Origin of the sequence: Ferroacidibacillus organovorans, assembly GCF_001642725.1 — a bacterium.
In the GTDB taxonomy this organism is placed as follows: domain Bacteria; phylum Bacillota; class Bacilli; order Alicyclobacillales; family SLC66; genus Ferroacidibacillus; species Ferroacidibacillus organovorans.
The window spans coordinates 1-54,354 of sequence record NZ_LSUQ01000014.1; the positions used below are offsets into that span (position 1 = coordinate 1).

At 54.5% G+C, this 54,354-nt stretch carries 52 protein-coding genes; 4 read left to right on the forward strand and 48 right to left on the reverse strand.

What is annotated here, in order from left to right:
* Window positions 1–128 precede the first annotated feature (128 nt).
* The 43 genes from AYW79_RS06535 to AYW79_RS06745 form a co-directional block, all read right to left on the reverse strand.
* Window positions 129–1,058 (reverse strand): dihydroorotate dehydrogenase, encoded by a 930-nt coding sequence (locus AYW79_RS06535; protein ID WP_269449018.1) that lies wholly within the window; start codon window positions 1,056–1,058, stop codon window positions 129–131.
* Window positions 1,055–1,834: a dihydroorotate dehydrogenase electron transfer subunit gene (locus AYW79_RS06540; RefSeq protein WP_067563471.1), complete on the reverse strand. Its 780-nt coding sequence runs from the start codon at window positions 1,832–1,834 to the stop codon at window positions 1,055–1,057. The genes AYW79_RS06535 and AYW79_RS06540 overlap by 4 nt, the downstream gene beginning before the upstream one ends.
* Window positions 1,812–5,036: a carbamoyl-phosphate synthase large subunit gene (gene carB / locus AYW79_RS06545; protein ID WP_067563475.1), complete on the reverse strand. Its 3,225-nt coding sequence runs from the start codon at window positions 5,034–5,036 to the stop codon at window positions 1,812–1,814. The genes AYW79_RS06540 and carB overlap by 23 nt, the downstream gene beginning before the upstream one ends.
* Window positions 5,029–6,120, reverse strand: coding sequence for a carbamoyl phosphate synthase small subunit (locus tag AYW79_RS06550; protein ID WP_231877731.1), 1,092 nt, complete (start codon window positions 6,118–6,120; stop codon window positions 5,029–5,031). Before AYW79_RS06550 ends, carB begins: the two co-directional genes overlap by 8 nt.
* A complete protein-coding gene (locus AYW79_RS06555) occupies window positions 6,117–7,412 on the reverse strand; it encodes a dihydroorotase (RefSeq protein WP_067563482.1) in 1,296 nt (431 codons plus the stop codon). Before AYW79_RS06555 ends, AYW79_RS06550 begins: the two co-directional genes overlap by 4 nt.
* A gap of 43 nt (window positions 7,413–7,455) precedes the next feature.
* The gene (gene pyrB, locus AYW79_RS06560; RefSeq protein ID WP_067563485.1) at window positions 7,456–8,373 is read right to left on the reverse strand and encodes an aspartate carbamoyltransferase; all 918 of its coding nucleotides are present in this window, start codon (window positions 8,371–8,373) and stop codon (window positions 7,456–7,458) included.
* Entirely contained in the window at window positions 8,370–8,969 is a 600-nt protein-coding gene (gene pyrR / locus AYW79_RS06565) for a bifunctional pyr operon transcriptional regulator/uracil phosphoribosyltransferase PyrR (protein ID WP_067952632.1), read from the reverse strand. Before pyrR ends, pyrB begins: the two co-directional genes overlap by 4 nt.
* A 161-nt stretch (window positions 8,970–9,130) precedes the next feature.
* Window positions 9,131–10,087, reverse strand: a complete 957-nt coding sequence (locus AYW79_RS06570; protein ID WP_079290501.1) for an RluA family pseudouridine synthase — start codon at window positions 10,085–10,087, stop codon at window positions 9,131–9,133.
* Window positions 10,062–10,544, reverse strand: coding sequence for a signal peptidase II (lspA, locus tag AYW79_RS06575; RefSeq protein WP_067563488.1), 483 nt, complete (start codon window positions 10,542–10,544; stop codon window positions 10,062–10,064). Before lspA ends, AYW79_RS06570 begins: the two co-directional genes overlap by 26 nt.
* A 74-nt stretch (window positions 10,545–10,618) precedes the next feature.
* The gene (locus AYW79_RS06580) at window positions 10,619–11,230 is read right to left on the reverse strand and encodes a TraR/DksA C4-type zinc finger protein (protein WP_067563491.1); all 612 of its coding nucleotides are present in this window, start codon (window positions 11,228–11,230) and stop codon (window positions 10,619–10,621) included.
* Between the two features lie 21 nt (window positions 11,231–11,251).
* Window positions 11,252–11,551: a DUF5665 domain-containing protein gene (locus tag AYW79_RS06585; RefSeq protein WP_067563495.1), complete on the reverse strand. Its 300-nt coding sequence runs from the start codon at window positions 11,549–11,551 to the stop codon at window positions 11,252–11,254.
* Window positions 11,552–11,657: 106 nt separating this feature from the next.
* Window positions 11,658–14,390 (reverse strand): isoleucine--tRNA ligase, encoded by a 2,733-nt coding sequence (gene ileS, locus AYW79_RS06590; protein ID WP_067563603.1) that lies wholly within the window; start codon window positions 14,388–14,390, stop codon window positions 11,658–11,660.
* 371 nt (window positions 14,391–14,761) lie between these two features.
* Complete coding sequence (locus AYW79_RS06595) at window positions 14,762–15,241, reverse strand: DivIVA domain-containing protein (protein ID WP_067563497.1); 480 nt, start codon at window positions 15,239–15,241, stop codon at window positions 14,762–14,764.
* 93 nt (window positions 15,242–15,334) lie between these two features.
* Window positions 15,335–16,111: a YlmH family RNA-binding protein gene (locus AYW79_RS06600; protein WP_067563500.1), complete on the reverse strand. Its 777-nt coding sequence runs from the start codon at window positions 16,109–16,111 to the stop codon at window positions 15,335–15,337.
* Window positions 16,112–16,124: 13 nt separating this feature from the next.
* Complete coding sequence (locus tag AYW79_RS06605) at window positions 16,125–16,421, reverse strand: YggT family protein (protein ID WP_067563503.1); 297 nt, start codon at window positions 16,419–16,421, stop codon at window positions 16,125–16,127.
* 4 nt (window positions 16,422–16,425) lie between these two features.
* Window positions 16,426–16,851, reverse strand: coding sequence for a cell division protein SepF (locus AYW79_RS06610; protein WP_231877733.1), 426 nt, complete (start codon window positions 16,849–16,851; stop codon window positions 16,426–16,428).
* 92 nt (window positions 16,852–16,943) lie between these two features.
* Window positions 16,944–17,666 carry a YggS family pyridoxal phosphate-dependent enzyme gene (locus AYW79_RS06615; RefSeq protein WP_067952635.1) on the reverse strand — a complete coding sequence of 241 codons (723 nt, stop codon included), beginning with the start codon at window positions 17,664–17,666 and terminating at the stop codon, window positions 16,944–16,946.
* Entirely contained in the window at window positions 17,663–18,505 is an 843-nt protein-coding gene (gene pgeF / locus AYW79_RS06620) for a peptidoglycan editing factor PgeF (protein WP_067563506.1), read from the reverse strand. The genes AYW79_RS06615 and pgeF overlap by 4 nt, the downstream gene beginning before the upstream one ends.
* A gap of 79 nt (window positions 18,506–18,584) precedes the next feature.
* Window positions 18,585–18,872: a YlmC/YmxH family sporulation protein gene (locus AYW79_RS06625; RefSeq protein WP_231877734.1), complete on the reverse strand. Its 288-nt coding sequence runs from the start codon at window positions 18,870–18,872 to the stop codon at window positions 18,585–18,587.
* A gap of 154 nt (window positions 18,873–19,026) precedes the next feature.
* Entirely contained in the window at window positions 19,027–19,803 is a 777-nt protein-coding gene (gene sigG, locus AYW79_RS06630) for an RNA polymerase sporulation sigma factor SigG (RefSeq protein ID WP_067563511.1), read from the reverse strand.
* Between the two features lie 81 nt (window positions 19,804–19,884).
* Window positions 19,885–20,589 carry an RNA polymerase sporulation sigma factor SigE gene (sigE, locus tag AYW79_RS06635; protein ID WP_418251484.1) on the reverse strand — a complete coding sequence of 235 codons (705 nt, stop codon included), beginning with the start codon at window positions 20,587–20,589 and terminating at the stop codon, window positions 19,885–19,887.
* Window positions 20,552–21,562: a sigma-E processing peptidase SpoIIGA gene (locus tag AYW79_RS06640; RefSeq protein WP_067563514.1), complete on the reverse strand. Its 1,011-nt coding sequence runs from the start codon at window positions 21,560–21,562 to the stop codon at window positions 20,552–20,554. The genes sigE and AYW79_RS06640 overlap by 38 nt, the downstream gene beginning before the upstream one ends.
* A 358-nt stretch (window positions 21,563–21,920) precedes the next feature.
* A complete protein-coding gene (gene ftsZ, locus AYW79_RS06645; protein WP_067563517.1) occupies window positions 21,921–22,997 on the reverse strand; it encodes a cell division protein FtsZ in 1,077 nt (358 codons plus the stop codon).
* Between the two features lie 33 nt (window positions 22,998–23,030).
* The gene (gene ftsA, locus AYW79_RS06650) at window positions 23,031–24,254 is read right to left on the reverse strand and encodes a cell division protein FtsA (protein ID WP_067563520.1); all 1,224 of its coding nucleotides are present in this window, start codon (window positions 24,252–24,254) and stop codon (window positions 23,031–23,033) included.
* An 82-nt stretch (window positions 24,255–24,336) separates the two neighbouring features.
* Entirely contained in the window at window positions 24,337–24,693 is a 357-nt protein-coding gene (locus tag AYW79_RS06655; protein WP_067563523.1) for a small basic family protein, read from the reverse strand.
* Window positions 24,690–25,430, reverse strand: coding sequence for a DUF881 domain-containing protein (locus AYW79_RS06660; protein ID WP_067563526.1), 741 nt, complete (start codon window positions 25,428–25,430; stop codon window positions 24,690–24,692). The genes AYW79_RS06655 and AYW79_RS06660 overlap by 4 nt, the downstream gene beginning before the upstream one ends.
* Window positions 25,430–26,125, reverse strand: coding sequence for a DUF881 domain-containing protein (locus AYW79_RS06665; RefSeq protein ID WP_067563615.1), 696 nt, complete (start codon window positions 26,123–26,125; stop codon window positions 25,430–25,432). The genes AYW79_RS06660 and AYW79_RS06665 overlap by 1 nt, the downstream gene beginning before the upstream one ends.
* Window positions 26,126–26,154: 29 nt before the next feature.
* Window positions 26,155–26,916, reverse strand: a complete 762-nt coding sequence (locus AYW79_RS06670; protein WP_067563528.1) for a cell division protein FtsQ/DivIB — start codon at window positions 26,914–26,916, stop codon at window positions 26,155–26,157.
* Between the two features lie 96 nt (window positions 26,917–27,012).
* Window positions 27,013–28,305, reverse strand: coding sequence for a UDP-N-acetylglucosamine 1-carboxyvinyltransferase (gene murA / locus AYW79_RS06675; protein ID WP_067563620.1), 1,293 nt, complete (start codon window positions 28,303–28,305; stop codon window positions 27,013–27,015).
* Window positions 28,306–28,310: 5 nt separating this feature from the next.
* Window positions 28,311–29,231, reverse strand: a complete 921-nt coding sequence (gene murB / locus AYW79_RS06680) for a UDP-N-acetylmuramate dehydrogenase (RefSeq protein ID WP_067563623.1) — start codon at window positions 29,229–29,231, stop codon at window positions 28,311–28,313.
* A gap of 96 nt (window positions 29,232–29,327) precedes the next feature.
* A complete protein-coding gene (gene murG, locus AYW79_RS06685; RefSeq protein ID WP_067563531.1) occupies window positions 29,328–30,431 on the reverse strand; it encodes an undecaprenyldiphospho-muramoylpentapeptide beta-N-acetylglucosaminyltransferase in 1,104 nt (367 codons plus the stop codon).
* A 40-nt stretch (window positions 30,432–30,471) separates the two neighbouring features.
* A complete protein-coding gene (gene ftsW / locus AYW79_RS06690; RefSeq protein ID WP_067563627.1) occupies window positions 30,472–31,536 on the reverse strand; it encodes a putative lipid II flippase FtsW in 1,065 nt (354 codons plus the stop codon).
* A gap of 57 nt (window positions 31,537–31,593) precedes the next feature.
* Window positions 31,594–32,952 carry a UDP-N-acetylmuramoyl-L-alanine--D-glutamate ligase gene (gene murD, locus AYW79_RS06695; RefSeq protein ID WP_067563535.1) on the reverse strand — a complete coding sequence of 453 codons (1,359 nt, stop codon included), beginning with the start codon at window positions 32,950–32,952 and terminating at the stop codon, window positions 31,594–31,596.
* Between the two features lie 35 nt (window positions 32,953–32,987).
* The gene (mraY, locus tag AYW79_RS06700; RefSeq protein ID WP_143216179.1) at window positions 32,988–33,947 is read right to left on the reverse strand and encodes a phospho-N-acetylmuramoyl-pentapeptide-transferase; all 960 of its coding nucleotides are present in this window, start codon (window positions 33,945–33,947) and stop codon (window positions 32,988–32,990) included.
* Between the two features lie 2 nt (window positions 33,948–33,949).
* A complete protein-coding gene (locus AYW79_RS06705; RefSeq protein WP_067563542.1) occupies window positions 33,950–35,353 on the reverse strand; it encodes a UDP-N-acetylmuramoyl-tripeptide--D-alanyl-D-alanine ligase in 1,404 nt (467 codons plus the stop codon).
* On the reverse strand, window positions 35,350–36,840 hold the full coding sequence (locus AYW79_RS06710; RefSeq protein ID WP_067563545.1) for a UDP-N-acetylmuramoyl-L-alanyl-D-glutamate--2,6-diaminopimelate ligase: 1,491 nt from the start codon (window positions 36,838–36,840) through the stop codon (window positions 35,350–35,352). Before AYW79_RS06710 ends, AYW79_RS06705 begins: the two co-directional genes overlap by 4 nt.
* A 116-nt stretch (window positions 36,841–36,956) precedes the next feature.
* The gene (locus AYW79_RS06715; RefSeq protein WP_067563548.1) at window positions 36,957–38,924 is read right to left on the reverse strand and encodes a penicillin-binding transpeptidase domain-containing protein; all 1,968 of its coding nucleotides are present in this window, start codon (window positions 38,922–38,924) and stop codon (window positions 36,957–36,959) included.
* A 76-nt stretch (window positions 38,925–39,000) separates the two neighbouring features.
* Window positions 39,001–41,154: a penicillin-binding transpeptidase domain-containing protein gene (locus AYW79_RS06720; RefSeq protein ID WP_067563551.1), complete on the reverse strand. Its 2,154-nt coding sequence runs from the start codon at window positions 41,152–41,154 to the stop codon at window positions 39,001–39,003.
* Window positions 41,151–41,528, reverse strand: coding sequence for a hypothetical protein (locus tag AYW79_RS06725; protein ID WP_067563554.1), 378 nt, complete (start codon window positions 41,526–41,528; stop codon window positions 41,151–41,153). The genes AYW79_RS06720 and AYW79_RS06725 overlap by 4 nt, the downstream gene beginning before the upstream one ends.
* Window positions 41,529–41,563: 35 nt before the next feature.
* On the reverse strand, window positions 41,564–42,517 hold the full coding sequence (rsmH, locus tag AYW79_RS06730; RefSeq protein WP_067563557.1) for a 16S rRNA (cytosine(1402)-N(4))-methyltransferase RsmH: 954 nt from the start codon (window positions 42,515–42,517) through the stop codon (window positions 41,564–41,566).
* A 16-nt stretch (window positions 42,518–42,533) separates the two neighbouring features.
* Window positions 42,534–42,965 (reverse strand): division/cell wall cluster transcriptional repressor MraZ, encoded by a 432-nt coding sequence (gene mraZ / locus AYW79_RS06735; RefSeq protein WP_067563559.1) that lies wholly within the window; start codon window positions 42,963–42,965, stop codon window positions 42,534–42,536.
* A gap of 155 nt (window positions 42,966–43,120) precedes the next feature.
* Window positions 43,121–44,737 (reverse strand): bacillithiol biosynthesis cysteine-adding enzyme BshC, encoded by a 1,617-nt coding sequence (gene bshC / locus AYW79_RS06740; RefSeq protein WP_067563563.1) that lies wholly within the window; start codon window positions 44,735–44,737, stop codon window positions 43,121–43,123.
* Window positions 44,738–44,872: 135 nt separating this feature from the next.
* The gene (locus tag AYW79_RS06745; RefSeq protein WP_143216180.1) at window positions 44,873–45,145 is read right to left on the reverse strand and encodes a late competence development ComFB family protein; all 273 of its coding nucleotides are present in this window, start codon (window positions 45,143–45,145) and stop codon (window positions 44,873–44,875) included.
* 123 nt (window positions 45,146–45,268) lie between these two features.
* Here AYW79_RS06745 and AYW79_RS06750 point away from each other — a divergent pair, with 123 nt between their 5' ends.
* Window positions 45,269–46,624: a hypothetical protein gene (locus AYW79_RS06750; protein ID WP_067563570.1), complete on the forward strand. Its 1,356-nt coding sequence runs from the start codon at window positions 45,269–45,271 to the stop codon at window positions 46,622–46,624.
* Between the two features lie 162 nt (window positions 46,625–46,786).
* Here the strand turns inward: AYW79_RS06750 and AYW79_RS06755 are convergent, their stop codons facing one another.
* Complete coding sequence (locus AYW79_RS06755; protein ID WP_067563573.1) at window positions 46,787–47,452, reverse strand: hypothetical protein; 666 nt, start codon at window positions 47,450–47,452, stop codon at window positions 46,787–46,789.
* A 179-nt stretch (window positions 47,453–47,631) separates the two neighbouring features.
* On the opposite strand from AYW79_RS06755, the gene AYW79_RS06760 reads away from it, so the two are divergent.
* Window positions 47,632–47,901, forward strand: coding sequence for a hypothetical protein (locus AYW79_RS06760; RefSeq protein WP_156481749.1), 270 nt, complete (start codon window positions 47,632–47,634; stop codon window positions 47,899–47,901).
* Window positions 47,902–47,911: 10 nt separating this feature from the next.
* Here the strand turns inward: AYW79_RS06760 and AYW79_RS06765 are convergent, their stop codons facing one another.
* Together AYW79_RS06765 and AYW79_RS06770 are read right to left on the reverse strand one after the other, a co-directional pair.
* Entirely contained in the window at window positions 47,912–49,432 is a 1,521-nt protein-coding gene (locus AYW79_RS06765) for an acyl-CoA carboxylase subunit beta (protein WP_082806578.1), read from the reverse strand.
* Between the two features lie 11 nt (window positions 49,433–49,443).
* Window positions 49,444–49,737, reverse strand: a complete 294-nt coding sequence (locus AYW79_RS06770) for an acyl-CoA carboxylase biotin carboxyl carrier protein subunit (RefSeq protein WP_269449020.1) — start codon at window positions 49,735–49,737, stop codon at window positions 49,444–49,446.
* Between the two features lie 83 nt (window positions 49,738–49,820).
* On the opposite strand from AYW79_RS06770, the gene ymfI reads away from it, so the two are divergent.
* A complete protein-coding gene (gene ymfI / locus AYW79_RS06775) occupies window positions 49,821–50,588 on the forward strand; it encodes an elongation factor P 5-aminopentanone reductase (RefSeq protein ID WP_079290522.1) in 768 nt (255 codons plus the stop codon).
* Window positions 50,589–50,662: 74 nt separating this feature from the next.
* On the opposite strand, the gene typA is transcribed toward ymfI, so the two are convergent.
* A complete protein-coding gene (gene typA, locus AYW79_RS06780) occupies window positions 50,663–52,474 on the reverse strand; it encodes a translational GTPase TypA (RefSeq protein WP_067563634.1) in 1,812 nt (603 codons plus the stop codon).
* Window positions 52,475–52,799: 325 nt separating this feature from the next.
* On the opposite strand from typA, the gene AYW79_RS06790 reads away from it, so the two are divergent.
* Window positions 52,800–53,273 carry a hypothetical protein gene (locus AYW79_RS06790; protein ID WP_067563588.1) on the forward strand — a complete coding sequence of 158 codons (474 nt, stop codon included), beginning with the start codon at window positions 52,800–52,802 and terminating at the stop codon, window positions 53,271–53,273.
* A 44-nt stretch (window positions 53,274–53,317) separates the two neighbouring features.
* Here AYW79_RS06790 and AYW79_RS06795 read toward each other — a convergent pair.
* On the reverse strand, window positions 53,318–54,354 hold a 1,037-nt coding region (locus tag AYW79_RS06795; RefSeq protein ID WP_067563591.1), incomplete at its 5' end, for a Ger(x)C family spore germination protein.

Below are 54,354 nucleotides of genomic sequence, written 5' to 3' on the forward strand. Positions count from 1 at the left end.
GTACAGTTCAAGCCCCACCTTCACACAGCGGCACGCGTCACCTAGCTTCTCGAGAAGTTCAAACGCCCGACGGCGATTCTCCACGTCGAGCGCGACGTAGATCGGCACATCGACAACATGCTGCTCGCTCACAAAAATCGCCCTTTCGCGTGAGGTTTTGCCGCGCCAATCAGCGTGTTGATATCCTTAACGCCTGCCTCGTCACAGTACGCGTGAAGCTCTTCGATGATCCGTTTGCATGCGAGCGGATCCGTGAAGTTGGCCGTCCCCACCTGGATCGCCTGTGCGCCTGCGAGCAAAAATTCCACAACATCCTCACCCGTTGTGATTCCACCGATGCCAATGACCGGAATCTTTACATGTGAGGTAACCTCGTACACCATGCGCACGGCGATCGGCTTGATCGCAGGACCTGAGAGACCGCCCTGGCCATTGGCCAAAAGGGGAGCGCGGCGGGCGATGTCGATTTTCATGCCGATCAACGTATTAATGAGGGAGATCGCATCGGCGCCTGCCTCCTCCACCGCGAGCGCCATTTCGGAGATGCTCGTCACATTGGGCGACAGTTTGACGATCACTGGCGTGCGCGACGCGCGCTTTACGGCGCGCACCATCGATGCGGCCATCTCCGGGTCTGTGCCAAACTGAATCCCACCACACTTGACGTTTGGACAGGAAATGTTCAGTTCGATCGCCGACACGTCAGGGCTGTCATTCAAACGCTCAACCACCTGCACGTAGTCTTCCATTGCATTGCCGGCGACGTTTACGATGATCGGGATCCCGTATTTGCGAAGCGGTGGAAGTTCTGTCTCTATGACGCGCTCAACGCCCGGATTTTGTAGTCCAATGGCGTTTAACATCCCCGCCGCCGTCTCCGCCAGGCGCGGCGTCTTATTGCCCTGCCGTTCATCAAGCGTCGTCGCCTTCACAACGATTGCACCAAGCACGCTTAGATCATAGAATGCGGCGACCTCTTTCCCGAAAGAAAAGCAGCCGGATGCTGGCATCACCGGATTTTTGAGGTGAAGCGAACCCACCTTAACTGCGAGATTCACGAAAAGACCACCTCCTCAGCCGGAAAGACGGGGCCTTCGACACACGTCTTGACATACGACTCGCGCCCCTCGCGCCGCACCTTGTGCACACACCCCACACAGATGCCGATGCCACATCCCATGCGCTCTTCAAGCGAGAGATAGCCCGGAATGTCGCGCTCACGCAACACCGTCTGCACCGCGCGCAGCATTGGCGTCGGCCCACACGCATAATAGCGCGTCACGCCTTCACACTGTTCGGGCGTGAGTACGTCTGTCACACGCCCACGCACACCTTCTGTCCCGTCATCCGTCACGAGATGGACCTGTCCATACGCTTTGAGCTCCTCGCGCAGGATGATTTGATCAGCCGTTTGAAAGCCGATGACGGAGACCACCTCACTGCCCTGCGCGTGAAGATGGCGCGCTAACTCGACGAGCGGCGGCACACCGATGCCCCCCCCGATGAGAAGCGCCCGACGATCCCCCGCGTGAAGCGGGAATCCCTTTCCGAGTGGCCCCAGCACATCAATCGCATCCCCGGCTCGCAAGCGCGCAAGCCGCCGCGTGCCCGCACCCTGCGCGCGATACATCACCGTAAGCGCGTTTCGCTCAACGTGCACCTGACAGAGTGAAAGCGGACGACGCAACACAAAATCGAACGAGTCCGTGACGCGCAGATGCAAAAACTGTCCCGGCTCATAGCCTCCTTCGCTCAGTTTTAACGGCGCTGAAAACGTGAGTGCGTAAAGTTCAGGACCGATGACACGCTGCTCAAGCACGCGCTGTACTGCCATTCGCGCCACCTCCCTGTATGGGGAGTGCCAACGGCTCTGTTTGAAAGCGAATGCTTGTGAGCACCTCATAGACGGCGCGCGCGGTGTCGAGAGACGTGAGACAAGGAATTGCGTTTTCCACTGCCTCACGCCGAATGCGAAACCCATCACGCTCAGGCGCCCGCCCGCGCGTCAGGGTATTGATGACCATTGTCGCCTCGCCGCTGCGAATCAAATCGAGCAGTGACGTTTCCTGCCCGGCTGACAGCTTGTTCACGAGTTGCGCGCGAATGCCATAGCGTTCCAGGAAGTTGGCTGTGCCTTCCGTCGCATAGATGAAAAATCCGAGCTTTGCAAAACCGCGCAGGATGGGAAGCGCCTCTTCTTTATCCTTGTCTGCAATCGTCGCGATCAGCGCCCCTTGCGTCGGCAGGCGAAACCCTGCCGCGAGCAACCCTTTGTAGAGTGCCTTTGGAAAACTCTGATCTGTCCCCATCACTTCACCGGTTGACTTCATCTCGGGACCAAGTTCCACATCGACATCGCGCAATTTAGCAAACGAGAAGACAGGAACCTTGACTGAAACCGTCTGCGCTTCGCGAACCAACCCTGTCTCATAGCCGATGTCTTTTAATTTGCCACCCATCACAGCGTGCATCGCGACATCCACCATCGGGATGCGTGTGATCTTGCTTAAAAACGGGACCGTTCGCGATGAGCGAGGATTCACCTCAATCACATAGACGCGTTCATCCTGAATGACGAACTGTATGTTCACGAGACCCAAGACACCGAGTTCGCGCGCGATCTTGATCGTGATCAAAGCGATGCGCTCGCGCACGCCGCTTGACAGCGACTGTGCCGGATAGACTGCAATCGAGTCGCCTGAGTGAACGCCTGAGCGCTCGACATGCTCCATGATCCCCGGAATCACGACCGTCTCCCCGTCTGAGATCGCGTCGACTTCCACTTCTGTTCCAAGCATATAGCGATCAATCAACACAGGTTGATCCTTTGACACGCTGACGGCCTCGCGCATATAGCGGGTGAGCTCTGCCACCGAGTCGACTATTTGCATGGCGCGACCGCCAAGCACGTAGGAGGGGCGCACGAGCAGCGGGAACGCCAGCTTCTCTGCCGCCACAATTGCCTCTTGCTCGCTCGTCACCGAAACGCCCTGCGGACGCTCGATCGAGAGTTTCGTAAGCATTTCGTCGAACCGTTCACGGTTCTCCGCGCGATCAATATCATCGACCGTTGTACCGAGAATGCGGATTCCGCGCTCTGTGAGCGGTTTGGCCAGATTGATTGCCGTTTGCCCACCGTATTGAACGATGACGCCAAGCGGCTTCTCCCGCTCAATCACGTGCATGACATCCTCAATATGAAGCGGTTCGAAATAGAGGCGATCGGACATGTTGAAATCCGTCGAGACCGTCTCCGGGTTATTGTTAATGACCACCGCGTCATACCCTTGTGCGCGCAACGCGAGCGATGCGTGCACGGAACAGTAGTCAAACTCGATGCCTTGCCCGATGCGAATCGGACCTGACCCAAGAACGAGCACCGCGCGATTCTCACCGCGCGCCACCTCATCTTCCTGCTCATAGGTTGAGTAAAAATAGGGCGTCACCGCCTCAAACTCGGCGGCACACGTATCGACCATTTTATAGACAGGGCGCAGCTTTTGCGCCATGCGCAGCGCATAGATTTTCGTCTCATCCTGGCCTGTCAAGCGTGCGATCCACGCATCGGTAAAGCCGAGCCGCTTTGCTTCATAGAGCGTCTCATTATCCAACATTTTCGCGATGCGCTCCGCCATCTCGGCGATGTGCAACAGTTTATCAAGAAAGAAACAGTCGATCTTGGTGATCTCGTGAAGCGTTTGCGGAGTTTCCCCGCGCGTCAGAAGTTCATAGAGCACAAAGAGCCGCTCGTCATCCGCATGCGCGATGCGCGCGAGAAGATCTCCGGTCTTTGTCGCCGCATACGCGCGTGAATCGAGGCCGTCCTGCCCGATCTCAAGCGAGCGCACCGCTTTTTGCAGCGACTCTTCAAACGAGCGCCCAAGCGCCATCACCTCACCCGTCGCCTTCATCTGCGTGCCCAAGCGACGGTTGGCCGACGCAAACTTGTCAAACGGCCAGCGCGGAATTTTCGTGACGACATAGTCGAGCGCCGGTTCAAAACTCGCGTACGTTTTTCCCGTGATCGGATTCATCAGTTCATTGAGCGTGTACCCGAGCGCAATCTTTGCCGCCATTTTGGCAATCGGATAACCTGTCGCCTTTGACGCGAGCGCGCTGCTGCGGCTGACGCGCGGGTTCACTTCGATCACATAGTACTGTAGGCTGTGCGGGTCCAGCGCAAACTGGATGTTACAGCCCCCCTCGATACCGAGCGCGCGAATGATGCGCAAGCTCGCCGAGCGCAGCATCTGATACTCTGTGTCAGAGAGTGTCTGGCTCGGCGCCACCACGATACTGTCGCCCGTGTGCACACCGACTGGGTCAAAGTTTTCCATGTTACAAATCACGATGCAGTTGTCTGCGCCGTCGCGCATCACTTCGTACTCTACTTCCTTGCACCCCGCGATGCTTCGCTCAAGCAGCACCTGTGAGATCGGCGAGAGATTGAGTCCGAGTTCCGTGAGTGCACGAAATTCTTCGTACGTCGCTGCAATGCCTCCACCTGTCCCGCCAAGCGTGTACGCCGGACGAATGATGACAGGCAGTCCCACGCGTTCGACAAATGCACTTGCCTCGCCCATCGTCGTGACAATTTGGCTGTCCGGGATCGGTTCGCCGAGCTTTTGCATCAATGCCTTAAACTCCGCGCGATCTTCCGCCATTTTGATGGAAGGAAGCTTAGTGCCGAGCAGTTTAACACCCGTCTGCTCAAGCACGCCCGCTTCAGCGAGCGCGACGGCAAGGTTCAGTCCCGTCTGCCCGCCAAGCGTCGCCAGCACCCCATCTGGGCGCTCATAGCGGATAATCTGCGCCAAGAAATCAACGGTCAACGGCTCGACATAGACGCGATCCGCCATATCCGGATCGGTCATAATGGTTGCCGGGTTTGAGTTGACGAGAATCACGCGCACGCCTTCCTCGCGCAGCGCCTGACAAGCCTGCGTACCCGCATAGTCAAACTCAGCCGCCTGTCCAATGACAATCGGTCCTGAGCCGATCACGAGAACGGTCTGAATCCCATCCAATTTAGGCATGTGCGGCACCTCCACGCTGCTCATCAATCATTTTCATAAACTCGTCAAAGAGATATTCACTGTCATCCGGTCCGGGCTTTGCCTCAGGGTGAAACTGTACAGAAAACGCGCGCAGTTCACGGTGCGTGACACCTTCAATTGATCCGTCGTTTTGGTTCACGTGCGTGACATCAAGCGGCGAGTCGCCAAGCGATTCATCAGCGACAACGTAGCCGTGATTCTGTGATGTGATGTACACCCGCTGATCTCGCAAATCGCGCACGGGATGATTCACACCGCGATGGCCAAAGCGCAACTTCTCCGTCTTTGCGCCGCACGCCAGACTGAGTAACTGATGCCCCATACAAATTCCAAAAATTGGGATGACACCAAGCAGTGAACGGATCGTCTCGACAATCACGCCCAGATCCGCCGGATCTCCCGGACCGTTTGACATCATGAGTCCCTCTGGCTGCCAGGCGAGGATTTCCTCGCGCGAGCTGTACGCGGGCATGACGATCAAATCGCAACCGCGCGCAGTCAGCGAGCGCACTGTGTTCATCTTGACGCCAAGATCAAGCAGCACGACGCGGCGCAAAGGGCCCGGGATACGATAGGGTGTGTCCGTTGTCACTTGCGCCACTTGGTCGCGCAACGTCGCCGTTTCACTCAATTGAAGCAGCAAGTCACGCGTAGACTCATCTGAGGTGGTGATCATACCGCGCATCGTCCCATGCTTGCGAAGCGTACGCGTAAGCTGTCGCGTATCGATGCCCTCGATGCCAACGACGTGATGCTCCTTCAGATACGCATCAAGCGTCATCTGCATCTGATGATGACTCGGGTGGGTCGCCGCCTCGCGTACGACAAAGCCGCTCGCCCATGGACGCAGGGACTCGCTGTCATTGACGCTCACACCGTAGTTTCCAATGAGTGGATAGGTCATCGTCACGATCTGACCGCAGTAGGACGGATCCGTCAACACTTCCTGGTACCCGGTCATGCCCGTATTAAAGACCACCTCACCGAGCGCCGTGCCTTCGCTGCCAACACTCTTTCCTACAAACTCTGTTCCGTCTTCAAGAATCAACCGCGCTTTATTCACCTTATTGACTCCTCCTTCGCTGCACGCGTAAATACAATCTTACCGCGATGGATGGTAAGTGTCGGCCAACCAGTCAGTTCCCGTCCTGCAAACGGCGTCGCCCGCCCTTTTGAATAAAAGGTTTCCGGGTCGACACGCCGAAAAGCGTGAGGATCAATGAGCGTCAAGTCTGCATATCCGCCCACGTTAAGAATGCCCGCATGCAGCTTAAAACGCTCCGCCGGTATGCGCGCCATCGAATCAACCAATTTGCCAAGCGCCATAATTCCGCTGTGCACAAACGCGGTATACATCAGCGGGAAACTGATCTCAAGGCCAACAAACCCAAAAGGGGACGCTTCAATCGGTCGCGCCTTCTCTTCCGCAGTATGCGGCGCGTGATCGGTTGCGATCATCGAGAGTGTTCCGTCGATCAACCCTTCAACGCAGGCGGCGCGATCTGTCGCAGCGCGAAGTGGGGGATTCACCTTTCCCCACGCGCCAACGCGCAACGCTTCTTCTTGCGTGAGCAGGAGGTGGTGAGGCGTAACCTCTGCCGTGACAGGAATTCCCGCGCGAATCGCGTCGCGAATCACGCGGACAGCACTTTTCGGGCTCACGTGGCAAAAATGAACCGCGCCGCCTGTCGCCTCGCTGAGCACAATGTCCCGCGCGATCATCACGGCTTCTGCCTCACTCGGAATTCCTTTGATTGAAAGCTCCTTTGCGACTTCTCCATCGTGCAAGTGTCCGTCGCGAGAAAGCGTCTCGTCTTCTGCGTGCACGACAATCGGCACAGCGAGTTCCTTTGCGCAAAGTAGCGCCTGGCGCATAACATCCGCGCGCTGTACACCTTTCCCGTCATCCGTAAATCCGACTGCGCCCGCCGCGATGAGCGCCGCAAAATCGGTCAGTGTCTCGCCGCGCAATCCATGCGTGATCGCCGCAATCGGATGAACCTTTGCATAGCCATAGGAATCCGCTTTTTCAATGATCGCTTCGACAATCTCTTTCGTGTCGATGACAGGGGAGGTGTTTGGCATACAACAGACATGGGCGAAACCACCCGCGGCTGCCGCCTTTGTGCCCGTCTCGATCGTTTCTTTGGCGGTCTGCCCCGGTTCTCTCAGGTGCACATGCGGATCGACCAACCCTGGTAAAACGATGCGATCACGCGCGTCGATCACCTGGCTGTCCGTCAAAGGCAAGTGTGCCCCCATTTCCACAATGCGATCTCCGTCAATGCGCAGATCGAGTTCCTCGAGTGAACCATCGGGACACAATACGCGTCCTCCGCGAATCAAGTAACGCATTCTACGACACACCTCACTTTTATACAATATAATGAATAAAAATTCAATCGGTTGTTAGGCATTCTTTTAAGACAGCCATGCGCACAGGGACACCATAGTGAGACTGACGGAAATACGCAGCGCGCGCATCGCGGTCGACCACTGGGTCGATCTCACCGGCGCGCGGAAGCGGGTGCATGATGATACTGCGCGCAGGAAGCTTGTCGAGTATGCGTGCGTCGATCACATACTTTGAGCGTAACGCTTCATAGTGTTCGACACTCGGAAAACGTTCTTTTTGCACGCGCGTCTGGTAAAGCACATCCGCCTTTGCGGCGGCGCGCGCCAAATCTGGCTCAAACGAGACGTGTACGCCGCGCGCCTCCGCGTATGCAATCACATCCGCCGGAAGCGGGATCGACTCTGGCGCCGTACAGACAATGCGCACGCCGCGAAACAAGCTGAGCAGATAGACCAGCGAGTGGACTGTACGTCCGTAGAGCAGATCGCCAACAAGCGTCACCGTGAGATCGTCGAGCCGTCCCACTTCTGTCAGAATCGTGAACATGTCAAGCAGCGCCTGGGTTGGGTGTTCGCCCGCCCCATCGCCCGCGGAAAGCACTGGGATCGAGCTCACATCTGCCGCGCGCGCGGCCGCTCCGATCTCCGGATGGCGCAAAACAATCACATCGGCGTATCCAGCGACGACGCGAATCGTATCCTCAAGCGTTTCACCCTTTACGGCCGAGGAAAACTCCTTGGCGTTCTCTGTGCTGACAACACGCCCATTGAGGCGCAGCATCGCCGTCTCAAAAGAGAGTCGCGTCCGCGTAGACGGTTCAAAAAACAGCGCCGCCATGACCTTGCGAGAGAGCAAATCAGCCCCCCCGCGCGCTTGAATCAAGCGCATCTCCCCCGCTACAGAAAGAAGAGATTCGAGCGCGTCACGCGAGAACGATTTTGCACTGATCACATGTTTCATTTCATCACGCCTCCCGAAACTTCTGCACGCGCATCCGTCTGTTTGAGAAGAATCACCTGTTCTTCGCTGTCGAATTCCCGAAGTCGGACAAGCACGCGCTCGCTTCTTGCCGTCGGAATATTTTTGCCGACATAGTCCGGTCGTATCGGAAGTTCACGATGACCGCGATCAATCAATACCGCCAGTTGAATGACGGGTGGCCGCGCATGGCTCAAAAGCGCGTCAAGCGCCGCGCGCACCGTGCGCCCCGTATAGAGGACGTCATCCACGAGCAGGACTCGGCTTCTCCCAAGCTCTGGTACCCCTGCGAGCGCCGAGGGCTCAAACGAACCAGAGGCAGCGAATGCAGTCGCGCCTTCACGCTGCTTTTGATCATCGCGATACGCTGTCACGTCCAGTGAGTACACGTTCACCTTCCGTTTTTCGATCGCTTCAATCCGCTCAGCGAGTCGTCTTGCCAAAGGTAGGCCTTTTCGCATGATGCCGACGATGGCGAGCGGCCAATCATCTTCTGTCTTTTCCACCACTTCATGCGCGATGCGCGTAAGCGCCCGCCGAATCGCCTGCTCGTCCAAAAGCGAGACCGATTGCACCACAGTGCTCACCCTCTCCACAAAAAAATGCTCACCTGCGGGCAGGTGAGCACATCGGCATGAGCATGCCGAATTCATTCGCTTCCTTACCAGCCTCACAGGACTGATTTAAAGGACTATTCAATTCCATCTCAGTGTACGTAAGTTTGCTGTCCGCTGTCAAGCTAGAGCAGTGTTCGTCGCAGCGTCGCGAGCGTCTCTTCATAATAAGCGGGCGGATCGGCGTGAAACGTCAGCGCCTCCGTCGTGACGGGATGCATAAACGACAGCGATTTTGCGTGAAGCGCCTGCCCGTGAAGGCGAAGCGGATTTGAGCGCGCATAGAGCGGATCTCCTGCGACGGGACAGTGCATCGCTGCCATGTGAACGCGAATCTGATGTGTTCGTCCCGTTTCGAGTTGACACTCTACCCGTGTAAAACCACGAAAGGTTTCCAGTACCTTGAAATGCGTGACTGCCCGCTTCCCACCGCGGTAGGTCACTGCCATTTTTTTGCGATCATGAGGATCACGCCCAATCGGTGCGTCGATCGTTCCACTCGACGATTCCGGTTTCCCGTGGAGGATTGCGTCATAGACGCGGCGCACCGCGTGGGATTTCATCTGCTCGGAGAGCGCCTGGTGTGCGCGATCGGTCTTTGCAACAACCAAAAGCCCACTCGTATCCTTGTCGATGCGATGCACGATGCCGGGACGTTCTACACCGCCGATTCCAGAGAGTCCGCGCACATGAAACAGGAGCGCCGACACAAGCGTTCCCCGCTCGTGTCCGGGCGCCGGGTGTACGACCATCCCTTGGGCTTTGTTGACAACGACGAGATCATCGTCTTCAAAGAGGATGTCAAGCGGAATGTTCTCCGGTTCTAATTGCAGTTCCCGGGGCTTTGGGGGATTCGCCGCAATGAGATCCCCCTCCCACACCTTCTTGCTGGCCTGGTCTGCAGTTTTACCGTTTATAGAAATAAACCCGGCTTCGATCCACTGCTGAATCTGCGTGCGCGAAACTTCGAGTCGCTCGCTAAGACAGCGGTCGAGGCGCTGCCCGCTTGAAGCTTGTAGAATCTCAAACTCTGACGTTTGGGACTGCACTTCATGTTCAGTCACTGTGCACCTCTTCTGCATTTTCAGCGACGCTGCTTGTCGATTCTTTGCGAAACCACGCTCGCCACACCATATAGAACACGGAGAGAACGATCGCGCTGTCCGCGATATTAAACACAGGATAGTGAATGACCGACACATAGATATAATCGATGACATACCCGTGCAAAATGCGATCCAGCAAATTTCCCGTCGCCCCACCCATGAGACACCCAAGCGCGATTTGAAGCGACCGTTTTCCGCGTGCATAAGTGCGATTCGCATAGATGATCGCGGCGACGACGACCAGCGCAATGCCGATCAAGAGTGCGCGTTGATTCAGAAGCATGCTAAACGCGGCGCCGCGATTCTGAATGTAGAGCCACTCCAATATCCCTGGAATGACGGGAATCGCCTGATTGACCGCCATATGTGTCACGACGATCCACTTTACAAATTGATCAAAAAAGACCACAAGGGCCGCAACAAGAAAGATCACAATCACGCCTCCTACGCATCTCATCGTACCACGATTTGCTGCGTAGAACCAAAACCATCAAGAGCACCACGGATTCAGTCTGGCAGTTGCGCCTTGTATTGCTGATTGGATACCTGATCCAGCGCATCAACGTATCCGTTGTTCTCGCGATGAAGGTGCTGGTCCTCACTCGCGCTACGATCGACGACATTGTTCATGCTGGCGAGCGCCTGCCAGGTGTCTTCACCGTCAAAAAAGGTTGCGTCAGCGTCATCCATGTTGGTTCGCGCAAACGGCACTTCTAACACCTCTTCTTCGACAGGACGGCGCGCCAAAACATCACGAAGCGGTTCATCGATCGCTCGCTGGCACGCGATGCAGTTGAGCGCCGCCGGTTCTGCCTCAAGCCGTGCCGCTTCGATTGGCTGTTGACAGCGCTCGCACGTGCCGTAGGTCCCGTCTGCAAAGTGGGAGAGTGCACGCTCCACTTGAAACAGACGGTTCATCTCGTGCTGTGACAGGCCCAGATCCTTCTCGCGCTCAAACAGTTCTGTCGCCTGATCCGCCGGGTGCTGATCATAGCTGCTGAGCTCTCCCGTCATATTCATCATGCCCGTCTCTACGCCGAAGTGGCGCGTCTCCGTCATGATGTGCTGGATCTGATTTCGCTCTTTAATCAGTTGCCTACGCTGTGCGTCAAACGCCACGTCGCTCACTCCTGTGTTCTCTCAGATGGTCGGCGTTCGCAGTTGAGCCTGTACGATGCGCACGATATCTGCGATGTACGCGCCGATGAAAGGGAGGTTCCAGACGGATATCTTTTGCAAAATGATCACCAACAGCGCCGCGAGCATCGTAAATCCAATGCCAATTCCGACACCGCGTGCGAGACCGCCAATAAAATTAAGCCAGATCATATACCACGGCCGCTGTAAAAGCGTTACGTATGCGCCGTAATTGACGCGCTCGAAATAATTTTTGAGCCACGCGATGCCAGCCTCTTCCCGATCCTTTTTGGCGTCATCCACAAAAGACCCCCCTCCTTTCACCAGTATTCGCCAAGCGCAACGCGTTCATCCAAAAGACAGAGGCGAGAGTGCCCGACGATTGCAGGCGATGAACGTGACGATGAACTTACGCGATGGATTCGCGCACGATCGGCGCGCAACGCGCGCACAGTTCCGGGTGATCTTCATCAAGCCCGACATCTTCGCGGTAGTGCCAGCAGCGCGCGCATTTTTCACCTGACGCGCGAGCAACAGCAGCGTGAATTGCGACACCCTCTTGAAGCGACAACTTTGAGACGATGAACCACTCTTGCAATTCTGCCGCGTAGGGCAAAAAGCGAGCAATCGCTTCGCGCGGCAGTGTCAGTGTGACGTGCGCCTCGAGCGATTGTCCAATCTGCTTATCTTGGCGCGCAGCTTCAAGGGCGCTAAGCGTCACATCGCGTAACGCCATTGCTTCATCGAGGCGAGTGCGTGTCGGCGCGTCGAGCAAGTGCTCTGTGCGAAAGTTCCAATTTGACAATTGGGCGCTTGATTCAGAAACCGCAGGGATGTAAGACCACACCTCATCTGCCGTGAACGTCAGAATGGGCGCAATCAATTGCGTCAACCCGCGCAGGATCTCGTAGAGCACCGTTTGCACCGCGCGTCTTCGCGGATCGTTTGCCCGTTCGACGTAGAGCACGTCTTTCGTCACGTCGAGATAGAAGCTGGACAATTGCACCGCGCAGAAGTTTTGAATCGCGTGAAACACAGTGTGAAACTCATACGCTTCATAGGCTTCCTGACAGCGCACGCAAAGCTCTGCGAACTGATCGAGCACATACTGATCGAGTGGCCGCAGCGTTACAGCAGCGCCTGCATCCGGATTAAAATCATACAAATTACCAAGCAGAAAGCGCAGTGTATTGCGGATCTTCCGGTAGACTTCGGCAACCTGTTTTAGAATCGCATCCGAAATCCGCACGTCGGCGCGATAATCGACCGATGAGACCCATAGACGCAGGATATCTGCGCCCAATTGTTGAATGACTTTGAGCGGATCGATCCCATTGCCGAGGCTCTTTGACATCTTGCGTCCTTCTCCGTCAAGCGTAAATCCGTGAGACAATACCTGACGATAAGGAGCTTGCCCCGTTACCGCGACGGCAGTTGAGAGTGACGAGTTAAACCAACCGCGATACTGATCCGACCCTTCCACGTACAAATCAGCAGGCCACCTGAGCTCCGGCCTCGTCGCCAGCACTGCGAGATGACTCGAACCGGAGTCAAACCACACGTCCATGATGTCGGTCTCTTTGCGAAAACGCGAACTACCACAAGCACACACGGTTCCTTGGGGGAGCAATTCTGCCGCGTCACGTGCAAACCACGCCTGTGACCCGTCTTTTGCGAACACGTCTGCAACGTGATCGATCGTCTCTTGCGTCATCAGCACCTCGCCACAGTCCTCACAATAAAACGCCGGAATCGGAACGCCCCAGGAGCGTTGCCGCGAGATGCACCAATCCGTGCGATCCGCGACCATGTTGTGAAGTCTGATTTTACCCCAAGAGACGGCCCAATCCACCTTGTCAATCTCTTCGAGCATTTGCTCGCGAAACGCGGCGATCGAAGCGAACCACTGTTCTGTTGCCCGATAGATGACTGGGTTTTTACAGCGCCAGCAGTGCGGGTATTGATGTTTGAAGCGACTTGTCGCAAGCAGTGCGCCCGCATCGCGCAGCGCGTCTACGATCACAGGGTTTGCCTTTTCGTAAAACATTCCTGTGAAGGGTGTAGCGTCTTCTGTAAAACGCGCCTTGTGGTCGAGCGGCGCAAAAATGGGGAGACCATACGTAAGTCCAACCAGATAGTCATCCATCCCGTGACCGGGCGCCGTGTGGACGGCACCTGACCCAGAGTCAAGTGTGACATGATCGCCAAGGATCACAAGTGAATCTCGACCATAGAGCGGATGCTTTGCGACGAGTCGCTCAAGTTCGCGCCCCTTGTGTGTCGCGAGCACCTGATACGAACCTTTTTCCCAGTGAACGTCGCTCGCAACTTCAGCCAGACGATCAGACGCTATCACGTATACCTGTCCATCGTGTGAAACGACGCTGTAGGAGAAGTCTGGTCCAACCGCGATGCCATAGTTAGCTGGGATCGTCCACGGCGTCGTCGTCCAGATGACCATTTGCGCGCCGTCGGGAATCACGCCGCGGCCGTCAGGTACAACAAAGCTGACATAGATGGAAAACGACTCTTTTTCTTCATACTCGATTTCCGCCTCGGCAAGCGCAGTCTCGCACGACGGACACCAGTAGACCGGTTTCAACCCTTTGTAGATATAGCCGCGCTCAACCATCGTGCCAAACACGCGGATTTGCGCCGCCTCGTAAGAAGGGTCAAGGGTGCGGTACGGGTGATCAAAATCGCCGCGTACGCCAAAGCGCTTAAACTGCTCAATCTGGAGCGCAATATATTTTTTTGCATACTCCGCGCACGCCTCGCGAAATGCAACCGCGCTGAACCCGTGCCGATCGAGCTTCTGCGCCTTGATGATCGCATTCTCGATCGGCAGTCCGTGTGTATCCCACCCTGGTACATAGGGCGCGTCGTATCCAGCCATCGTTTTTGACTTTACGATCATGTCCTTGAGCATTTTATTGAGCGCGTGACCAAGATGCGTGTCGCCATTCGCATAAGGGGGCCCATCGTGAAGAATAAACTTTGGCTTACCTGCCTGATTCGCTTGAACCTTTTCATAAAGATCCATGTCTTCCCACTGACGCAAGATCTCAGGTTCTCGTTTGGGGAGGTTTCCCCGCATCGGAAAGTCTGTTTTCATTAAATTGAGGGTTTGATCGTAATCCATCTTATCCATCTCCTTCTTTAAATACGACAAAAAATCCACATCCCACAGGGACGCAGATCGTTTTGCGCGGTACCACCCTTGTTGATTGTGGCGACAAAAGCGCGCCACAATCCTCTCAAAGCGCAGATAACGGCTGCGCACCGGCTACGCTACTCAGGCTTTCGCCCTTCACATCGCCTCTATAAGGGGATTCTCCTGCCATTTGCCACACCCCACTTTCAGCGCGTCAGAAACGACGGCAGGGCTCTCTTTGAGGCGCATCGGCAAGACGGTCCTTGTCAATGAGTTTATTGATTTACATGCCATTTCTCTATACTGTACGTGAAATAAAGCGAGAATGCGATCCCACCACGAAAGTCACACTCGAGTCATCAGAACTCTTCGATCGGTTCAGGCGCAATTTTATCCCACTCTGTTGACTCAAGCATCTCGGTTTGCGCCTGCATCAGCGAGCGAAAACGCGCGCGAAAGACGGCCGCCTGCTTCTTTACCTCATCAAGCTCAAGCGCCGTTCGCCGCGCTTTGTTCAATGCGTCCTGAACGATGCGATCCGCGTTCTTCTCAGCTTCGCGAATCACCAGTTGCGCCTCTTTGCGGGCGTTTACTTTCAAATCTTCCGCGGTTTCTTGCGCGAGCATGATGGATTTACTGAGCGATTCTTCCATCGACTTAAAGTGGCGAACCTGTTCTTCCATTTGCGAGCAGCGCTCTTCGAGCTCCTTGTTTTGACGAATCAGCGCTTCATAGTCTTTTATGACGCGATCCAAAAAATCATTGACCTCATCTTCGTTATATCCACGCAAGGAACGTTTAAACTCTTTATTGTGAATATCCAGTGGGGTAAGCGGCATCGATAATCCTCCTATCACGTCAAAGCACTGACAACTCTTCTTTTTTCTAATGATCAAATCGCTCCATAAAGCACGCGGAGCAAAAAAATCCGATCAGTTCGACCGCAATCGACCCGCCCGAATCACGAGACGCCCCTTTTTCGACGTTCCCGCGAGTTCGATCACCTTCGCTCGACCAAACCCGCGTAGCGAGATTACATCCCCCTCGCGAAGCGTGAAGGCCGGATCAACCCTTACGCGATGATTCACTTGAACCAAACCCGCGTGAATCGGTTCCACTGCCTTACTTCTCGACATCGAAAACGCATGCGCGAGAAACGCGTCAAGACGCAGGGACGAAACGGTAAACTGATGTTCCTCCCAATTTTCAAAAGTGCCTTGAAGCACAAGCGATTCGCGCGCCTCTACCACATGCACCGCGTGCGGCCCCACGCGAGAAAGCGTTGAAAGAAGAAATGGCTTGATCGCTTCAGTACAAAAAACATGCGCCGTATTGCCCGTCACCAAAAGATCGCCAAGAACATCGCGGTTGAGTCCCAGCCCAAGGATAGAGCCGAGAACCTGTCCGTGCGTCATGTGATCCTGAACACTACACGTGACGGTAAGACACGCGATCTCATACGCGTCGTGCGCCACGTCCGGCGCGTCTGCAAACAGTACACGCACGCGTTCTGCGCCGGGAAATCCGCCATACGCGTGTACCGACATCGACTCGCGTTTTGCCGCAATTCGCGCGAGTTCTGTTTCGCGCGGCGAACCAAAAGCGGAGAGTGTCCAAATGCCTTTTTGCGATGCGCGTCGAGCCAAATCGGCCATCCGTTTTAAAAACACCTGTTCATCGGCCGCAAGACCCTGTCCATTTTGTTGCATCTGACAGTCTCCCCTAGCCAAGCCCTATGGCATTAAACAGCCATATCACCACGGCAAGCAACCCGCTTCGGATAAAAGTATACGCAATCAGCGCGACAATAGAGGAAAGATCAATATACGCGCCGCCGAGCGAGACCATAGGGATCATGCGGCGGAACAGTCCGAAGTAAGGTTCTGTGATCGTATACAGATAGCGACCAAAAGATGATCGTTGTGCATCAGGAAAGTAACTCAGGATGATACGCGCGAGCAGCACGTACCAGTACACTTCAAGGATCCAACTCAAGAGATTTAAAATCGTAACCGCCACATACTCACCTCAACTGTGCTCGACTCTCATTCGCCAAATACTCACTGATCGTTCCTTGCACGTCTACATTGTCCGGCGCGCACAGAAAAATGAGGTGCCCCAACTTTTGCATTATGCCGCCAACCGCATAGACACATCCACTCATAAAGTCTACCACACGCGCCGATTGATCATACGGACAGCGGTGAAGATTAATGATCACGGAGCGGTGCGCTTTTAAATGATCGGCAATTCCCTGCGAATCTTCATAGTTCGTCGGTTCTACGAGTACAACGCGCACTTGTTTTTGCGTGTGAAGACTCACAACGGTCGCGCGTTTCCCCTGGGTCAACGGCTCAATCTCCGGTTCGGGAGCATGTTCTTCAAACAAGCTCTCATCCTCCTCTTCTTCGTCGGCGAGTCCGAGAAATTGCCACATTCTGCGCAACACGATCTCACGTCCTTTTATCCTTATGATAGCTCATCTTCTAAGATACACCATCTCGTAGAATTGTTCGAGAGGAAAACGCGATTTATGGGAAATCAAATCGAATCCTGCAGGTTTTTGCCATCTCCCGTGAGTTCGCGTCCCACGCGCACCATGGTGGCTCCCTCTTCAATCGCCCACAAAAAATCGGCTGACATCCCCATCGACAGTTCGGGTAGCTTTATGTCAAAGCGCGCCTCTACGCGGTCGCGCAGAGCGCGTAGTCGTGCGAATGTGGATCGCGCAGCGTGTTCGTCCGCGCCTTGTACACCGATGGTCATAAGCCCTGCAACTTCGATTTCGCCTTGTTTAAGCACATGTTCGAGTAGCCCGTCAATCTGCTCTGGCGCTATGCCTGATTTTTGCGACTCTCTGGTCACATTGACTTGGATCAACACGCGCACCGAAATTCCAGCATTCTGCGCCTCACTTGCAAGCGCGTCAGCCAGCTTCACGCGATCCAAAGAGTGTACATAGGAGACGTGACGCAGAACCTCTTTAACCTTATTGGTTTGCAGCGGTCCAATAAAATGCCACGATACAGGAAGGTCAGCGACAAGCTTTTGCTTTAATACTTGCCAGCGATTCTCGCCCATATCCCGCAGTCCCTGCTTATAGAGTTCCGCCGTTTCCTCTTTTGAAACATATTTTGTCACCGCGATCAATCGCACAGAATCGGTTGGCCTACCTGCGCGCGCGCACGCCTGTTCAATGCGCTCTCGCACGCGCAAAACGCGCGCCGTGCGCAGAATTGCCTGTACGTCCATTTCATCGCTCATCGCATTCTCCCCCGAAGCGACAATCGACGCGGCTTTATCGCGATGAACCCCGCGTGCCGTCCCGCTTTGCCACGAAGCTTTCGATGCGAAAAAAAACCGGGCATACAGTGTGTGCAAATGCTGGTATCAATCACTTGCCCATGCGGAACACCGAGCTGTTCTGCCTGCAACCGCGCAAGCGTCGGCAAATCAACCATCGTCCGTTCTGCCGCACGCTCCGACACGCGAAACGGGATTGGCTCTCGCGTCGCCAGCTTGCGATACATGTCTTCAAGCGCGTCAGTGACCGGCTGGTCGACCTCATAGCAGCAGCCGCGGATCGCCGGTCCCAGCGCGACGAGCATGTCCTCTGGGTTTGCCCCCAGTTTTTTCATCTCTTTAATCGTCTCCATCACCACACCTTGCGCAGTGCCTTTCCAACCTGCATGCGCCGCTCCGATCACACCCGCGTATGGATCATAGAAGAGAACCGGCGTGCAATCCGCCGCGAGAATGGCGAGCAAAAGTCCGCGCGCCGTCGAGACGAGCCCATCCACCCCTTTGATCGCATCCGCCGTGTCAAAAGCGCCGCGCCCCGCGTCATCCGCGTGAACCACCGCAACGCGCGCGCCGTGAACCTGCTCGGCATACACGATGCGCGTTTCTGAAATCCCTGCAATGTCCGCCGCGATTCGTCGGTTTTTCTGAACCACTTCTGGATCGTCCCCGACATGAAGCCCCAAATTGAGCGAGGAAAACGAGTCACAACTCGCACCCGGCGCGTCCGAACGCGTAAACTGCGCGATCGCGCCATACTCTTCAAACTGCAATAGGCGTAGCGCGTCCATAAATCCCTCCATCAAAGATTACCCTTCCTGATGGTATCAAAAAAACGCAGATGGGTCACCCCTCTCCCATCTGCGTAATGGATGCAGTGCGTCAATATCCGTTTGATGTGTGTGAAGTGTGGGAAGAGAGCAGTGGGGACTCACGCTGCGCGCGCAGATCCACCAAAACCACATCTGATCCAATCTTTACGATTTGTGTAAAGGAGATCACCACCTCTTCGCCGCTTGCAAACATGCCAAAAAATTTTCCAGCAGGAGGGATGATCAGCGTTTTAATCATTCCCGAATCGAGATCGATATCGAGATCCCCAATCGATCCGAGTCGCCTTCCATCCCCAATATTAATCACATCTTTCGCTTGCAGTTCCGAAGCCCTCATCAAAGCGCCCCCCGGTCCCGCCATCTGAGCCGTGCAACGACCGCTTGTCGCTGTGTTGGCGCTGGTCCACTACAAGCCTATGTACGTCCTGCCTTATTCTTTCCACCTTTCTGACACCTGGACGCACGCGTTTTATATTTCTGTCGACTGCCCACTACGTAATGAACTTTTGCATATGCGAAATGGCCGCCTTTTCTAATCGAGAAACTTGCGCCTGCGAGATGCCTATCTCATCCGCAACTTCCATTTGCGTCTTTCCCTCAAAAAATCGCATGGACAAAATCCGTTTTTCCCGCATCGAGAGTCGACGCATCGCTTCGCGGATTGCGATCCCTTCCACCCACGTGACATCCTGTTGTTTGTCATCGCTGATCTGATCCATCACAAAAATGGGATCGCCGCCATCGTGGTAAATCGGCTCAAACAGCGAGACCGGATCCTGGATCGCATCGAGCGCGAAGACCACATCTTCTTTGGGCACTTCCATGGCCGAAGAGATCTCGGCGATCGTAGGCTCACGCAGATTCCGATTTGTGAGCTGATCGCGAATTTGAAGCGCGCGATACGCAATATCGCGCAGCGATCGACTTACGCGTATGGGATTGTTATCACGAAGATAGCGTCTGATTTCACCAATAATCATGGGGACAGCATAGGTCGAGAATTTTACATTTTGACCGAGATCAAAATTGTCGATCGCCTTCATGAGACCAATGCATCCAACTTGAAAGAGATCATCTACATACTCACCGCGATTGTTAAAGCGCTGAATCACGGAGAGCACGAGACGAAGATTACCGCTGACCAGTTTTTCGCGCGCGGGTCGCTCCCCCGCTTGCATGCGGGCAAACAGATCGCGCATCTCAGCGTTTGTGAGCACGGGAAGTTGCGAAGTGTTGACACCGCAAATCTCGACTTTGTTGCGCTTCAAGGCTGTCCCTCCAGACGAGCATTCCGGTACAACTTGAGTACCAGTATGTCCCGGCGGAGGGGAAATATGCAGACCGGTCGCCTATGTCAGCTTGTGAAACTCTTTACGCAAACGTTTGATAATTCGCTTTTCCAGGCGAGAGATATAGGACTGTGAAATTCCCAGAAGATCGGCCACGTCTTTTTGTGTCATATCCTTTTCACCCGTCAAGCCAAAACGCATTTCCATGATCTTTCTCTCGCGCTCCGTCAATTTCTCAAGCGCGCTATAGAGTAGGTTGCGATCCACTTGGTCTTCGATATCTCTGTAGATGGTGTCGCTCTCTGTCCCGAGAACATCAGACAAGAGGAGTTCGTTTCCATCCCAATCCACATTGAGTGGTTCATCAAAGGATACTTCGATTCGAATCTTGCTGTTCCTGCGCAGGAACATGAGAATCTCATTCTCAATGCAGCGAGAGGCGTACGTTGCCAGTTTAATCTTTTTCTCTACATCAAACGTATTTACCGCTTTGATGAGTCCGATCGTTCCAATGGAAACGAGATCTTCAATATGAATTCCCGTATTCTCAAACTTTCTCGCAATGTAGACGACGAGCCGCAAATTGCGTTCAATGAGCATGGCGCGCACCGCTTCGTCGCCGCTTGGCAAGCGAGAGAGAAGATATTCTTCCTCATCGCGCGAGAGCGGAGGCGGTAGTGCCTCACTTCCTCCAACGTACCAAATGGACTCCGGGGCGCGCCCGATGCTAAGCAGGATGCGAAGGACGAAGAGGCGCGTCTGCATTCGGACGCGGATGGGAATGTTCATGCTGTGCGCTCCTTTCCCCAAACGCTGTTGCGGGCAATATACCATCATAGTGATCTTTGTCTGACATCGGCTGAATCCGCAGTGCGATGACCAGCGGCATGAGCGACATGTTGCCCTGGCGCGCCTGATACGTCACATCGGTCGGCCGAAACGCCAGGAGCATCCCTTGCTCTGCGCCAATGCCGCGATAAGGCACCATCGTGAAATGCATGTTGCCTTCTCCTAACCCGATCGGCGCTTTGTAGAGTGCTTTGACAGGATCCTCCCCGCGCGCCACCACCTCACAAAGCCATGGGGGCAAGAGGCTCTTTATGCTCTGCGCTGTGACGACGGCAACAGGCGCATGCGTGATTGGATCGATCAAGGCGTTACCTGTATCGACAAGACAAAGCGCTTCAACCGACTCTTCATGTACGGTGATGGTCACGCGCACCGTCTCGCGATTCATCTGCTGTCGCCGTTTTACCGTCGATGTTGCATAGCGCACACTAAAGAGTACGATTGGGGCAAGCGCCACCGTGAGCCAAGCCGGAATGCTAGTCCACCAGGCAATGCGGCCACGCACGAGTTCAAGCCCAGGCATTACGCTTGTCTTACCAAAAAAACTGTAGCTTCCATACACGGCGCCAGCCAGACAGAACGCTGTGAGATAAAAAACGGCGAGCGTTCGCGCGAGTGACCCCCCATAGCGAAGCCGCCCTAATTGAAAGGAGCCGCGCGGTTGCAAAAAGGCGAGAAACAATACAGAAAATACGGTTTTGCACCACGCTGCGTTTAGCTCTGTACCCCACGGAAAGAGCGACAAAACTGAGTAGAGCGAACCGAGACTCGCCGCCAATCCTATCCTGCTTGGTCGCGCACGCAATCTCAAGAGATATGACGTCAACCAAAGAAGCATCGAATCAACCAACAAATTCACGAGGAAGGTGAGATCGAGATAGACAACCACTAGCGCACCTCCCTCGGGAATGTGCCCAAAGTATAGTACATATGTATTGCAAAGGTTGTCGATTTAGCCCGCTTGCAAGAGGATTTTTCCTGTCGAAAACCCGCGATAAACACGGATGTCCCCAAAGCGCCGCGCTTTCTGCACTTAAACGTGAGGGGTGGGATCAGATGGTTCTTTGGCTTCGCATCGTGCGGGACATCGCGGCCCTCATCCTCGCCTTCGCGGATCGCCTTTTGCTGCGAAGGTAACGCAAAAAACCGTCAAGGTTCACCTTGACGGCGTGAGGACCTCCCTGCGGGGTCCTCCTTTTCACATCGCACGTGATCGCATCACGTGTTTTCAAACCTCAGGGGAAAGATCAAACGCGGCCCGAAGGGCGATTACGCAAAAATGCAGGAATTTCCAAGTTATCTGTTCCAGATACAGTAGCAGGGCGCGGATCAACACGCTGCGCAATCGGTCGCGGTGTAGACGTCCCCGCCCGGTGCTCAAAACCAGTCGCGATTACCGTGACAATGAGTTCGTCTTTTAGTTCCGGTTTGATCACCGCACCAAAGATAAAGTTCACTTCCGGATCTGCCGCCTCTGCGACAATATTTGCCGCCTCGTTAACTTCAAACAAGCTGAGGTTCTCGCCACCCGCGACATGAATCAATACGCCGCGCGCACCATCGATCGGCGTATCGAGAAGGGGGCTGCGGATCGCCTTTTGCGCAGCTTCTGCCGCACGCTTTTCGCCACTCGCGACGCCAATCCCCATAAGCGCTGACCCGCGCTCCGTCATGATCGCCTTCACGTCTGCAAAGTCGACGTTGATCAGTCCCGTTTCTGCGATCAAGTCAGAAATGCCGGATACGCCTTGACGAAGCACATTGTCCGCTTCGCGAAACGCCTCAAGCATCGGTGTATTCTTCTCGACAATCTCAAGTAATCGATCGTTCGGGATGACAATCAGCGTATCCACTTTTTCTTTGAGCGCGGTGATGCCGCTCTCTGCCTGGTTAAGGCGGCGTCTTCCCTCAAAGGTAAACGGTTTTGTAACGACACCAACCGTTAGAGCGCCGAGTTCCTTTGCAATTTCGGCAACGACCGGCGCGGCGCCCGTTCCGGTGCCGCCCCCCATTCCAGCCGTGACAAACACCATATCGGCGCCTTTTAGCGCCATCATGATCTGCTCGCGACTCTCTTCTGCCGCGCGTTTTCCGATATCTGGATTCGCGCCCGCACCCAAACCGCGCGTCAATTTTTCGCCAATCTGAATTCGTTCGCGCGCTTTAGAGAGATGTAACGCCTGCGCATCCGTATTGACCGTGATAAAATCGACGCCTTGAATGCCGCCTTCAATCATACGGTTCACTGCGTTGCATCCGCCGCCGCCGACACCAATCACTTTGATGTGTGCGAGCGAATCCATTTCATAATCAAACTCGAGCATTTCATGTCCTCCTTGACGAAATCGACGCTACAATCAAATAAAATCCTGAAGCCAATTTTTTAGGCGTGAAAATGCCGATCCTGACGATTTGCGTTTGATACTAGAGGATGCGGCAACCATTTGTTTGCCAAACATGCGCGAAACGTACTGCACCATACTGACACAGCTCACATAGGACGGATCGCGAACACCGACAAAGTCAGGAACTGCGATGCGCACTTGCGCATCCAATTCTTTTGCCGCCAAGCGATCAGCCCCGCGCAAAAGCATCCCACCGCCAGTCAATACATAACCGCCTGGCAACCCTTTTGGGTAGCCTTGGCGTTCCAATTCAAGTTTTACCAGCGCATAAATCTCTTGCATGCGAGATTCGATAATATATTCGAGCTTTTGTACCGTAAATTCTTGCTCTTCCTGACTACCTATTCGATGCGCCTTAAACTTTTCCTCTTCTTTCACAAGAGAAATATCGGCGATTCCGTAGCGCAGTTTGACCATCTCCGCCGTGTCATACCCGAGTTCCAGTCCGACAGAGATGTCATTCGTGACACTGTCGCTGCCAATCGGGATGATCGCGTACCGCTCAAGGAGTCCATTTTCAAAAACGGACACGGTCGTCGAGCCTGCGCCCACATCGACAAGCGTAACGCCAAGACGGCGCTCATCCGGCGATAAGATCATTCCAGCCGCCGCAAGCGGTGTGAACACCGTCCCCGCCACTTCCAGTCCCGCGCGCTCGACACAGCGCAGCAGGTTATGAAGCACCGTGCGCGAACCGGTCACCACATAAACGTCAACTTCAAGTCGAACGCCAATCATGCCGCGCGGATCAGAAACTTCGGAAAGGCCATCCACCGTGTATTCGCGCGGTACCACATCGACAATCTCACGATCAGGCGGAAGGTTGATCACGCGCGTCGCCGCGATGACGCGCTCTACATCTTCGTCGCCAATTTCCCGATCTTCCGATGAGACGGCGACAATTCCGTGACTCGGTTGCAATGCGATGTGATTCCCAGACACGGAAATATAAGCCGATTGAATATCAATGCCCACCATTCGCTCTGCGTGATTCACTGCCTCACGAATCGCGACAACTGTTTTATCGATATCAACAATCGCACCTTTTTTAATTCCGTCACTTTTGGCAGTTCCCACACCAATGACACTAATCCCTGAATGTTCGACTTCCCCAATGATCGCCCGGATAATTGACGTGCCAATATCCAAGCCAACGATAATATCTCCTTTGGTCAAGGAGCGGCACTCCCTTCTGTTGCACACCCGTTGCTATTCTAACAAAATCGTAATTATTCCCGAATATCTTAGCATGAAAAGACTAGTTTGGGGATGCAATTTTTGTTTTTCCTAAGATTTGGTGACGAATCGCGGCAAGATTGTTAAAGATCCTCACGCCAAACGCGACAACCGCGGCGAGCGCGAGATCAAGACCGAGGTAAGAACCGACAAAAGCGAGCGCGGCGGAAAGCACTGCATTAAAGAAAAATCCAGTCAAAAAGACACGCGCGTCAAATTGTCGGAGTAGAGACGATTTGATGCCGCCAAAAACGGTATCGACCGCGGCGAGAATCGCAACGGAAAGATAGGATGCATACTGCAAAGAAAGATGAATCGGAATGGCCAACCCAAGCGCAATTCCGACAAGCAATCCGACAAGTGGCAATGTACGCCTCATGCGTTTAATGACTCCTTTGCGTATGCACCTGGGAGTGGACCCGTGTACGCGGGCAACGTGAGGAGATGCGGTGCGCGAAACAGCGTGACGCGAAACGCTTGATCAAGAATGCGAAACTGGTCGGCAAATCCTTCTGCAGAGAGCACACTTGCTAACTGCGTCGGGTTACCTGCAGCCTGAATCACATAAGGCGCGTCAACCGGTTGCTCATTGATTTGAACGGCTGACGAAAATGGCCCTTGCGCCGCGTTCAGCCCCATCACCGAGCGGATGCTCGACGTGGTTACCAGGCGCTGTCCGTTGATCGCAATCGCTTGCGCGCCTGCCGATTCAAGAATGTTCACAACCATGCGCAACTGGGTCGCCTCGTCGACAAAGCGCAAACCTGGAATCACAGGAAGGTTCGGATCATAGGCAATTTGAATCGCTATGCCTGATCCCACCCACGACGTCAACCCAGACTGTTTCTCAACGCTTCTTAATTCGCTTTGCAGCTTCAAATATCCTTTCGCGGTATGCTCCGATGCGTCTTCCAATGTTTTCAATTGCGCGCGCGCCGCCGCGAGTTGCCGAGATACGATCGGCGTTCGTTGGATCGCTTGGGAGAGCGCATCTGTCGCGTTTAGATAGCTGCTGTAAGCGATCGCTGGACTCGTTCGGTTCATGTGAAATTCAAGTCCAATCATCACGCCGAGCAGGACTGCGACGCCTGTCACGGAATACCTTTGAAACGGCATCAGCCCACCCCTCCCGCAGCCAGGATCTGCACATCGCTGTGGGCGACCGGCTTTGACACCTGTAACCCGCGATTCGCCGCACGCAATGCGTCGAGCACCCCACCGGGTAGATTAAGCGCATCCGTCAAGAGCGTTTTGTTGCCAATCGCGCGAATGACAAATGGCGGTCCGAGTTTTGCACTGCCGACGCGGATCAGCGGCCCGATGCAAAAGATCCCCGTCTGCATCGTGATTCGCACTTGATTGATCGAGACGGCGTCCGCCCCTGCGAGGAATAGTTCATTGACTACAGACCGCAAATCCCAGTCGTGCGTCAAAAACTGTTCATAGGCAAAGCCTGTCAGATGCCCGTCGCGAATTGTCAGGGTCACTCCGGGTCCGTGCACGTTCGTCGAACCGTTCAAGAGCGCAGCCGAACGCATGAGGAGCAGCGCTTGCGAGGAAGCCCCCCCCTCTTGAATCATTTGCGATTCCAGTTTATTGATTTTTTGCTCTGTCACGCGCGTCTGTTCAAGAAGCCGATGATTCTCAGCATCCACCGCATCAAGTCGCGATACTGCCCCTGATATATCAGGCATCGTCGAAAAAAGGGCGGCGCCGCCAAGGGTTACGTCGCGATATTGAACGGCGAGCATCATTCCGAGCACAGAGAGCACGACCGTAAACGCCGCAATCTGGCGAGACGCTGATTCCATTGCTTCAAACACCTCACCACGAGCAAAAATCAATATGGTTTATATACGCCTTCTTGACTTGAGATCAGATCGACAAGACCAGGTGCCACTCTTGAACTGAGCAGCTTCGCGTGAATCGCTTCGAACATTTGCAGCGCTACTGCCAGGCGGTCGATCGGGAGAAGGACCTCAAAGCGATCCTTGGTATACCCGACAATCGCCAGCTTTCCTTGATACGGCTCGACGTTAAACTCAGAAAAAGGCGAGATCAACCCCGCAGGAACGTTCCCAATCGTGTGACAGAGCGCGAGCAGACCGGGATTTGTCACGCGCGTCCCAGGACTGACACTGAGGTTCCCTGTCACCGAGAGAATCGGAGCATTCGCGCCAATTCCCGTTGGATCCTGTGTTAATACCGTACCGTCTGAGAGGATCTGATAGAACGAGTGATTCGCGTCAAGGATGCCAACGAGACGCTTTTGCGTGATCGTCACGCGCACTGTCTGTGTCACAAAGCTGCGTGTCACATCGACCGACTGCACAATCGGAAAATCAGACAAAATCCGGTGCTCCGCCGCTGTGGCAGAGATTTGCCACAGGTTGTCCCCCACTTGAATGCCAAGATCGCGCGCGACAAGGGAAGCAGGAACATCGATTGTTCCGTTAATCTGTATCGACTTGACGACCGAAAGTGGAGATTTTAAGTAGGTGACAACCGCAGCAGATAAAAGGAATAGAAAAATAAAGAAGAGATAAAAAAACCTATGGCTCCGTTTCGGAGACGCCACCTCGACTGCCAACGCGTACTCCATCTCCCTTGATCTCATCCATTTAGCGTGCGGTGTGGCGTGTGCCGCGCCTCTCCTCTCGGATGTGGTGCGCGACACACGCTCGTGACTGTCACCGCGTTACGCGTGTGCAGTAAGTCCCTGCGCCCGCCGTTCTGGTTCACGGACGCGAATGATCTCGGCCCCAAGCGCGCGCAACTGCAACTCGATGCTCTCATATCCACGATCAATGTGAAAGACGCGGTCAATCACTGTACTTCCGCTTGCAGCGAGTCCTGCCACGACAAGCGCCGCGCCCGCCCGCAAGTCAGTCGCAGAGACAGGCGCACCTGACAACTCTTTGACACCGCGCACAAACGCTGTGCGCAGATCCACCTTGATTGACGCACCCATGCGCAGCAGTTCGGGCACGTGTCGGAAGCGATCTTCAAAAACGGTCTCCGATACGATGCTCGTGCCTTTCGCCATGGAGAGAAGCGCCATCAACGGTGCCTGGAGATCTGTTGGAAACCCTGGGAAGGGCGCCGTTTGAACGCGGTCGATCGCCCGCAACTCGCTCGATTCTCTGACTTCCAGTATATCACGGGAAGCAGAAATCTGAACACCGGCTTCACGCAGTTTCATGATGACAGCCGTAGAGTCACTCGGGCGCACGTTCGTTAATACAACATGGCCACCTGTCACCGCACCGGCGATCAGGAGCGTCCCTGTGACGATTCGATCAGGTGACACGTCAAACTGTCCGCCGTGTAGCCTACGGACACCTTCGATGACAATCGTGTCATCTCCGGCACCGCTGATGCGTGCCCCAAGTGTTGTCAAAAATGCGGCGAGATCGCGAATTTCAGGCTCGCGCGCGGCATTCCCGATCACCGTCTCCCCTTCTGCAAGGCACGCGGCCATCATCAGGTTTTCCGTCGCGCCGACACTCGGAAAATCTAGAAAAATAGCGCCGCCGCGCAGACGATTTGCTCGACACTCAATATAACCGTGGCGATCAATGACCTCTGCACCCAATTGTTCGAGCCCTTTTAAATGAAAATCAATAGGCCGACTGCCAATGGAGCACCCCCCTGGTTTACTGATTCGCACCATACCAAAGCGGGCGAGCAGCGGGCCCATAAGAAAAATGCTCGACCGCATCTGACTCATCAGATGGTCAGGAATGACGGTGGTCTCAATGCTCGTCGGATCAATGTACACTTGATGATCGACATAGCGCACTTTTGCGCCCACCGAGCGAAGAATATCGAGCATGACATGAATGTCTTCCAGATTGGGGACATCGCGAATGAGTGTCTCTTCATCCGCCATCGTCACTGCGGCGAGAATTGGCAATGCCGCATTTTTAGAACCATGCACACGAAGTGAGCCTGCTAAACGGCGTCCACCTTCGATCACTAAACGCTCCACATCGTTCACCCCTGCGTCTTCGCCTCACCGACAACACGCACCTCTGGGATGAGTTCCACGGCAAAGCGAGTTTGAATCGCTTCTTGCGCGCGCGACATCAATTCCAGTACGTCCTCTGCCGTTGCTGCTCCTAAATTCACAATAAAATTCGCGTGTACATCAGAGATCATCGCATCCCCGACCCGCGTATTTTTGAGCCCTGCCGCCTCGATTAGACGCGCCGAGTAATCGCCCGGCGGATTGCGAAAAACACTTCCGCAGTTCGGTTGAGACAAAGGTTGCGTCAAACGTCGACGCTGACTCCAAGCGCCCGTCCGCTCGCGCATTTCCATCACATCGCCTGCGCGCAGTGAGAAGGTGGCGCGCACGACCGTCCACGCATTTTCTGGCACCGCGCTGTGTCGGTAAGAGAACGCGAGATCCTGTGATGAGACATGTTTTAACGCTCCTTCGCGCGTCAAAACGAGCGCATCTTTCAAGACATCCTTGATTTCTCCGCCGTGCGCCCCCGCGTTCATCGTGACAGCGCCACCGACGGAGCCTGGAATTCCTGTTGCAAATTCCAATCCGGACAGACCCTCGCGCATGGATCGGTTCGCCGCCGAGACAATCGAGCGTCCCGCGAGCGCCGTCAGTGTTTGCCCCTCAATCCTAAGCTCTGAAAATGCATCGCCTAATTTGATGACAAGCCCGCGAATCCCTCCGTCGCGTATGAGCAGGTTACTCCCGCGCCCCAAAATAAAATAGGGGATTCCCGCGTCATAGGCGCACGCGATACACGCTTGCAGCGACTCAAGATCGCGCGGCGCGACGAGGACGTCTGCCGGTCCGCCAATCCGCCACGAGGTGTGCCGTTTTAAGGGTTCATCGATTCGCACATCGTCTGCCAGTGGCGCAAACAGAGCGTAGAGAGCTTGAGGATTCAACACAAACGACTCCTTTTTTAGGAAACGCACCGATCAGGGGCAGGTCTTGTTCGGTAACCTATCTTATGGCGATCCGCCCTCTCGCGTGACAATCGCCTACGCGAGCAAGCGTTCGATCTCATCGGCAATGCGCGTGAGAGCATCCGGTTTTCCCATGCGCTGGCTCGCCTTATGCATCCCTTCAAGGCGGATAGGATTCGCGAGCAGTGCGCTTAATTGGGTGGCAAGCATACCTTGCGCCAAACTCGCCTCAGAGAGCACGACGGCCGCGCCCTGCGCTTCCAGCGCCTGCGCATTATAGTCCTGATGGTGATGCGTCACATAGGGAGAAGGTATGAGTATCGCCGGAACACCGAGCGCGGTCAGCTCTGCAAGGATGGTCGCCCCCGCACGGCTAATCAAGACGGTCGTCGCCGAAAGCAGTGCCGGCATCTCATCCATGTAAGGAAGAATAAAGACATCTTTTTGCACAGGCATCGTAGAGCGTCGCTGACAGATCGCTTCATAGTGCACCTGTCCTGTGATCCACACAATCTGTTCGCGATGAGCGCGCGGCTTTTCAAGCAGTTCAAACACCGCATCATTGATCGGCCGCGCGCCGCGGCTACCTCCGAGAATCGTGACAATCGGACGGCTGCGATCGAGCCCGAGCGTGCGACATACGCGCGCAATTTCATCTTCGCAGACAGCGAGAACTTCTGTCGCGCGTGGATTGCCGGTCACCACGACGCGTGGCGCCTTTTGGAAAAAAGCCTTTCCCGCCTCCATGCCGAGTAGTACAGTGTTTACAAACCGGCCTGAGAGGCGGTTTGAGAGACCTGCAAACGCGTCCAATTCAAGAACGGCTGAAGGAACGCCAAGCGTTCGCGCCGCAAGCAAAACCGGGAGTACCACATAGCCGCCTGTCCCGATGACTACATCGGGGCGAAACCGTTTCAAGATGCGTCGCGCTGAAAAAAAACTTGTTCCGGCGAGAAACATTGTCTTGAATGCGCGCGCGGAGACGCGTCGCTGCAAGCCCTCTACACGCAAAAAGGCACACGGAACGCCCGACTTTGGCGCGAGTTCGCGCTCCAGCCCGCGCTCTGTCCCTATGTATAACACTTCAGCCGAAGGATGGCGCTCTTTCATGCGTTTGATAATTGAGAACGCTGGATAGATATGCCCACCTGTCCCTCCACCTGTTACGACAATGCGCACGTTATCCCTCCTGAAGGTTCGCACGACGCAAAGATTTGCTCTACGTCGTGCGGGAAATGGACATGAGAATTCCGACGGCCGAAAGCAAGAGCATGAGTGATGATCCGCCATAGCTGATAAACGGGAGAGTGATCCCAGTCACAGGAAGAATTCCTGTCACAACCCCGATATTTATAAACACTTGGATGCCGATAACGCCTGTGAATGCGGCCGCGAGATACGCCCCAAATCGGTCGCGCGCCTGCATCGCAACGCGCAGTCCCCGCCAAATCAAAACGCCAAACAGGAAAAGCGTCAACAGTGCGCCGAGGAATCCTAACTCCTCTGTGAGAATCGCAAAAATAAAATCGGTTTGTGGCTCTGGCAGATACAAAAACTTTTGCGTGCTGTTGCCAAGCCCTTGCCCTAAAAAAGAACCCCGACCGACAGCAATGAGCGACATGATAATATGATAGCCGATTCCGCGCGGATATTTCCACGGATCGAGAAAAGAAAGAATGCGCATGAGGCGATAAGGCGCCGCCGCGATCAACCCGGCAAACAGCACCAGGCCAACTGCGAGAAGGCTTAAAAGGTGTCGCGCGCGCGCGCCTGCCACGAAAACGAGCAGGAGTGTCGCACCCGCGATGACTGCGCTCTGCCCGAGGTCAGGCTCAAGCATGATCAGTCCGATAAACAGCGTCATGATGAGCAGCGGAGGAACGAGTCCTCTTTTAAAAGAGAGCATACGATCAGGCTCATCGCTCAAGTATGCGCTAAGAAAAATCAACAAACCAAACTTCGCAAACTCTGACGGCTGAATGCCAAAGGTTCCGATGCCGAGCCACGCGCGCGACCCACCGCGCACCTGACCAACGTGTGGAACGAGCACGAGCGCCAGAAAGACGAGACAAAAAAAGAGGATCGAGCGCGCATACTTCAAAAAAATCCGATAATCAACGCGACTCAGGCCAAACATGAAAAGCAAGCCGATGCCCGCCCACATCAACTGTCGCTTAAAATAATAGAATGCGTCCGCGTGCCGCTCGGCTGATAGGTACGTGCTGGCGCTGTGCACCATGAGCAGTCCGATCACCAGTAGACTGATGGTGGTGATCGGAATCATCCAGTCTGTCGTTTTTGCGCTTTGCACAAACAGCCCTCCCGGGAGAACTCGTCCATGCTACAGCTTATTCACCAGCTCCTTAAAGATGCTCCCGCGCTCTTCAAACGACTTGAATTGATCCCAACTCGCCGCGGCAGGCGATAATAGAACCGCATCTCCGCGCTGTGCCGCACCAGCGGCAAGCGCGACCGCCTCGGCAAACGATGCCGCGATGTGTACGTTTGGCACACTGGCCTGACGCGCCGCGTCCGCCATCCGCTCGCGCGATTGCCCAAGCGCAATGACGGCTTTGACGCATCCGCGCATACCGTCGCTCAATTCCTTCAGATCATCACCGCGTTCAAGCCCGCCTAACAGCACAACAAGCGGTTTGTCGAGCGCGCGGATTGCCGAGAGCGCCGCTTTTGGATTCGTCGCTTTCGAGTCGTTATAATAGTCGACGCCATTTACGCTTCGGACGTACTCAAGGCGATGTTCGACGCCGCGAAACGTCTGCAGAGTCGCCGTGATCGCATCGATGGGAACCCCTGCATAGAAGGCCGTGGCCGTCGCTGCGAGTATATTTTCAAGATTATGGGAACCAGGAAGCTGAATTTTATCTATGGATAAGAGGCAGATTGGCTCCACCCCTTCTGCCTCACGCACATAAATGTGATTTTCATACGCATAAACGCCGCACGGCACGGGAGCAAGACGGCTGAACCAGGCCACCTTTGCACGCGAATGATCTGCGAAGTGGCGAACATGCTCATTGTCCATGTTCAAGATCAATCGATCCATCGGGCCCTGACGCGTGCAAATGTTTTCTTTTGCGCGCGCGTACGCCTCAAAGCTTCCGTGGTAATCGAGATGTGCCGGATACAGATTGAGGACCGTCGCGATGCGCGGACGGAATTCGCTCGTGCCTTGCAGCTGAAAACTCGATAATTCGACAATCAGCACCGTTTCATCCTGCGCCGTCAGCACTGCCTCACTCAGTGGCAGTCCGATATTGCCAGCCACGCGCGCGGGTATGTCCGCCTCTAAAAACATAGCGCCGACGAGCGTCGTGGTCGTCGTCTTGCCATTTGAACCTGTGATCCCGATGATCGGCGCAGTGGTCGATTGAAAGGCGAGTTCTACCTCTGTAATAATCGGGATGCTACGCGCAAGCGCTTCTGCGATCAGCGGCATGTGATAAGGGATGCCTGGGTTTTTAACGATGAGTGACACGCTGTCAAGCAGCGTGAAAGGGTGTCCATCCGAAACCACCGGTATCCCCAAAGGCTGAAGCGTTTCGATCGCAGAACGAAGCGATTCACGGGGAGAAGCGTCATTGGCGACTACCTGCGCCCCCTTTTTGTGGAGCAATTTTGCCGCAGCTACGCCGCTGCGCGCAAGTCCCACCACAAGGACGCGCTGATTCTTTAGGTCCATGCCGTTCAACCTTTCCGTCATGTCGAATCAAGCTGTTAGGGGCGAATCACAAAGTACAATGCAGTCAGACTACACAGAATGCCAGCCAGCCAAAAGACGGTGACCACCTTCCACTCTGACCAGCCGACAAGCTCAAAATGATGATGAAGCGGACTCATTTTGAAAATTCGCTTGCCTGTCGATTGAAACGAAATTACCTGGAGGATGACGGAGAGTGTCTCTACGACGAACACGCCGCCAATCAGGATGAGCCACACTTCTGAGCGAGAGAGTACGGCGACTGCGGCGAGCGCGCCGCCAAGCGCCAGAGACCCCGTATCCCCCATGAACAGTCGCGCGGGATGACGATTATAGTATAAGAAGCCAAGCAGGGATCCAACCACTGCGGTTGAAAAAGCGGATACGTTCCACTGACTATTCCACCACGCTAGCACAGCAAATGCCGCGAATGCAACCAAGCTTGTCCCCGCAGCCAATCCGTCGAGTCCATCCGTAAGATTGACCGCGTTAGCCGTCCCGATCATAAAGAGAGCGAGGAAAGGGAGATAAAAAATGCCGAGGGTTAATGGATGTGCAAGCCCCGGCAGATTCAACTCAAAATGCCAACCGCGCGCATAGAGAACGAGATAGAATATCACCGCAACCGTGACTTGACCCAGCAGTTTTTGGCGCGCCGTAAGTCCGAGATTGCGTTTGCGCACAATTTTCAGCGCATCGTCTAGCATGCCCACAAATCCAAATCCTAGCATCGCAAGAAGCAGAATCCATGTGGTGGGGGAGTTTGAAAAGCGCCAGGCGGTAAACGTCGTGGCAAGGACAAAGAGGATGCCCCCCATCGTCGGCGTGCCTGATTTTGCCTGGTGACGAGCCGGCCCCTCTGAGCGGATCGATTGGCCGAATTTAAAGCGGTGAAGGAGTGGAATCGCAAGCGGTCCCAGAAACATGACGATTAAAAATGAAACCACCAGAATGAAGGTGAGTGATTTTGCGTCCAATGTCATTCCCCCTTAAGCGCGGCAAACGCTTCTCGCAACGCTGTTGACACGCACTCAAGACCTACCGCGCGCGACGCTTTGACCAAAATGACGATGTCACTGCGCGCTGCGTGTGCGCACTGTACGTTTTGCACGACGCGTTCCACCGCTTCCTGCGCAGATGCAAAAATCTCCACATCCGCAATCTTCGCCTGACGCGCGCCACGCTCCATCGCGGCGCTGTGGCAACCGATTGCCATCAACTGCGTGACGCCAAACGCGGCGAGCGATTCCCCAAGCGCAACATGCTTTTCAGCTTCCGGTTCGCCAATCTCGCGCATGTCCCCGAGCACGGCAAGCTTCTTTTTGTGTGGCATGTCGCGCAAAACTTCGAGTGCGCGCGCCATGGAGGTAGGGGATGCATTGTACGCATCATCGATCAAGAGAACGCCTGGGGCGAGTTCCTCCAACGCTTGACGTCCCGCCGAACTGACATACGACCCGAGCGCCTCTACAATCACCTCGTCAGCCATGCCGAGTTCTCGCGCGATCGCATAAACGAGCGCGCCGTTTCTCGCCAAGTGAATACCTGGCGCGGCGAGTTGCACGACACACCCTGGTGGGTCGAGGACAAACTGCGCACCGCCGACGCCGCGACTCTCATACGCCGACACACGCACATCCGCCTGTTCTGACTCACCGAACGTAATGACGCGAACACCCGTTGGCGGCGCACGTTTTAAGAGCGGCTCATCATCCGGAAGAACTGCGAAGCTCCCTTTTGGGAGCGCCTCGACCAATTCCCATTTGGCGTCCGCAATCGCGCTACGCGAGCCAAGGAGTTCCAGATGTGCCTCGCCGATCAGCGTAATTGCTCCGATGTCAGGCTGTGCGATGCGACACAGTGCCGCGATCTGGCCTGGTCCGCGCATCCCCATTTCAAGAATCGCCACCTCTGTATTCTTCGACCACGCAAGGATCGAGAGAGGTAAGCCAAACTCATTGTTCAAATTTCCAACGGTGGCAGCCGTCTTGAAACGTTTTTGCAAAACGGTCGCCAACATGTCCTTTGTCGTCGTTTTTCCATTGCTACCGGTGACTCCAATGACACGCGCGTTACACTGCACGCGATACGCCGTCGCAAGCGCCTGCAGCGCATCGACACCACTCTCGACGAGTACGTGCGGATCATCGCGCAGCGCAGCCGGAAGTGGTCTGTGCCGTTCCCACAAAAAAGCGACACAACCGCGCGCAAGCGCGTCTTTCACAAACGCGTGACCGTCAAACGTCTCGCCGGCAATCGGAATGAAGAGTTGTCGGTTTCCCGCCGTACGCGAATCGATGGAGACGCCTGAAATTAGAACATCCGCGCCGGAGCGTTCACCACCTACAGCTTCTGCCACAAACGAGAGTTGCGCTTCAATCATCGCATCTGTTCCTCCACGATCTTTTTCGCGACCTGTCGATCATCAAAGTCGTGATATGTCGTCCCAAGGATCTGATAGGTCTCGTGCCCTTTTCCCGCAATCAGCACAACGTCGCCCGGCTTTGCTTCACGCAAGGCGGCGCGGATCCCTTCCTCGCGAAGGGTGATCCGCGCATAGCGCTCATCCGCTACATCGCGAATCCCAGCTTCCATATCGTCGAGAATCTTTTCAGGATCTTCTGTGCGCGGATTATCTGATGTGAGCACAAAAAAGTCGCTGCGCTGCGCCGCGACACGCGCCATGATAGGCCGTTTGGTGCGATCGCGATCGCCGCCACAGCCAACGACTGTGATCACTCGTCCACTGCAAAACTCGTGTATCGTTTCGAGCGCATTTTGCAGGCTGTCCGGCGTGTGTGAGTAGTCGACGAGAATCGCATACGGTTGGCCGGCGCGCACGGGCTCAAAGCGACCTGCCACACCGGGAAGCGCTGAGAGCGTGCGCGCGATGTCTTGTAGCGAGAGCCCTAGTGCGAGACAACTCGCCGTCGCGCAAAGCGCATTGTAGGCGCTAAAGCGACCCGGAGTCGCTAAATGCACTTCTGCGCTGCCAGCCCATGAATCGATGACAAACTGTGTTCCTTCCGCGCGAATCACGACATCGCGACCACGCACGTCCGCCGGATGGTCGATGCCATACGTGACGACTTGCTGAACGGTGTCGGCCGCGTAGGTGATCGCTTGCGCGTCATCCACATTCAACACCGCGACTGGCAAACCGCCGTCTGCGAGCGTGTTGAAGCGATTGCCTAGCCGAGAGAACAGCTTCCCTTTGGCACGCGCATACGCATCCATCGTTTTGTGAAAGTCCAGATGATCCTGCGTTAAATTGGTAAATGCGGCGACGCGATACGAGAGCCCGGCCACCCGCGCCAGTTCCATCGCGTGCGATGACGCTTCCATTACGACATACCGCGTCCCGAGATCACGCATCTCGCGCAAGACGTTGGCCAGTTCTACTGCTTCAGGCGTGGTCATCCCCGACTCTCGCACAACGCCGCCACTGCAACGCTGTGCAATCGTGCCAATCAGGCCAGTCGGATGCCCCGCCGCGAGCAGAATTTGCTCAATGAGCGTTGCGGTTGTCGTCTTCCCATTCGTGCCCGTCACAGCGATCATGACCATATCATCGGCAGGATCGCCGAGTACCCACTGCGCCGCAATCGGCGCGATGCGTCTCGTCGATGGCACGACCAACTGCGGGACTGAAACGGAACACGCCTCTTCGACCAGGAGTGCAACCGCGCCACGCGCAACCGCCTGTTCTGCATAAGCGTGCCCATCCACTCGATTGCCGCGAATCGCGACAAACAGCCCGCCCGGTTTCACTTTTCGCGAGTCATCCGCAATGCTGCTGATCTGTACGTCAAGCGATCCGGTCGTTTTGACAAGAACGAGACGATCTGCCAATTGCCGTAGTTGTTTCACGAGCGATCCCCCACTTGGTCTATATCCTAAATTTCTACGCTTTGTCTCCGTGAATGTGTATGCTTTCTATCGGTTTTGACAACCCAGTTTGAACCGCCCTCAAGCGGTTGTCAACTCTATGAACCACCGGTCGCCTTGCCGTCCGTCTGCGGTCCTGGACCTAACATCAGACGGACTGTCGCGCCCTGTTCAAGTTTTGTACCCGCCGCTGGAGCTTGACCGATCACATACGGCCCGCTCCCCGTGACTGCAATACGCAGAATGGAGCCGCTTTGCGTGATCGCCTGCACCGCGCTCTGATAGGTCTGACCGGCAAGACTTGGGACGACCGTAAGCACAGGATCGATGCCATAGCGATACTTTTTGGGGATCCCCGTCACTTGTGGTTTAACGCCAAGCGCCTGCAGACTGTCTGCCAGCACACGCCCAACGACCGGGGCTGCGATCACGCCGCCAAAGACAGGCGAACCTTTTGGCCGCGGATAGTCGATCGCAACATAGGCCACGAGCGATGGGTTGTTCGCCGGGGCCATCCCGATAAAAGAGACGATGTAGTGAGTGCCTGAATAGCGACCATGCTCGACCACCTGTGCCGTCCCCGTTTTGCCAGCGATTCGATAGCCTTCATGATACGCGTTTGCGCCCGTACCCTGCGCGACTACGCTCTCAAGTGCGCTTCTCACTTCGCTCGCGGTCTGCGTACTGATGACACGGCGAACCGCTACCGGATTCACCATCTGAACATGGCCGTTTGTCGGGTCGAGAAACTCTTTAACGATCTGCGGTTTCATCAAAACGCCACCGTTAGCCACAGCGCCAACCGCCATCACCTGCTGAATCGGGGTCACCGAAACACCTTGGCCAAACGCAGTCGTCGCCAGTTCCAACGGACCGACGCGCGCTGGTGAAAAGAGAATCCCTTTTCCTTCCCCCGGAAGCGCAATGCCCGTTTTCTTTCCAAAACCAAATGCGCGAATAAACGAAAAGAGCGACTGCTTTCCCAATCGCTCGCCCAGTTGAACGAACCCTGGATTGCATGAGTTTTCCACGACATTTAAATAGGCTTGACTGCCGTGGCCGCCTGCTTTCCAACAGCGAATCTTGTGACCTGCCACTTCATAGTAACCCGGATCGTAAAACTTTTCTTTAAGGTTTACCTTTTTTTCTTGAAGCGCCGCGGCGAGTGTCACAATTTTAAAGGTTGATCCAGGTTCAAATGTCTGCCAAATCGCCAGATTGCGATTATAGACGTCTGGCGGAACATGCCGCCAGTTGTTCGGTTGAAACGATGGGTAATTTCCCATTGCGAGAATTTGTCCCGTCTTTGGATCTTCAACGATCATCGTCACGTGATCAGGGCTGTACGTCGCCACGACACGCTCAATCTCCCGATCGACAAACTGTTGAATCTGACGATCAAGCGTAAGCTCTACATCGAGTCCAGGGACAGGCGGGACATAATTGTCATTCGTATTCGGAATCTCTTGTCCGCGGGCATTCGCGATAAATTGAAGCGCGCCTTTACGACCTTCGAGCTCTTTGTTGAACTGCTTTTCGATTCCGCTAAGCCCTTGACCGTCGCCACCCGTAAAACCGAGGACTTGCGCCGCCATACTACCGAACGGGTATGTGCGCGTCCCTTCTTCAACGAGATAGATGCCCGGCATGCGAAGTGCGCGCACGGCGCGCGCTTTCGCCTCGGACAGTCGCATCCCGTATGGCTTAATGTAGCGCGTCAGTTTTCCAGGGAGTAGTCCCTTTTCAATCGATTTCAGGGGACCGCCTAAAATTGCGTGAAGGCGCAGCGCCGTCTCTTTTGGATTCTTGATTTGACGTGGCACCACAATGATCGTCGCAGCGGTGGCCGTATAGACGAGCGGCGTGCCGTTGCGGTCAAGAATTTCACCGCGCACCGCTGAGATGGGTAAATCTCGCACAAGCACAGCGTTTCCTCTCGTGCGATAAAACTCGTTAGCGGCAATCGTGATGTGAAATACACGGCCGAGCAGCAATCCGATTGCGGCCAATAGACCGATCAGCGCAAAAAAGATTCTGCGGCGAATTTTTGACTGTGTGATGCGCATGACGTTCCCCTCGAATCGCTGGACTGTCTGTCCACACGATTCTATGCAGGAAATCATCGTTTAGACCGCTCCGCCACTAGTTGCCACCTAGCGCAAGTGCCGGAGTAAACTTGACCGTGATCACAGAACCAATCGGTGTGACTGTCCCTGCCTTGATCGATTGCGCACTCGCGTACCCAGATCCGCTCGGTTCGAGCGTAAGCCCGAGAATCGCGCAGAGATTCACCGCTTCTTGCATGGGCACCCCACTAAAGTTGGGGACGCGCACACTCCCTGCTTTGGCGATCGATTGATTACTTGCGAAGGCGACAGCTGAACCGCTGGCGACGCGCTGACCAGCGGCCGGCCACTGGCGAACCACCCGACCTGCGCTGTCAATCACATCCGGATGCAGGCCGAGCTTTTGTAGCGTCGACGCTGCGGCAGTAACGGTCATCCCTTGCAGATCGGGCACTGCGCGAAAGGAGGTAAGAGAGACTTGTGCGAACGGAGTACTCGGGTTCGCACCGACCTGCGGAACGCGCAAAGCGCGCAGAGCCTGTCCAATAATAATCTTAGCCTGCGGTGATGATACATCGTTTCCGTACTGAATCGCATGGTGCGGCTCGCTGACCGTGACATAGATGTCAAGTGCCGGGTGATTGGCGGGCGCAAATCCGATAAAAGAAAGGTTGTACTTATTCGCATAGTATCCGCCTTGTGGGCTCGGAATTTGCGCGGTTCCCGTCTTACCGGCAACGTCATAGCCTGGCACGTAGGCGGAAAGCGTCGGATCTTGACTCACATCCTGCACCATGATGTTGGTGATCGTCTTCATGATGCTCTGTGGCGCAACCCTGCGCACGACATCCGGTTTGCGATAATACACCACGCGTCCATCTGGCGCGACAATTTTTTGAACCACATACGGTTTCATCAAAAGGCCGCCGTTTGCCACAGCACCGACTTCTGCAACCTGCTGAATCGGCGTCACCGCGAGTCCCTGACCGAACGTCGTCGTCGCAAAATCGACTGCGTTGATATGTTTAGGGTCAAAGAGGATCGAGGTGCCTTCCCCTGGCAGATCAATACCCGTCGGCTTGTTCATGCCATAGAGTGCAATGTAGCGAGCGAGCGTTATCGGACCTTCCGCCTGTCCGATGTGAATAAACCCGGTATTACTCGAAACGATCATCGCCTGCCGATACGTGATGCGGCCCCAGCCCCAAAGATTCCAATCGCGAATCGGCACGCCGTTTACATAGTCAACCCCTGACATATACGTTTGATTGAGATTGATCGCGTGCGTTGCAAGCGCACCGGTCAACGTCACAATTTTAAAAGTTGATCCCGGTTCAAACGGATCAGAAATCGCCCAGTTTGTGTCAAGCGTGGAGGCTGGATACTTCCAGTACGTATTCGGATTAAACGTTGGCAAGGCGCCCATGCCAAGAATTGCGCCTGTTGTAGGGTCAGCGACAATAATTGCCGCGTGCGCCGGATGAAACCGTTTCTGAATGCGAACAAGCGCCTGATCAACCGATTGCTGAATGGAGGCATTAAGCGTGAGATACACGCTGTCCCCGTTTTGAACAGGTTTGGTCACGACCGGCTTAAACGGAATCGGATTTCCTGACGCATCCGAGACAAAGGTGCTCATCCCTGGTTTCCCGGCGAGGTAGCTGTTGTATTCAAGCTCTGTTCCGGCGACGCCCGTCCCGGTCTGATCGACAAATCCGAGCACGTGCGACGCGAATGTGCCTGCCGGATACTCGCGCAGGTACGTTTTGTTCGGATTGACATCTTGGCTTACGCTCAACGCTTGAAATACGTTTACAACCGCATTCTTTTTCGTCAGCGTGAGATTGACCATTGTTGGATACCAACGCAGCCAAGTGACACCTTTGCGTTCGATTTGCGCGGTGATCGCGCTCGCTGAGACACCGAGAATCGGACTTAGGCGATTGGCGATTTTTGCGACAAACGCAGGCCCGCGCGACGCGAGATCTTGAATGTCCATATCGAGGTTGTAAGCGGGGACGTCAAACGCGAGCTGATCGCCATTGCTGTCATAGATCGACCCGCGCATCGGTTTAATAATCGAATGAGAATACCATTCACTTTGTGACCATTGTTTAAAACGTGCGTACGCGTGCTGAACAGCAAACAAACGCACGAGAAACAATGTAAAAATTAACGAAAAAAAGATCCGCAAGAGCATCGAGCGACGGTTCGTTGTTCGCTCATTCAAGGGTGTGCCGCTCCAATCACAACTGGCGTCGCAGCCTTCATGTGAAGTGATTTTTCTGCGATTGTAAGAATGCGCTCTGGGGACGACAGTTGAAGAACCTGTCCCTGTAGCGATGCGTCAAGCGCATTTTGCTGTGTGAGTGTCTGCTTGATCTGATTGATGTCCTCGCTTTGCGTGACGAGCGTCGCATAGCGGCTCACTAAAAAAACACCGACCAAGGCGCATAAGAGTAAGCTTCCAATAAGCCCGAGGCGATCCTTTACCTCGCGCTTTGCGTGCAGATCGGGCCTCTTTGGTTGCAGGGGCTGCTCGATTGCTTTAGAACGTGGAATCGGCGCATAAGCCGAGTGATTCGATAATGGTTCAATCGCCATTTATGCTAGCTCCTCATGATCCATCGATCTATGGTTTAGGGCGCACTTTCTATTCGCTCAATGATCCGCAATCGCGCCGAACGCGAGCGCGGATTCTCTTCTTGCTCGCGTTCGGACGGAACAATTCCCTTTTTCGTAATGACGCGAAACTGCGCCACCCTGCCGCAGACACATTGTGGAAACTGTGGCGGACAGACACATCCTTTTGCCGCCTCTAAAAATTGTTGTTTAATGATGCGGTCCTCAAGTGAGTGAAATGAGATCAGCGCGAGCCGCCCGCCTTCAGACAGGCGCGCGAGCGCCATAGGAATCAGTCGCTCCAAGGAACCCAACTCATCATTGATCGCGATGCGCAGTGCCTGAAAAACGCGTTTTGCCGGATGCGGCCCTGTTCTGCGCGTCGACGCCGGAATCGCTTCCTTGATAATTTCTGCCAGTTGTCCTGTCGTGCGAATCGGCGTCTGTTGACGCGTTGTGACAATTCGCTCAGCGATGCGGCGAGAAAACCGCTCTTCACCATAGGTAAAAAAAATGTGCATTAGTTCTTGCAAAGAACGCGTTGCGATCCATTCTTCTGCCGTTTCCCCACGCGTTTGATCCATACGCATGTCAAGTGGTGCGTCAGATTGATAGGAAAAACCCCGCTCGCGACGATCGAGCTGTACAGAAGAGACGCCGAGATCACAGAGGATTCCAGCGACGCGCTCGATGCCTAGCTGTGTCAAGTGATCATCTAAATTCGAAAAATTGTCGTGTACAAGGGTCACGCGATTTGGGTACGCCTGAGCCCACTGCGCCGCGTATTGAAGTGCGGTTTGATCGCGGTCAAAACCGATCAGTCTCCCGGTTGGATTTGACGCGTCAAGTATTGCGCGGGCGTGACCACCGCCGCCAAGTGTCCCGTCAACATAGAGTCCACCCGGATGAACAGCGAGCAATGTGACCGCTTCTTCACATAACACCGTGCGGTGAACAAACGTGCTTTCCATGCGTGACCATCTCCTGTTAAAGATTGAGATCCATAAGGCTCTCCGCCAATTCGTTAAAGGACGATTCCGCCCCTTCGCTATAGGCTTTCCAGCGCTCACCGCTCCAAATCTCCACACGAGGCCCCACGCCTACCACAAAACAATCTTGCTTCAGGGAAGCATACTCTCGTAAATTGGCCGGAATGAGGACTCGCCCCTGTTTATCAAGGTCACACTCCGTCGCTCCACTGAAGAGAAAACGAACAAACTGCCTTGCATCACCGCGCGAGAGTGGCATCGCTCGGAGCCTTTCTTCAAGCGCCTCAAAGTCCGCTCGGGGAAAAACAAAAAGACACTGATCGAGCCCCCGTGTAAGAATAAATGAGCCGCCGAGACCGTCGCGAAACTTTGCAGGAATCGTTAAGCGTGCTTTATCATCCAGGCTGTGTTGAAACTCACCTAGAAACATATCAGCACACCCTCTTCCTCACAAAGTAACCCACAACGCCCCACTTTTCACCACTTTCTTTTGAATTCGTGACGTAAATTAAAAATCCTGCCTCCATTTGTCATGGGGACAGGATTTTTTATCATTCTAACAAGCTTTATTCCATTTCTGATCGTTTAAATTTCGAGATAGATCATGTCGTTCATATCCGTCGCGTCCAAGTCAGCGAGGCTATGCATCCACGATGTTCCAAAGTGTGCAATAACAGACAGTGGAGAAAGGAGACGCTCTTGCTCTCCTCCCTTTGGTTCGAGCCACGATATCATCCGCTCACTGAGCGCTGCGTGTTCCACATGTTTTTTTCGAAGCACTCGCTCCGAACGCAGCGCCAGGCGCTCCATCTCGCGTATAAACGAATCCTGCGCTTTGTGCAGATCGCGTCTGGCGCGCCCACCCACTTTTTCAAAATAAGATTCGCGACCGCCGAGCAAATCACGGATCTCCTGTTTCATCTCTTCCACCACGCGACGAAGCGGCGGATCCATACTTTGCGCCACTTTTTCCTGCAGTGCCGCGTGCACATCATCACGCCACGATAGCCCTAGTTTTTTTGCAGACCGCACAATCGACGGTGGTACGAGTGTCACCCGCTGACGCAAAAAAAGAGGTGGTATGGTCCTCCCTGCTTCGTGGAAAATACCTCCCATCATGGCGTGATATGAAACCTCCGCCGCGCCGCCCACATAGGCGAGAACTGGCAACAGATAATCCTGAACAACTGGCCTGTAGAGTACACCCGCCGAAAAAGCTTCCGGTTCATCGCGCAACCGTTTTTTTAACGTATCGATCGAAATCGATTCACCAGAGTCACGCAGTTTTAGCGCATCTTCTCGCTCGCACAAATCAAGCGGTGAGCGGACACGATCCTGAATGAAATAGAGCAGCGAGTGTTCCGCACTAACGTCCACTTGCGCTTTAAAAGAGGCGTCGCGCAACCGCTTTGCGCCCGCAAGCGCCGCATCGCGAAAAACGCGCGGGCGATCCAGAACCTGTGCGAATGCGGCGGCCGCCGCCCGTCTCATCGCGCGCGTTGTAGGATCAATCACGAGGATCGGAAACTCTCCCAGCCATGCTTGCAACGTCTTTTGAAAAAGTGTCCCCATTCGCGAATGCGCCGCATGAAGCGTGTTCAGCTCTGCGACGAGATCTGCCGTATAGAGCCCATCGCGCAAATCTGCAGAGATCTGCTCAAGCATTCCTCTCATTTCGCGCGCGGGCACGTCGTGAATTCCTACAGGCGTACGCGGAACGGGTCGGGTCTTTAGCGAAACGCGCCGCAGCGTCCCTTCATCCGAAACATAGTGCGCGCTAGCCACTTCGTCAAAATCGTGATCTTCAGCCGCAACCCAGAACACCGGGATAACGGGGACATTCATCTCCTGTTCCATTTGTCTTGCCAGCGCCACGGTCGAGAGCGCCTTGTGAATCGTATAGAGCGGTCCTGTAAATAGTCCTGCTTGTTGGCCTGTGACAACGACGAGCGCGCGTGGATCGCGCAATCGCTCCCACTGCGCACGCTGAATCTCTGTCGCATTGCTGAGTTGTTCGCGAATTGCCTCAAGCAAGAGGTCACGCTGCGTCTCATCGTAGTGCTGAGCGACATCGAACGATCTACGTTTTAAGCTCGCTTGATCAAACCCATAGTCATAAAATGCGCGGATGCGCGCGTCTCCCTCAAGATAAGCGTCAGTCACATCGTTGCCGGTTCTACATCGAAGTCGGGACAGTTTCATAACGTTACGATCTCCTCGCCAATCTGGACAAATCAAAGAGTAAGGGTCATCGACTTCACAGCGACGATGAGCCTTACTTATTGTACATGAACTCACTCACTAAGGAAAGTAAAGCGTCTATACGTATCGTTTAAGTCACGCGTGCTTGCAATTCTCATGAACAATCCAAATCGCCTTTGTCAACTCGCGAATCAAATCGACACGCGCCTGATCAAACTGCATACCTGCCTTTGAATACGCCTGTCCATCTGGTCGCGAACTGTAGTGTGGCGTCAAATGGTTGAGCGCAATCGCCAACATGTCCGTTTTACAAATATCACACGCACACACGTCGTCCATGCGTGTCAGCATGTCATCAAGCGTAAAGCGCGCAACTTCTTCTACAACATTGACAAGCAACTCATCCACCACACTTTCCGATCATCAACACCTTGTTTCACCCTATCACACAAGTTTAGCCGATTCAATCCTCGCTTTGGACATACTGTAAGTAAAATCGACTGCGCAAAGGTTTGAAGGAGGAACCCATTTGTGACACAAACGTGTAACCAACGCATGCGCGTGAAAATGAGCGGACTCGGAGATCCTGACGCACGCGCGCAGATCGAAGCGCTGCTCAGCATGGTCGAAGGCATTTTATCTGCCAAGGGAAACCCACACACAGGCAGAATGCTTATCCAATACGACGATCGATTTTTGCGCGCCTGGCAAATCAGCGCACTTTGTGGTCGGCTGGATCGCTCTAACAAAGACATCCGTCGCGCCGCAACCTATGTGATGTCGGCGCAAAAAGTCGCCGTTGCACTGCCCCTTCTGACGATCGCGGGAACCCTTTTGCGCAGGGTCATCTTTGGCCGAAGCAATGCGGCAGACAGTCTGATCGCATTCGAACTCTCCACCGCCGTCTCTGTGGCGAGCGGATACACGCCCGTGCGCAGGCGCATCCATCTACTCGGACAGCGTCTTCATGTCAGCGACGACGCACTGCTCACTGCGGCGGCGCTCTTTGTCGCAGCACTGCGCGAATCTTACATCGTTCTTGCGGCGCTCTTTTTACTTAACTTTAGCGGCTATGTTCGCCGCCACCATACACTCTCTGCCGCCGCCAAAGCGGGTGAGGCAATTGTACGCATCGACCAAGAGAACGTCGAGCCGCTCGCTTTGACTGCAATCTCTGACCGATTGTCAAAAACCGCGCTTTTCTCCGCGCTCACCTACGCTGTCGTCACGCGTCACCCACTGCGCGCGCAAGGGTTATTAATCGCTCTTAACCCGCGCATTCTACTTTTGTGTTCGCGCTATCTCTTCAATATCGCTGAGCGCGTAACCCATGAAAACTGCCTGATGATTCCAATGTATACAGGGATGGATCTCTATGAGATGACGCAGGCAAAGACGATTGTCTGCGCGTGGAATTCTGAGGATGATCTCGCCGCCTATGCGCGGCTATGCCATTTTGCAGACACGCGAAACCTACGGGTTTCCTGCAACGCAACCATTTCTCGCGTCAAATTGCTTGAAACGGTGACACGCGATGCGACAATCCATACGATCGTTCTACTGAAAAAAGAGGATGAACCACTGGAAATGCATCAGCGCCACGGAACTCATCTCTTTTTACAAGGTACGCCAGATCAATTCATCGAGACATACATCCTCGCTGAGCACACCGCAACGCGCATCACGTGGATTACTTGGATGGGACCACTCTTAAACGGGGTCCAACTTGCCCAGTTCTTCTTCGGAGTGCCCCTGACACGCCTGAATCGGACAAACGACTATGCAACCTTCTTTTTGCTCGCCGCGTGTGACCACGCGATGAAAGCAGTCCAGCCCCCACCGCATTTCGGAAAGAAGGAGCATCGAAGTGATGAACTTAGACTTTGACTTCTGGTCAAATGCCATCAAAAACGGCGTGTGAATGGGACCCCATTCACACGCCGTTCCTCGTGTCATCGCCGAGTTACTACCCGACCCATCACGTGTTACAAAAAGGCAGATCTCCTAGTCTTGCAAGCTGCATACCGTTGCCGTTCGCCAAGCGCTCACTCAGTGCTGAGGTTCATTACCTTGGAGCAAATTGCGATACTGCGGCATGAGCGATGCTCCCACGTCACGCACATCCTCTTGAAACGCTTTTAATTGATCCTGATTGCGCAGCGCAAAATCACTCGGCACCCCGCCGCTCGCGCGCGGAGGTTCCTGATAAGCGCTCTGTGGCGGATTCTCCTGACTCGTCAGGGTGGACGCTTCCGGTTTTTGCTCAGCAACCGTATACGAATCCGCAACCGCCTGGCTCGACCATTCATTCGCGGCGCGCTGCGTCTTGTCATCCACAACTGGCATGCCGATCGCTCCCGTTTCAACGTCTACTTCTCGCTGATTAAGGACGGAGCGCACGCCGCGCGCAACCGAATCAGCCGCGTCAATCGTCGTCGCCACACCGTGTACAACCTTATCTCGCAGCCACGACCGCGGATCAATTGTTTCGTGTCGCATCGTTTCTCGCTCTGTCGACGCGTCTTCAAAAATTCGACGCGTTTCCGTCGTGACGCGTTGCCCCGCTGTGCGAACCGTGTCGCCAATGCGCATCGCGCCTACCACCGCGCTTACGGTTGCTGTTCGCAGTGCCCGACGTACAGGCGGAAGCGCGACGAGCGTCGCCACGCCAAGCGCAATCCAAGCCGTTGACGAACCCGAAAAAGGACGTCTCATGCAGTTCTCCCCCTCTAGACCATGTTCCTCCCAAGCGAACGTTACGCGTGAGTTGCACAGCGTAGGGTTCCCGAAAACTGGGATGCGCATGCAGGGAAAGAGACTGACGCACACTAAGCGCACACGGGACAAAAATGCCGCTCGAAACGAGCGCGACCTCTGCGAAAGGACGTGACCGCGTGAATCAACGGGTATCGACAGAAGGCATCCTCTTAGGCGCTGGAATTGCACTCTTTGCGACCGCCGTGCTGCCAACGCTTCGCGCGCACAGAGGCGACGTCTTTCAAGCCATCGGGCACACCTTCAGGCGCGCCACACGCATTCCAAGGCGACTGACCGCGACAGTGCGTGAAGATCTTGAAGATCTTCTTTTTGACATCCAGATGGAGCGCATGAAGCGATCTCTCGACCGCGAATTACAGGTCCATCCGCACGGAAACGCCCATTAAAGCACATCACTCAAACAGGGTACACGGCGTGTTTGCGCGTTGAGAAAACTTCATCTTTCGTCGCCAGCGCCGCAAAGCGAAGGATGAGTTCATCGCGCAACTGTTCGGGTTGCACAATGTGATCGACAATCAGTTCTGAGGCGAGGCGTACAATCTCAATATCCTGACGGTACGCCTCACGCTTCTCTTCGACAAACGTTTGGCGCTCTTCACCCGAAAGCGTCTCGATCGTGTTACTGTACACCGCGTTAACAGCCGCTTCCGGTCCCATCACCGCGATTTGCGCAGTGGGCAGCGCAATCACCACATCCGTCTCAAACGCGGGGCCCGCCATCGCATAAAGGCCTGCGCCATACGCCTTGCGCACAATGACAGAGATCTTCGGAACCACCGCCTCCGCCATTGCGGCGATCATCTTGGCGCCGTGACGAATAATGCCCGCCCTCTCAACTTTGGTTCCGATCATAAAGCCGGGGACATCGGCGAGAAACAATAGTGGAATCGAGAACGCATCGCAAAGGGTCATGAAACGTGCCGCTTTGTCAGCGCTATCGACAAACAGCACACCGCCTTTGACGCGCGGTTGGTTCGCGACGATGCCGACAACTCCCCCAGCGAGACGAGCAAATCCCGTGATGATCTCCTGTGCAAAACTTGCCTTGATCGGAAAAAAGCTGTCTTCATCCACCAGTTTCTCAATCAATTCGTGCATGTCAAACGGCGTATTTTGCTGCTCAGGAATGATTTGTTCAAGCGTTTTTTCAAGCGGTTTCGGCGCTGCCGATTTTTTTGCGACTGGTTTGAGGCGAAAATTCTGTGGCATGTAGGAGAGGTACGCTTTTGCCACGCGCAATCCTTCCTGTTCTGTTTTAACAAGAATATCGCCACATCCACTCACAGAGCAGTGCATAAGCGCCCCGCCCATCTCTTCAAGCGTCACTTTTTCACCGATGACCATCTCTGCCATGCGCGGCGAGCCTAAGTACATACTGGCGTTACCTTCTACCATGATGACCACGTCACAAAAAGCGGGTATGTATGCGCCGCCTGCCGCCGATGGCCCAAACAGGACGCAGATCTGTGGAATCATGCCGGACATGCGCACCTGATGATAAAAAATGCGTCCTGCACCCCGCCGACCGGGAAACACCTCCAATTGATCCGTGATTCGCGCGCCTGCAGAATCGACGAGATAAATCATGGGAACCTGTAACTTCATCGCCTGCTCCTGGATGCGCAAGATTTTTTCGACCGTTCGCATACCAAATGACCCAGCCTTAACCGTCGAGTCGTTCGCCATGATACAAACGGTTCGCCCATCCATTTGCCCGAGTCCAGTAATGACACCGTCGGCTGGCAAATCTTCTTGTTTCGCATTCGCAAAAAGACCATCTTCCACAAACGATCCCTGATCCACGAGAAGAGCAATTCGCTCACGGGCGAAAAGTTTTCCGGCTTCTTGATTCTTTACGTGATAACGAGGGTGCCCACCCTGCTCGATCCGCGCGCGGATTGCTCGCACATCCTTCATAACCATTCCCCTTATCTCAGTGGCTCTAGCGTCAGGATGGGATCTCCCTCATTGACAAAATCACCTGGATTTTTATGAATCGTTGCGACACGACCTGCGACAGGCGATGAAAAAGGGACTTCCATTTTCATCGATTCGAGTATGTACAGATCTTCACCCGCGGAAACGGTCTGCCCTACAGTCACCAGAACCTGATACAATGTCCCCGCCATTTCGGCTGTAAACGCCTGCATCGAAATACCTCCCTCGCCATCTTTTTTCTCCCGACCGTTTGTTTGATACTCCCACCACGAGCAACGACGCAGCTTGCCCGGGGAATGACATCTTCACTTGGAGTGTAGCGAACCTTTGGTGTATTGTACAGGAGGTAACCATTGGGAGTGATGAAATGAGTCAGACCCTGTCAACAACGAGACCCTTGTTCGGTCAGACCGCCATCGTCACAGGCGCATCGCGAGGCATCGGTCGCGCCATCGCGCTCGCGCTCGCCAAAGCAGGCGCGAATGTAGCCGTGAATTACTTGACACGCGAAAAAAACGCGCGCGAAGTGGTACTGCACTGCCGCAGTTACGGCAGTAATGCCTTAGCGATTCAGGGAAATGTGACCCTAAAGCCGGATGTTACTCGCTTGTTTGAGGAGGCGTCAATGGAACTCGGCCCCGTGACGATCCTCATCAACAATGCGGGTATTGCACAATCACAACTGTTTCTTGACACGACAGAAACCGATTGGGATCAACTGATGAACGCGAATTTAAAAGCACCATTTTATTGCATTCAGGCGGCGCTCCCCACGATGCTTCGCAAACAATACGGACGCATCATCAACATCAGTTCGATTTGGGGCATTGCAGGCGGCTCCTGTGAAGTCGCCTATTCAGCCTCAAAAGGCGGATTGATCGCGCTGACCAAGGCGCTCGCAAAGGAACTCGGCACAACCGGAATTACGGTCAACGCGGTCGCACCTGGCGCGATTGACACAGAGATGATCCAGGCGCTCACAGAGGAGGACCGCGCGCGAATCAGCGCAGATACACCTGTAGGGCGTCTCGGTACGCCTGACGACATTGCAAACACGGTGCTCTTTCTGGCAAGCCCACAGACGTCCTTTTTGACAGGACAAATTATCAGCCCAAACGGCGGTCTGCTCACCTAGACATGACAAAACGGCTCCCCGCACCATGTGACGGAGAGCCGTTTTCTGCCTTTTTCAAAGCTGTAACCTGCGCGTTAGACGCGCTGTGAGGACATCTTCTGCGCCTTTTCACGATCTGATTTCTTAAGCACACGCTTGCGAATTCGCACAAAGTGCGGCGTAATTTCACACAATTCGTCCTCCGCGAGATACTCAAGCGCTTCTTCGAGTGACAGGGTGCGCGGTGTCTTGAGTCGCACGGTGTCATCTTTTGTCGCTGAGCGAACGTTTGACATGTGCTTCTCCCGACAGACGTTGACGACCAAATCCTGATCACGCGAATTCTCGCCAATAACCATACCTTCATAGATCTCGGCGCCAGGTCCGATAAAAAGAGTACCGCGCTCTTCGGCTGAACTAATCGCATACGCCGTTGAGGTGCCCGCCTCACTCGCAACCAGAACCCCATTTTGTCGCTCTGGAATGTCTCCGCGATACGGCTCGTGCCCGTGGTACGTGTGATGCATGATCCCGTAGCCGCGCGTCGCTGAGAGAAGCTCGTTGCGAAACCCGATCAAACCACGCGCCGGAACATAGAACTCAAGTCGCGTGTTCGAATCGCTCGGCACCATCTGCACCATCTCCGCGCGCCGCGAACCGAGTTTCTCCATCACGGTACCCACGTACTCTTCCGGTACATCAATGACCAAGTGTTCAATCGGCTCGAGCAGTTCGCCCGCCTCATTGCGTCGGAAAATCACGCGCGGTTTGGAAACTTGCATCTCGTAGCCCTCGCGACGCATCGTTTCAATGAGAATCGAGAGATGCAACTCACCGCGCCCCGAAACGAGCAGCGAATCAGGGCTCTCTGTATCCTCGACGCGGAGGCTGACATCTCGCTCAAGTTCCGCGTAAAGACGACTGCGCAATTTGCGGGATGTGACATGTTGACCATCCTGCCCGATAAATGGGCTGTCATTCACCGAGAACGTCATTTGCAGCGATGGTTCCTCAATCGAAAGACTCGGCAGCGCCTCCGGAAAGTTGACGTCCGCCACCGTGTCACCCACCATCAAATCGCCGAGACCCGCGATCGCGACGATGTCTCCCGCCTCAGCTTCCGCCCACTCCACTCTGCGCAATCCTTGAAACCCATACAACTTGCTGATGCGCTGATTGACAGACGTTCCATCTGCTTTGAGAACAACCACCGTTTGCCCAGACTGCACCTTACCTCGAGCAATGCGCCCAATCCCAATGCGTCCCATAAATTCGTTATAGTCAAGGATGCTCGCCTGCCACTGAAGAGGAGCGAACTCATCCACATTTGGCGCTGGAATCGTTTCAAGAATGGTGTCAAACAGCGGGCGAAAATCCGTTCCCTCAACTTCCGTATCGAGCGTTGAGATGCCGCGAATCGCCGATGCGAATACGACAGGAAAATTAATCTGTTCGTCGTTTGCGCCGAGTTCCATAAAGAGTTCGAGCACCTCGTCGACCACTTCAAGCGGGCGCGCCATTGGACGGTCGATCTTGTTGACGACGACGACCGGCTTTAGCTCCTGTTCAAGCGCTTTACGCAAAACAAACTTCGTCTGGGGCATACAGCCTTCAAACGCGTCGACGACCAGCAACACGCCGTCTACCATCTTCAAGATGCGTTCAACTTCACCGCTAAAGTCAGCGTGTCCAGGCGTATCGACAATGTTTAGAAGCGTGTCTTGATACGTGATGGCCGTGTTTTTTGCAAGAATCGTGATCCCGCGTTCGCGCTCTAGATCATTCGAATCCATCACGCGCTCAACCAGATGCTCATTGTCGCGAAAAACACCGGACTGCCGCAACATTTGGTCGACGAGTGTTGTTTTTCCGTGGTCTACGTGTGCAATAATGGCCAAATTTCTCATCAATTTCAACGGAAGATTCCACCTTCATTAAAGTTGCCAATGGAGATTGACACTTCATTGTATCATAGAATTCTCAAATTAACGAGCCCCTGAACCAAATTTAAACCCATACCATATGCTGATGGAAAGGAGCAGTACCGCAAGGGTGTAGACGATGACGCGCAAGCGTTGATTCGTTCTCATCTCCTTGCGCTCGTCGAGCTTGCTGGAATACACCACGTGTAGACGATGACGCGCAAGCGTTGATTCGTTCTCATACTTTATGCCCCCCATCATAACGTAACATCACGTATCCACGGTGCATACCGCGGGCTTGAGGTGTCGAATGAAAACAAACGTACGAAAGAAAAAAAAACAACCCGCCGCACTGTCCCATACTGCTCGAAAGCGACTCGTCTCAGAGAGTCGCGCGCTCGGGCTCACGCAGCGCGAGTATCTCGAACTGATCACCCAGTTGGCTGCCACGCTGCGCCAAAATGTATGGCCCAAACCGATTAAAAACAGTGAAATTTTGCGCACAATCGTTGAGAATCCTGCCCTGTTACAGATGATGGTGTCACTCGCTGGAACCCTTTATCGTTCAACGAGAGACGATGAGGAAACGAAGATTGAAGCCACTTCTGACAAACCAGATGCGGGAACCAGCACAGAGCGCGATGCAACTGCTGAGCGCGCGCATTCTCTCAATACGGTGCGTTCGGCGGCGCCCGCACCCTCACCCGAACGCGCTCGCTATGTTCGTGATCCCTTGACAGGAAGACCTATCGCCATTCACGCTCCAACCCATTCTCCACAGTAACAGGATGTTCAAAACGGGAGTAAAGCATTTGTGCGTTCGCTGCGTCACGGAATGGAAGGCGGCGCAAGCTGGGTGCCCAGCCTGCGCACATTGGTCTCGACGCTTAATCGAATCTTCACAGTAGGGAGTTGCTTATGCCAATCATAGGCCAGAAGTGCCTGATTGGTCGGAAACTGTGCGCGCGCATAGCGGAAAAAGCGAAATGGATCTGCGCGATCACGAGCGAACACGCGCTGCATCAGAAGCATTTCTCTCGAATGGATCATGGCACTCATCGCGCTCGCCAGTTTGCGACGATTGGCCGGCGGGACAAAATTTCCGTTTGACTCATCGCCAAGCAATTCCGCCTCGAAAGACTGTTTGATCGATAGCACGGGATGCGGACGAAGTGTCAGGCTCACATGCATAGGTTTCGCATAGCGAATCGCAAGCGCAACATACCCGCCTTTGCGAATCGGTGAAGGAACGCTCAATACCAAACGCTTTATCGAACCAGATAACAACTGGAGACTGCGCGTTTGCTCTCCTGTCAATAAATCCACCATCTTGTCGCCGCGAAAGACCGCGGTTCCCACATCTTCGACAGGATTGCCGCCGCTTCGATTCACCCCCCCCGGCGTGTCACCAATCTCTCGACGAGACAAACCATTTGCTGACCCAGCCGTCTTCTTTTTTTGCGCAGCCACTCGCTCATTCACTGAGAGCACGGGTGCGACCGGATCTTCATTCGGCGTTTCCATTTCCGTAAGAAACTGATGAACCTGCATCGACGGCGCAAGCCCTGTGCGTTTTGTCGTGGATTGAAAATCTTCAATCACACGCGTAGCGGACGTTTCCAAGACCGGTTTATCGTGTAAAAAGATATTAGAGATCGCACCTTTTGTAATAAAAAGAAACAGTGTTCTGCGAAATTCACGATACCGTGTAAGCGTGTTTAAATAAGGGAGCATCCCTTCACGCGCGACATTTTCGCTCACCATGACAGCGGCCAAATGAGAGAGGTTGATCGTTCGCTCCACCCCGGCGTTCATGACGTTTAGCGCTTCATTCAGCGTGTATCCACTCGCTGAGACAATCGGGG

Excerpts from the sequence above, each read along its gene's own strand:
- AYW79_RS06725 (WP_067563554.1), bottom strand. The coding sequence starts at position 41,528 with ATGGCGATTGAACCATTATCGAATCACTCGGCTTATGCGCCGATTCCA.
- ymfI (WP_079290522.1), top strand. The coding sequence starts at position 49,821 with ATGAGTCAGACCCTGTCAACAACGAGACCCTTGTTCGGTCAGACCGCC.
- AYW79_RS06660 (WP_067563526.1), bottom strand. The coding sequence starts at position 25,430 with ATGCCGTTTCAAAGGTATTCCGTGACAGGCGTCGCAGTCCTGCTCGGC.
- AYW79_RS06765 (WP_082806578.1), bottom strand. The coding sequence starts at position 49,432 with ATGAAGGATGTGCGAGCAATCCGCGCGCGGATCGAGCAGGGTGGGCAC.
- AYW79_RS06755 (WP_067563573.1), bottom strand. The coding sequence starts at position 47,452 with ATGAGACGTCCTTTTTCGGGTTCGTCAACGGCTTGGATTGCGCTTGGC.
- mraZ (WP_067563559.1), bottom strand. The coding sequence starts at position 42,965 with ATGTTTCTAGGTGAGTTTCAACACAGCCTGGATGATAAAGCACGCTTA.
- rsmH (WP_067563557.1), bottom strand. The coding sequence starts at position 42,517 with ATGGAAAGCACGTTTGTTCACCGCACGGTGTTATGTGAAGAAGCGGTC.
- ftsW (WP_067563627.1), bottom strand. The coding sequence starts at position 31,536 with ATGATTCCGATCACCACCATCAGTCTACTGGTGATCGGACTGCTCATG.
- AYW79_RS06570 (WP_079290501.1), bottom strand. The coding sequence starts at position 10,087 with ATGCAGAAGAGGTGCACAGTGACTGAACATGAAGTGCAGTCCCAAACG.
- AYW79_RS06715 (WP_067563548.1), bottom strand. The coding sequence starts at position 38,924 with ATGCGCATCACACAGTCAAAAATTCGCCGCAGAATCTTTTTTGCGCTG.
- AYW79_RS06595 (WP_067563497.1), bottom strand. The coding sequence starts at position 15,241 with ATGCCGCTTACCCCACTGGATATTCACAATAAAGAGTTTAAACGTTCC.
- bshC (WP_067563563.1), bottom strand. The coding sequence starts at position 44,737 with ATGAAACTGTCCCGACTTCGATGTAGAACCGGCAACGATGTGACTGAC.
- murD (WP_067563535.1), bottom strand. The coding sequence starts at position 32,952 with ATGGACCTAAAGAATCAGCGCGTCCTTGTGGTGGGACTTGCGCGCAGC.
- carB (WP_067563475.1), bottom strand. The coding sequence starts at position 5,036 with ATGCCTAAATTGGATGGGATTCAGACCGTTCTCGTGATCGGCTCAGGA.
- pgeF (WP_067563506.1), bottom strand. The coding sequence starts at position 18,505 with ATGGAGGGATTTATGGACGCGCTACGCCTATTGCAGTTTGAAGAGTAT.
- sigE (WP_418251484.1), bottom strand. The coding sequence starts at position 20,589 with ATGCAGACGCGCCTCTTCGTCCTTCGCATCCTGCTTAGCATCGGGCGC.
- AYW79_RS06615 (WP_067952635.1), bottom strand. The coding sequence starts at position 17,666 with ATGAGCGATGAAATGGACGTACAGGCAATTCTGCGCACGGCGCGCGTT.
- AYW79_RS06555 (WP_067563482.1), bottom strand. The coding sequence starts at position 7,412 with ATGCGTTACTTGATTCGCGGAGGACGCGTATTGTGTCCCGATGGTTCA.
- typA (WP_067563634.1), bottom strand. The coding sequence starts at position 52,474 with ATGAGAAATTTGGCCATTATTGCACACGTAGACCACGGAAAAACAACA.
- ileS (WP_067563603.1), bottom strand. The coding sequence starts at position 14,390 with ATGGATTACGATCAAACCCTCAATTTAATGAAAACAGACTTTCCGATG.
- AYW79_RS06655 (WP_067563523.1), bottom strand. The coding sequence starts at position 24,693 with ATGAGGCGTACATTGCCACTTGTCGGATTGCTTGTCGGAATTGCGCTT.
- pyrB (WP_067563485.1), bottom strand. The coding sequence starts at position 8,373 with ATGAAACATGTGATCAGTGCAAAATCGTTCTCGCGTGACGCGCTCGAA.
- AYW79_RS06705 (WP_067563542.1), bottom strand. The coding sequence starts at position 35,353 with ATGATTGAAGCGCAACTCTCGTTTGTGGCAGAAGCTGTAGGTGGTGAA.
- AYW79_RS06540 (WP_067563471.1), bottom strand. The coding sequence starts at position 1,834 with ATGGCAGTACAGCGCGTGCTTGAGCAGCGTGTCATCGGTCCTGAACTT.
- AYW79_RS06670 (WP_067563528.1), bottom strand. The coding sequence starts at position 26,916 with ATGGAGTACGCGTTGGCAGTCGAGGTGGCGTCTCCGAAACGGAGCCAT.
- AYW79_RS06600 (WP_067563500.1), bottom strand. The coding sequence starts at position 16,111 with ATGCAACAAAATGGACAGGGTCTTGCGGCCGATGAACAGGTGTTTTTA.
- AYW79_RS06790 (WP_067563588.1), top strand. The coding sequence starts at position 52,800 with ATGAAAACAAACGTACGAAAGAAAAAAAAACAACCCGCCGCACTGTCC.
- ftsZ (WP_067563517.1), bottom strand. The coding sequence starts at position 22,997 with ATGCTCGAGTTTGATTATGAAATGGATTCGCTCGCACACATCAAAGTG.
- AYW79_RS06625 (WP_231877734.1), bottom strand. The coding sequence starts at position 18,872 with ATGAGGGCTTCGGAACTGCAAGCGAAAGATGTGATTAATATTGGGGAT.
- AYW79_RS06665 (WP_067563615.1), bottom strand. The coding sequence starts at position 26,125 with ATGGAATCAGCGTCTCGCCAGATTGCGGCGTTTACGGTCGTGCTCTCT.